Source organism: Streptomyces sp. NPDC002513 (assembly GCF_053595355.1).
Genome location: NZ_JBSFXK010000014.1, coordinates 1 through 57,671, shown reverse-complemented (window position 1 = coordinate 57,671; position 57,671 = coordinate 1). Strand labels below are relative to the sequence as shown.

The window sequence follows — 57,671 nt, the reverse complement described above, 5'->3', positions numbered from 1 at the left end:
GCGTCGACCCCACCCGCTATCGCGGACTCGTCTTCCCCGGCCACGACGAGTACTGGTCGACGCAGATGCGCCGCACCGTGGAACTCGCCCGCGAACACGGCACCTCGCTGGTGTTCCTGTCCGCCAACACCATGTACTGGCAGGTGGAGCTGAGCCCCTCCCCCTCCGGGGTCCCGGACCGGCTGCTCACCTGCCGCAAGCGCCGCGGCCCGGGGAAGCCCGCGCTGTGGCGGGAGATCGACCGTCCCGAGCAGGAGATGATCGGCATCCAGTACGCGGGACGGGTCCCCGAGCCCCACCCCCTCGTCGTCCGCAACGCCGGGCACTGGCTGTGGGAGTCGACCGGCACCCACGAGGGCGACGAACTGGAGGGGATGGTCGCCGGGGAGGCGGACCGATACTTCCCCCGGACCCCACTGCCCGAGCACCAGGGCCGCATCCTGCTCGCGCACTCCCCGTACCGGGACGGCGAGGGCGCCCTGCGCCACCAGGAGACCTCCCTCTACCGGGCCCCGTCGGGAGCCCTGGTCTTCGCCTCCGGCACGTTCGCCTGGTCCCCCGCCCTGGACCGCCCCGGCCACACGGACGCCCGTGTCCAGCAGGCCACGGCGAACCTCCTGGACCGCATCTGCAAGCGGGACTGATCCTTCCGCGCCCACCCCGCACCGGGCTCGCTCCTCGCATACGGGAGACTCGCATGCAGGAGAATCGAGCCAATGGGACAGAACCACGGGGAGGAACCGTGTCCGGATTCGTCGAGAAGCCCGAGCCCGTCCAGGTGCCGGGTCTGGTGCATCTGCACACCGGAAAGGTGCGCGAGCTGTACCAGAACGACGCGGGCGACCTCGTGATGGTCGCCAGCGACCGTACGTCCGCATTCGACTGGGTGCTGCCGACCGAGATCCCGGACAAGGGCCGGATCCTCACCCAGCTCTCGCTCTGGTGGTTCGACCAGCTCCGCGATCTGGTGCCGAGCCATGTCCTGAGCACCGAGCTTCCGCCCGGCGCCCCGGCCGACTGGGCGGGCCGCACCCTGGTCTGCACGTCCCTGCGGATGATCCCGGTGGAGTGCGTGGCCCGGGGCTATCTGACCGGCTCGGGCCTCGTCGAGTACCAGGAGTCCCGCACGGTCTGCGGCCTCGCCCTGCCCGAGGGACTGGTGAACGGCTCGGAGCTGCCCGCGCCGATCTTCACGCCCGCCACCAAGGCCGCGGTCGGCGAGCACGACGAGAACGTCTCCTACGAGGAGGTCGCCCGCCAGGTCGGCGCCGAGACCGCCGCCCAGCTGCGGCAGGCGACCCTCGCGGTGTACGGCCGGGCCCGGGACATCGCCCGCGAGCGGGGGATCATCCTGGCGGACACCAAGTTCGAGTTCGGGTACGACGGCGACACCCTCGTCCTCGCCGACGAGGTCCTCACCCCGGACTCCTCCCGCTTCTGGCCGGCCGACCGGTGGGAGCCGGGCCAGTCCCAGCCGTCGTTCGACAAGCAGTTCGTCCGGGACTGGCTGACCTCCCCCGCCTCCGGCTGGGACCGCGCCAGCGAGCAGCCCCCGCCGCCGCTGCCGCAGGAGATCGTGGAGGCGACCCGGGCGAAGTACGTGGAGGCGTACGAGCGTCTGACGGGCTTCGGCTGGGCCTGACGGCCGCCCGCCGCACACGAGAAAGCCCCCCGGCCTTCAGGCCGGGGGGCTTCTCTCCAGAGCGGACGACGAGGCTCGAACTCGCGACCTCAACCTTGGCAAGGTTGCGCTCTACCAACTGAGCTACGTCCGCATTGCGCCGTTGCGCGAGAGCAACTATACCCAACCTTGCTCCCGTGCGAGACGCACCGCGGCATGACGGTTCTCCACCCCGAGTTTCGAGACGGCCGACGACAGGTGGTTCCGCACGGTCCCCCGCGACAGCGCGGACCGCTCCGCGATCTCCGTCACGGGCGCCCCGTAGGCGGCCGGCTCGAGCACCTCGGTCTCGCGGGCGGTCGGCGGCGAGTCCCCGGCGGAGATCGCGTCCGCGGCCAAGTCCGGGTCCCCGTAACGGTGTCCGGCGTGCACGGTGCGAATGATCTCCGCGAGCCGCTGCGCGCTGACGGTCTCGGGGACGAACCCGAGCACACCGGCCTGGAGCGCCCGCTTGAGATGCCCGGGCCGACCGTGACCGGTCACGATCAGCACCTGGCACTCCGGCGGTCCGGCCCGCAGGGATGTGGCGACCTTCACACCGTCGGCCCCCGGCATCTGGCCTTTTGGGGCACTAGGTTCTGCCCGCCCCGTTGGCGCCAGGCACACGCACACGAGAAAGGCCCCGGTCGACTGACCGGGGCCTTCACTCCGTGGAGCGGACGACGAGGCTCGAACTCGCGACCTCAACCTTGGCAAGGTTGCGCTCTACCAACTGAGCTACGTCCGCATAGCACCCGACCGGCTTTCACCGATCGGTGCGAGCACCAGCTTACCTGATCCAGAAGACTGGTTGAGCCGATGCCGTGGAGCGGGTGACAGGGATTGCACACTGCGCCTCCCCCTTGGAAAGGGGGTGTTCTGCTACTGAACTACACCCGCATGACTCCTTGGGTCTCGACCTTTCGGCCTTGCCCCTCGGCGTGATCCAGACTCTAGCTGATCACCCGGGGTGCAACGCAAGTCGGTTGCGGGCGGGGCGGGATGGGGGCCGCCGCGAGCCGGCGCGAGGTCGTCGGCGCAGACCCCGGACCGGGACGGAAGCCCCCGCCGGGACAAAAGCCCCGGCCGGGACGCGACGGGCAGTGGCGCGTACGTGAACGACGGGCGCCGGCGCGTACGAGGGTGATGTGCGCCGCTCCCGCGAACGCGTCAGTGGCCTTCCCCGCACCCCTCAGCCGTCTCCCCGCACCCCTCAGTGCGCCTCCGCGAACGCCTCGTAGACCTTCTTCGGGATGCGCCCCCGCGGCGGCACGTCCATCTTGTGGGAGCGGGCCCAGGCGCGGACGGCGGCCGGGTCGGGGGTCAGTGCCGTGTGCGTGTAGGCCTTGCCGGACTTCGCCTTCTTGCGGCCGGCCTCGACGTAGGGTGCCAGCACCTTACGCAGTTTCTTGGCATTGGCTTGATTGAGGTCGATCTCGTACGACTTGCCGTCCAGTGCGAAGGCGATCGTTTCCGCCGCTTCTGAGCCGTCGATGTCGTCAAAGAGAGTGACCACGACACGCTGCGCCACGAATATCGGTCCCTTCGTGCGGCACCTCCGCGATCATCCGCCACGACGTGCGCGGACGTCCGGGGATGCCGGGGAGATGTCGACTGTCCGGCAGTAATTGAGCAAAGTATCGGCGATTGCCATTTCCTTTGTACAGTGCCCGGCATTGCATTGTGAAGACCGACTGAATACGTCCGCGTGTCCACCTGCAATGCGGCGCCGCCGCTCTTCTGCGGTTTTTCCGGGGATTTTCCGTCCGCAGGCCGCTCGGCGAGGCGAGATCGTGATGGGGGTCACGTAGGAAGCTACCAATCTACGCGAGTAGAATTTTTGTGCGGGTAGTCTGAAGGAACCTGCTCAGCACCAACATCGGGAGTGCCAGTGGCACGCGTCGTAGTCGACGTCATGCTCAAGCCGGAGATCCTCGACCCCCAGGGCCAGGCGGTCCAGCGCGCCCTGCCGCGGCTCGGTTTCGAAGGCATCTCCGACGTACGTCAGGGAAAGCGATTCGAACTCGAGGTGGACGGGCCGGTCGACGACGCCGCGCTCGCCCGCATCCACGAGCTCGCGGAATCCTTCCTCGCCAACACCGTGATCGAGGACTTCACCGTCAAGGTGGAGGAAGTGGCGGAGGCCGCCAAGTGACCGCTCGTATTGGCGTCGTCACTTTCCCGGGGAGCCTCGACGACCGGGACACGCAGCGCGCGATCCGCCTCGCCGGCGCCGAGCCCGTCGGCCTCTGGCACAAGGACAAGGACCTCAAGCAGGTCGACGCCGTGGTGCTGCCGGGCGGTTTCTCGTACGGCGACTATCTGCGCGCCGGTGCCATCTCCCGGTTCTCGCCGGTGATGGGCAGCGTCATCGAGCAGGCGAAGGCCGGCCTGCCGGTCCTCGGCATCTGCAACGGCTTCCAGATCCTCACCGAGGCCCATCTCCTCCCCGGCGGGATGCTCGGCAACGACCACCTCCACTTCATCTGCCGCGACCAGAAGCTGCGGGTGGAGAACGCGGAGACGTCCTGGACCAGCGACTACTTCGCCGGTCAGGACATCCACATCCCGCTGAAGAACATGGACGGCCGGTACGTCGCCGACGCGTACACGCTCGACAAGCTGGAGGCCGAGGGCCGGGTCGTCTTCCGCTACCTGGACTTCAACCCCAACGGCTCGCTCCGCGACATCGCCGGCATCACCAACGAGGCCGGGAACGTCGTCGGCCTCATGCCGCACCCGGAGCACGCCGTCGAGCCGCTGATCGGTACCGGGCGTACCGACGGGCTCCCGTTCTTCACGTCGATCCTCAAGAAGCTGGTGGGCGCATGAGCCGGACGCCTCTGGACACGGTCGAGCACGCGGCCGAGACCCCCGACGCCGCGCTGCCCTGGGCCGAACTCGGCCTGAAGAAGGACGAGTACGAGCGGATCGTCGAGATCCTGGGCCGGCGCCCCACCGGCGCCGAGCTCGCCATGTACTCGGTCATGTGGTCCGAGCACTGCTCGTACAAGTCCTCCAAGGTTCACCTCCGCCAGTTCGGTGAGAAGGCCCCCCAGTCCGACGCCCTGCTCGTCGGCATCGGCGAGAACGCCGGTGTCGTCGACGTCGGCCAGGGCTACGCGGTCACCTTCAAGGTCGAGTCGCACAACCACCCCTCCTACGTGGAGCCCTACCAGGGCGCCGCGACCGGTGTCGGCGGCATCGTGCGCGACATCATCGCGATGGGCGCGCGGCCGGTGGCGGTCGTCGACCCGCTGCGCTTCGGCGCGGCCGACCACCCCGACACCAAGCGTGTCCTGCCGGGCGTCGTCGCCGGCATCGGCGGCTACGGCAACTGCCTCGGGCTGCCCAACATCGGCGGCGAGGTCGTCTTCGACTCCTGCTACCAGGGCAACCCGCTGGTCAACGCGGGCGCCATCGGTGTCATGCGGCACGAGGACATCCACCTCGCGAAGGCCTCCGGCGCGGGCAACAAGGTCGTGCTGTACGGCGCCCGGACCGGCGGCGACGGCATCGGCGGCGCCTCGATCCTCGCCTCCGAGACCTTCGACGACGCCAAGCCCTCCAAGCGCCCGGCCGTCCAGGTCGGCGACCCCTTCCAGGAGAAGCTCCTCATCGAGTGCACCCTGGAGGCCTTCCGGGAGAAGCTGGTCGTCGGCATCCAGGACCTCGGCGCCGCCGGTCTGTCCTGCGCCACCTCGGAGCTGGCCTCCAACGGCTCCGGCGGTATGCGCGTGACCCTGGACGACGTACCGCTGCGCGACTCGACGCTCTCGCCGGAGGAGATCCTCATGAGCGAGTCGCAGGAAAGGATGTGCGCGGTCGTCGAGCCGGAGAAGATCGACCGCTTCCTGGAGATCTGCGCGAAGTGGGACGTCATCGCCACCGTCATCGGTGAGGTGACGGACGGCGACCGGCTGGAGATCTACTGGCACGGCGGGAAGATCGTCGACGTCGACCCGCGGACGGTCGCGCACGAGGGCCCGGTCTACGAGCGTCCCTACGCCCGCCCCGAGTGGCAGGACGCGCTCCAGGCCGACGACGCGAACAAGCTGCCGCGGCCCGAGACGTCCGAGGAGCTCAAGGACCAGGTCCTGAAGCTGGTGGCGTCCCCCAACCAGGCGTCCAAGAAGTGGATCACCTCCCAGTACGACCACTTCGTCCAGGGCAACACGGTCCTCGCCCAGCCCGAGGACTCCGGGATGATCCGCATCGACGAGGCCTCCGGGCTCGGTGTCGCCATCGCGACCGACGGCAACGGACGGTACGCGAAGCTCGACCCGTACGCGGGCGCGCAGCTCGCGCTCGCCGAGGCGTACCGGAACGTGGCCACCACGGGCGCCAAGCCGCTCGCCGTCTCCGACTGCCTGAACTTCGGCTCGCCCGAGGACCCGGCCGTCATGTGGCAGTTCGCGGAGGCCGTCCGCGGTCTCGCGGACGCCTGCCAGCAGCTCGGCACCCCGGTGACCGGCGGGAACGTCTCGCTCTACAACCAGACGGGCGAGGCGGCCATCCACCCGACCCCGGTCGTGGCGGTGCTGGGCGTCATCGACGATGTCGCCCGCCGTACCCCGGTCGCGTTCCAGGAGGAGGGCCAGTTGCTCTACCTCCTCGGCGACACCCGTGAGGAGTTCGGCGGTTCGGCGTGGTCGCAGGTCGTCCACGACCACCTCGGCGGTCTGCCGCCGCAGGTCGACCTCGAGCGGGAGCGGCTCCTGGCCGAGATCCTGATCTCCGCCTCGCGCGACGGCATGATCGACTCCGCGCACGACCTGTCCGACGGTGGTCTGGTCCAGGCCGTGGTCGAGTCGGCGCTGCTCGGCGGCAAGGGCGTGCGGCTGATCGTGCCGGACGGGCTCGACGCGTTCACCTTCCTCTTCTCCGAGTCGGCGGGCCGTGCGGTCGTCGCGGTGCCGCGCTCCGAGGAGGTCCGCTTGAACGACATGTGCGGCGCGCGCGGCCTGCCCGCCACCCGCATCGGTGTCGTGGACGGTGAGTCGGTGGAACTCCAGGGCGAGTTCGGGCTGTCACTGGCCGAGCTGCGCGAGGCCCACGAGGGAACCATCCCGGCACTCCTCAAGTAGGTCCCGGCCGCAGGAGGGTGAAGGTCCCGCCCGGTCCACCGGGCGGGACCTTCGTCCTGCCGTGACCGGCCCGCCCGGTCCGGGGCCGGATCGCCGTCGGCACGGCGCACCGCGACCAGGCGGCGGCACCCACGGGCCCGCCGGGCCCTCGACCTGGTCGCAACGGGTACGAGCGGCTGCGCCGTGACGGCATAGGCTCGCCCCATGCCCCCGGCCAAGAAGCGCACACGGACGTACGACCCCGCCAGGACCCGCGCCGCGGTCCTCGCCCAGTTCGGAAACGTAACGGAGGCCGTGGGCACCCTCACCCCCGGGCAACTCGCGCTCCCCACCCGGCTCGGGGACTGGACCGTACGGGACCTGGTCGCGCACATCGGCACGGCCCTCCAGGCCGTCGGCCGCTTCCTCGACAAGCCGGAGCCGGCCCGGCAGGACGCCACCGTGCTCGACTGGCCGTTCGCCACCTCCGCCGGCTCCGGCGCCCTCGCCGACATCGCCCGCGCGCTGGCCGAGCAGCACCCCGACCTCGACGCCTTCCTCGCCGACACGGAGCGGCGCTTCACGCGGTGCCTCGCGGAAGCGCCCGGCACCCGGCTGCTCGACACCCACGCGGGTGCCATGCCGCTGGCCGACTACCTCGTCACCCGCACCGTCGAACTCGTCGTCCACACCGACGACCTGAACGCCGCCGTCCCGGATCTCGGCATTCCGTACGACCGTCAGGCCCTGGCCGCCTGCACCCGGCTGCTCGCCGACGCGCTCGCGGTCAAGGCACCCGGCGCCTCGACGGAGGTGCGCGTTCCGCCGTACGCCGTCGTGCAGTGCATCGAGGGCCCCCGCCACACCCGCGGCACCCCGCCGAACGTCGTCGAGACCGACCCGCTGACCTGGATCCGGCTGGCGACGGGCCGTACCGCATGGGGCGCGGCTCTCGCCGACGCCAAGGTCAGCGCGAGCGGCGAACGGGCCGACCTGGGACCCTTCCTGCCCCTGATGACCTGACCGGCTGCCCTGGCGGGCCGGGCGACCTGGCGGGCCGGGCGACCCGTCCGGCAGCTTCGGCCGCAACCGGTTCACCGCGCGGGTGACCGTACGGGACGGTCACCTCACGCTGGGCAGCCCGAAAGCCACCCGCACGATGTGCGACGTCTCACTCATGGCCATCGAGAAGACTCCGACCGTACGCCTCGCCCGGCCGCCGGCCTCCCGGCTCGACCACCGCACGATCACGCTGACCAGCGAAAACGACGAAGGTGTCCAGGCGGTCGCCGAGCGGTGAGCCCGGGCGGCGGGCGCGGCCGGGCCCTGTGCGGGGCGGATGACCGGATTCGGACCAGTGCGCGATCTCGCCTACACTCGGAGCCGTGCCACGTGGTGACGGTCGACTCAATCACGATCTGCTCCCCGGCGAGAAAGGCCCCCAGGACGCGTGTGGCGTCTTCGGTGTCTGGGCTCCGGGCGAAGAGGTCGCAAAGCTCACGTACTTCGGGCTCTACGCCCTCCAGCACCGGGGTCAGGAATCCGCGGGAATCGCGGTCAGCAACGGCTCCCAGATCCTCGTCTTCAAGGACATGGGGCTTGTCTCCCAGGTCTTCGACGAGACCTCGCTCGGTTCGCTCCAAGGTCATATCGCGGTCGGACACGCCCGCTACTCGACCACCGGCGCCTCCGTGTGGGAGAACGCCCAGCCCACGTTCCGGGCCACGGCGCACGGCTCCATCGCGCTCGGTCACAACGGCAACCTGGTCAACACGGCGCAGCTCGCCGAGATGGTCGCCGATCTCCCCAAGGAGAACGGCCGCGCCACCCAGGTGGCCGCCACGAACGACACCGATCTCGTCACCGCGCTGCTCGCCGGCCAGGTCGACGACGACGGCAAGCCGCTGACGGTCGAGGAAGCGGCCGTCAAGGTCCTGCCGCAGGTCATGGGCGCCTTCTCGCTCGTGTTCATGAACGAGCAGACCCTGTACGCGGCCCGCGACCCGCAGGGCATCCGTCCGCTGGTCCTCGGCCGGCTGGAGCGCGGCTGGGTCGTCGCCTCGGAGACCGCCGCGCTCGACATCACGGGCGCCAGCTTCGTCCGGGAGATCGAGCCCGGCGAGTTCGTCGCGATCGACGAGAACGGCCTGCGCAGCTCCCGGTTCGCGGAGGCGAAGCCCCGCGGCTGTGTCTTCGAGTATGTGTACCTGGCCCGCCCGGACACCGACATCGCCGGCCGCAACGTCTACCTCTCGCGTGTCGAGATGGGCCGCCGCCTGGCCAAGGAGGCGCCCGCCGAGGCCGATCTGGTCATAGCGACGCCCGAGTCCGGGACCCCCGCCGCGATCGGTTACGCGGAGGCGTCCGGCATCCCGTTCGGCGCCGGCCTGGTGAAGAACGCCTACGTCGGCCGGACCTTCATCCAGCCTTCGCAGACCATCCGCCAGATCGGCATCCGCCTGAAGCTGAACCCGCTGAAGGAAGTCATCAAGGGCAAGCGCCTGGTCGTCGTGGACGACTCGATCGTGCGCGGCAACACCCAGCGGGCGCTGGTCCGGATGCTGCGCGAGGCCGGCGCCGCCGAGGTCCACATCCGGATCTCCTCCCCGCCGGTGAAGTGGCCCTGCTTCTTCGGCATCGACTTCGCCACCCGCGCCGAGCTGATCGCCAACGGCATGACGATCGACGAGATCGGCGCCTCGCTGGGCGCCGACTCCCTCGCCTACATCTCCCTCGACGGCATGATCGAGGCGACCACCATCGCCAAGCCGAATCTGTGCCGCGCCTGCTTCGACGGGAAGTACCCGATGGAGCTGCCCGACCCGGAGCTCCTGGGCAAGCAGTTGCTGGAGACCGAGCTGGCGGCCGGTCCGGCCGCCACGGCCGCGGCCGACGCGATCCGTCGCCCGTGACATCTGCCGTACGACACGAAAGTCCTCATCGCCATGTCTGAGACCGTCAGTGCCGAGGGCGGCGCCAGCTACGCAGCAGCGGGCGTCGACATCGAAGCGGGCGACCGCGCCGTGGAGCTCATGAAGGAGTGGGTGAGGAAGACGCAGCGGCCCGAGGTCCTCGGTGGCCTCGGCGGCTTCGCCGGCCTCTTCGACGCCTCCGCCCTCAAGCGCTTCGAGCGTCCGCTGCTCGCCTCCGCCACCGACGGCGTCGGCACGAAGGTCGACATCGCGCGCCGGATGGGCGTCTACGACACCATCGGCCACGACCTGGTGGCCATGGTCATGGACGACATCGTGGTGTGCGGTGCCGAGCCGCTGTTCATGACCGACTACATCTGCGTCGGCAAGGTCCACCCCGAGCGCGTCGCCGCGATCGTGAAGGGCATCGCCGAAGGCTGCGTGCTGGCCGGATGCGCCCTGGTGGGCGGTGAGACGGCCGAACACCCCGGCCTGCTCGGTGCGGACGACTTCGATGTCGCGGGGGCCGGTACGGGCGTGGTGGAGGCCGACCGGCTGCTCGGCGCCGAACGCATCCGCGAGGGTGACGCGGTGATCGCCCTGGCCGCCTCCGGACTTCACTCGAACGGGTACTCGCTCGTCCGGCATGTCCTCCTCGACCGGGCGAAGCTCGGCCTCGACCGGCATATCGAGGAACTCGGCCGCACCCTCGGCGAGGAGCTGCTGGAGCCGACGAAGATCTACTCGCTGGACTGCCTGGCCCTGACCCGCACCGCCGAGGTGCACGCGTTCAGCCACATCACCGGTGGCGGACTCGCGGCCAACCTGGCCCGGGTGGTCCCGGACGGCCTGCACGCGGTCGTCGACCGGTCCACCTGGACCCCCGCACCGGTGTTCGGCCTCGTCGGGAAGACCGGCGACGTCGAGCGCCTGGAGCTGGAGAAGACCCTGAACATGGGCGTGGGCATGATCGCGGTCGTCCCCGAGCAGTCGGCGGACGTCGCGCTCGCCGCCCTGGCCGACCGCGGGGTCGAGGCATGGATCGCCGGCGAGATCACTCGCCGGGGTGACCACACGACCGGCGCGGAGCTGGTCGGCGACTACGCGGGCTGAGTCCCGGGGGACAGCACACAACCCGGTCCGTGGCCAGGGCCACGGACCGGGTGGGAATTCAGTGCAGGGTCAAGCGCCGCGGCGACGTTGCTGCGGGGACTGGTCGTCCTCGTCCTCGTCGTCGTCCTCGTACAGGTCGGCGTACCGTGCGTACAGGTCGTCGTCGTCATGCTCATCGTCCTCGAATACGTCGCCGTTCGGCGACGGGTTCGACGGCGATGCACCCAGCTCCTCAGCCAGGCGTGAGAGATCCGTCCCACCGCTGTTGTACTTCAGCTGGCGGGCGACCTTCGTCTGCTTGGCCTTGGCCCGGCCGCGCCCCATGGCTCGACCCCCTCAACGACGGGGCTCGACGGCCCCAGAGTCTTGACACGCGTTCATGATCCGGAACGGGCTCTCCGTGGAGAGACCGGTCCGTAGGGCTTCCACGGTACCTGAGCCCACGCCCATACGGTACGTCGCCCGCAGGACGGGCGTGTGCACAGAACCCTCGAGGCGCCCCGTCCTCGCTGGTCACGGCTGATTTTAACCACTTATTGGCGGACGACCCGCCGATAAGAGTGAGAGTTCTCTCCAACCTCCTGTCGGCGGGTACCGGTCAACGCCGTGCGGCACCCCCGGAAGGGCTTACGCCAGGGCCCCCGGTCGCGCCTCCGCCATCCGCTGCTCGGCGATCCGGTCGGCCGCGGCGGCCGGCGGAATACCGTCCTCCTTCGCGCGTGCGAAGATGGCCAGCGTGGTGTCGAAGATCTTCGCCGCCTTCGCCTTGGACCGGTCGAAGTCGAAGCCGTGCAGCTCGTCGGCCACCTGGATGACACCGCCGGCGTTGACGACGTAGTCAGGGGCGTACAGGATCCCGCGGTCGGCGAGGTCCTTCTCCACCCCCGGGTGCGCGAGCTGGTTGTTGGCCGCGCCGCACACCACCTTCGCCGTCAGCACCGGCACGGAGACGTCGTTCAGCGCGCCGCCGAGCGCGCAGGGCGCGTAGATGTCGAGCGCCCCGAGGGGATGGGCGCCGCCGATGAGGGCGTCGGTGTCGGGGGCCACGGCCACCTCGGGGTGCGCGTCGGTGATCCGGCGCACGGCCTCCGGGCGCACATCCGTGATCACGACCTGGGCGCCGTCCTGAAGAAGGTGCTCGACCAGGTAGTGCCCGACCTTGCCGACGCCCGCGACACCGACCGTGCGCCCGCGCAGGGTCGGGTCACCCCACAGGTGCTGGGCCGAGGCCCGCATGCCCTGGAAGACGCCGAAGGCGGTCAGGACGGAGGAGTCGCCCGCGCCGCCGTTCTCCGGGGAGCGGCCGGTGGTCCAGTGGTTCACCCGTGCCACGACGTCCATGTCGGCGACGTAGGTGCCGACGTCGCAGGCGGTGACGTACCGCCCGCCGAGCGAGGCCACGAAACGGCCGTACGCGAGCAGCAGCTCCTCCGTCTTGATCCGCTCGGGGTCACCGATGATCACGGCCTTGCCACCGCCGTGGCCGAGCCCGGCCATGGCGTTCTTGTACGACATCCCGCGCGCGAGGTTCAGCGCGTCGGTGACGGCCTCCTCCTCGGTCGCGTACGGGTAGAAGCGCGTGCCGCCGAGCGCGGGGCCCAGGGCGGTGGAGTGGATCGCGATGACGGCCTTGAGGCCACTGGTCCGGTCCTGGCAGAGCACGACCTGTTCATGGCCTCCCTGGGCCGAGCGGAACAGGGTGTGCAGGACGCCGTCGGGTACGTCGGTCACGGTGGTGACTCCCGGTTGAGTAGCGGCGGTTGGGGGCGGGTTCCGTGCGGGTGGCGGTTCCCGTGGGCATGAGCGTAGAGCGTGGGGGGCGCCCGCCAGCCGCGCAGTGCCCAGGATCACCCTCCCCCGGAGTACACCGGGATCGGTTCGTGGGACGATTTGCCATGGTTTTCCACCTCGTCCGGGCGGCGCCCGGACGGGTTTCGCCTCCGGTCCGATGGGGAGGGAGCAGGCGTGCCCAAGGTGTCCTCGGTGATCGTCCCGTACGCGTCCTACTTGCGCGTGTACGAGCCACTGGCCGCCTTCCCCGAGCCGGAACGCAGTCACTGGGCGCGCTACGCCCGGCGCTCCGACCGCCCCTCCTACCAGGACGAACTACGCCGCTCCCTCGCCGACTTGGTGCCCACGCCGCCGGTCCCGGTGCCGGTGCACGAGAGCAGCGACGCCTTCGTGACCGAGGTCGAGGGGGTGCTGTGCGTCTGTCCGTGGCGCACCCGGCTGCGCGGCTGGCAGGCGCTCGGGGAGCTGGCGCAGGAGCTGCCGGCGCCGGTCCTGGACGCCGTCCTGCCGCCGGTCGTGCGCCGCCAGGCCGCCCAGGACTACGAGCGCTGGCTGGCCGGCCACCCGGACGTCCGCCCGTGGATCCGCACCGCGACCTGGCAGGTGCCGCTGAACTGGTTCGTGCTGGTCTCGGACGCCGAGCGGCACTACGACCAGGGGGCGGCCGGCATCCCCCCGATGCTGCGGTACCGCACGCCCATGGTGCAGGCGCGGCGGCGCACCGCGCGGGCGCTGCGCACTCTGAGGGACGCCATCGACGAGAGTCCGCTGATCGACGGTCTGGTGGAGGTGGGGCGGTGGCTGGAGGAGTTCCACCCGCGGTCGCTGGTCGAACTGGACTACGGTGGACTGGTCCACGTCCTGCCGCCCGCGGCGCTGGACGGGGACCACTCGGCCGCGGACGTCGCCGAGGGCATCGAGGCCCTGCGGCACGGGGACGGGGTCGCGGCCGGGGAGGCGTACGGACGGCTGGTGGAGCGCTGGCGGGCCGTACGGGACCGTCGCTCGGCGAACTGAGGCCGACTTCCGGGCGGGGACGGCTCTCGCGGCGGGGCTTCGGGAACCAGTGCGCGAATTGTGACCTGCGAGACATGGTGAAGTTCCAACCGTTGGCCCATGGTTGACGTATCGCAGGTCACGCCGGGGGACGTACCTCTCGAACCGGGCTTATGCCGTCAAGCGTGACGGACGGCACTTTCACGGACCTTGCGCTTAACGGCCCTCCTCATGCCAAAATAGGACAAGGAGCCCGGGGGAGGCTCCCTCTGTCCACATGGAACCACTTTTGGGCGCAATCTCGGTATTGCACCCTCTGGGGGGTCTGGTGCCTCCTGATCGCCACTGTGACTGATCGTCACAGTGGCGTGACTGTCCGCTATGGCATGGTCCATCGGCTTCCGTCGCTGATGAACACCTGGGAGGGCAATTCCATCGGTTTGGCCGACGCGGCTGGACAGATGGTGTAGTTGTAGTGCCGAGGACAAGCCGTTCGTCCTATAACCGACTCGACTCGCGTCCGCCATTTCGGGCAACGCGGGTCAAGGTGCAGAATTTAGAGGAAAGAACCGAGAAGGTTCGGTTCTCCCGAGGAGGCCGCTCATGACCGCTCGCACCCCTGATGCCGAGCCGCTGCTGACCCCGGCTGAGGTCGCCACGATGTTCCGCGTCGACCCCAAGACGGTCACGCGGTGGGCGAAGGCCGGAAAGCTCACGTCGATCCGCACGCTCGGCGGGCACCGCCGCTATCGCGAAGCTGAGGTCCGCGCTCTGCTCGCGGGCATCCCGCAGCAGCGCAGCGAGGCCTGAACAACTGCATAGCCGGACTTTCCGGTGGGTCCCCCACCTGCCGCGACGTCCGAACCACAGCTCCAAGCGACGCGGGTCCTGCCCCAACAGGGCTCTCGCCCAAGGTCAGTAGAGGCACGACAAGGGTGCGTCGTCGATCGCGCTGGACTCCGCCGAGTCCAGCGCGATCTTTTTTGTGCCCTCTTCCCGGGGCGCGGGGCCGATGTGTGAGCGGCCTTGTCGGAGTCTGGGGAGGGGTGTCGGATCTGCTGTGCGGGACCGCGGGAGAGGGTGCAATTGCACATATTAAATTGACCCATTGTAGGAGGGGTGTAAGGGCACCGGGTCCCGAAAACTGAGGCAGTGACACCCGTCACACACTCTGAACCCTGTTGCGCTCATGGTGTCGTCGCCGGGGGAACGCCGTTCTGTGCGACGGGTGTTGGGCGGCCGCACGTCCAGGAGTGCCCTGGCGGACGCCACGCCAACCCCGGGCCCGAAGGCCGGTTCACGCCGTCGGGGCGTGGTGGTCCTCCTTCGGCACGGTCTCGGGGCCTTCCTCGCCGCGCCGGGCGGGTTCCATCGGCTCCATGGCCCGTCGCGGGAGGCGGTGGCGGATCGCGCAGTGCCGTGTCGGACGGCGGTACCCGGAAGCGGCGGACAGGTGAGCACCGAGCAGGGCACGGGTCTCGCGCCGAGCGGACGCCGCCATACGTCACCTCCCCGGGCCCGAGGGGGAAGGGCCCTGAGTCCTGGGTACCGGCGGGAGTTGGGGCCGTCAAGACGCCCTGGAGCGCACAGATGGCCTCTGGGTGCACACGTGGCCTCCGGGGTGCCCGTATGGCCTCCGGGCGCGCACATGGCCTCCGGACGCCGCGCGGCGCCCGGAGGCCGCCTCCGGGCCGACCCGGCCGACGGCGCCCCGGCAGGCGCGGGAAGGACCGCGCCGAAGGGGGTGGAGTCGTCGCCTCTGCCCCGGCCGGCCGGGGTGCGGTGACACAGCGGGTTGTGGTCCCCGTCCGGGCGCCCGGAGGGGGCCCGTCGGCGGCGGGGCCGGCGCGTCGACCACACGAAGAAGCCCCGCATCCGGGAGGGATACGGGGCTTTGCTGCGGTCCTGACGGGATTTGAACCCGCGGCCTCCACCTTGACAGGGTGGCGAGCACTCCAAACTGCTCCACAGGACCAGGTGTCGCGACACTCGCCCGAAGGGGGGATCCCCGGTGTTCCGTGCGGTGCGCTGCGAGAAGAGACTGTACAGGAGGGTGAGCCCCTGGTCGAACTCACCCACCGTGAACGATCCGTTACGGTACCGCCGCGTCGATCGCCTTCACGATGCGCTTGTCCGAGACCGGGTACGCCGTGCCCAGCGCGTGCGCGAAGTAGCTGACGCGCAGCTCCTCGATCATCCAGCGGATGTCCAGGACCTGTTGCGGGACCGGCCGGCCCTGCGGCAGCTGTTCGAGCAGCCACGCGTACTCGTCACGCATCTCGTGGATCTTCGCCATGCGCGTCGTGTCCCGCTGGACGTTCGTCGGCATCTGCTGCAGCCGGCGGTCCGCGGCGACCAGATAGCGCATCAGGTCGGGCAGCCGCCGGATGCCCGTCTCCGTGACGAAGCCGGGCTTCACGAGGGCGTCCAGCTGGGCCCGTACGTCCGCCAGGTTCGGCAGCAGCGCCGGGCTCCGTACGGCCTTCAGACGGCGCTCACAGGCCTGCCACGCGGCCAGCACCTGCTGCACCTGTCCGACCGTACGGACCGTCGTGTCGACGATCTCCGCCCGCACCTTGTCGTACAGCTTGCGGTACGACTCCTCGTCCCACGCGGGTCCGCCGAAGTCCCCGATGAGCTTGTCCGCGGCGGCCGTCGCGCAGTCGTCGAACAGGGCCTGGATCGAGCCGTGCGGGTTCGCGGACAGCCCGAGCTTCTGCTGGTTCGTCAGCTTCTCGGAGGCGAACTTCGCCGGGCTGACGGGGATGGTGCGCAGGATCAGGCGGCGCGTGCCCTTCCACATCGCCTGTGCCTGCTCCTCCTCGGTGTCGAAGAGCCGTACGGAGACCGTGTCCCCGTCGTCGACCAGCGCCGGGTACGCCTTCACCGGCTGCCCGGCCCGCCGGGTCTCGAAGACGCGGGTGAGGGAGCCGATCGTCCAGTCCTGAAGGCCCGTGCGCTCCAGGGACTCCCCGCCCTGCCGCTCGGCCGTGGCCGCCGCGGCCTGTGAGAGGGCCTGGCGCGCCTTCGGCTTCAGCCGGAGCTTCAGCGCCTGGAGATCCTTGTCCTCGGCCAGCCTGCGGCGCCGCTCGTCAACGATCCGGAAGGTGATCTTCAAGTGGTCGGGCACCTTGGACCAGTCGAAGTCGTCGGCCTCGAAGGGCACGCCGACCATGCGCTTCAGCGCGCGCGTCATCGCTGTGGTCAGCGGCTCCCGGGCCAACTGCCCCGGAGCGTCCCCGTCCGGGGACGACGCCTTCTCCAGGAACGCCTTGGCGTAGTTCGGCGCCGGGACATAGTTGCGCCGGATGGGCTTGGGCAGGGAGCGGATCAGCTCGGTGACCAGTTCCTCCCGCAGTCCCGGGATCTGCCAGTCGAAGCCCTCCTCCGTGACCTGGTTGAGGACCTGAAGCGGAATGTGGACGGTCACCCCGTCCGCGTCCGCACCCGGCTCGAACTGGTACGTCACCCGGAACTTCAGCCGGCCCTGGCGCCAGGAGTCGGGGTAGTCGTCCTTGGTGACCGCGCCCGCCTTCTCGGTGATGAGCATCTCGCGCTCGAAGTCGAGGAAGTCGGGCTGCTCCTGCCGCTTGTGCTTCCACCAGGAGTCGAAGTGGGCGCCGGACACCACGTGTTCCGGCACCCGCTGGTCGTAGAAGTCGAACAGCGTCTCGTCGTCGACCAGGATGCCCCGGCGCCGGGCGCGGTGCTCCAGCTCCTCGACCTCGGTCAGGAGCCTGCGGTTGTCGGCGAAGAACTTGTGGTGCGTGCGCCAGTCGCCCTCGACGAGGGCGTTGCGGATGAACAGCTCGCGGCTGGCCTCCGCGTCGATGCGCCCGTAGTTCACCTTCCGCTGGGCGATGATCGGGACGCCGTACAGCGTCACCTTCTCGTACGCCATCACGGCCGCCTGGTCCTTCTCCCAGTGCGGTTCGCTGTACGTCCGCTTGAGCAGATGGCCGGCGAGCGGCTCGACCCACTCCGGTTCGATCTTCGCGTTGACCCGGGCCCACAGACGGGAGGTCTCGACGAGTTCGGCGGACATCACGAAGCGCGGCGGCTTCTTGAACAGGGAGGAGCCGGGGAAGATGGCGAACTTGGCGTTGCGGGCGCCGATGTACTCGCCTCGTCCGCCGTCCCTGCGCGTGCCGGGGCCGGAGTCCTTGGACTCCTTCACGTCCTTCATCCCGATGTGCGAGAGCAGACCGGCCAGCAGCGAGACGTGGACACGGTCGGCCGGGGCGTCCTGCTCGTTGAGGTGGATGCCCATCTGCTTGGCGACCGTGCGCAACTGGGTGTAGATGTCCTGCCATTCGCGGATGCGCAGGAAGTTCAGGTACTCCTGCTTGCACATCCGGCGGAACGACGACGAGCCGCGCTCCTTCTGCTGCTCGCGGATGTAGTGCCAGAGGTTGAGATAGGCGAGGAAGTCGCTCGTCTCGTCCTTGAAGCGGGCGTGCTGCTGGTCGGCCTGGGCCTGCTTGTCGGCGGGGCGCTCGCGAGGGTCCTGGATGGACAGCGCCGCGGCGATGACCATGACCTCGCGGACACAGCCGTTCTTGTCCGCCTCCAGGACCATGCGCGCGAGGCGCGGGTCGACCGGTAGCTGGGCGAGTCTGCGGCCGGTGTCGGTGAGGCGCTTGCGCGGGTCCTTCTGGGCCGGGTCCAGCGCGCCCAGTTCCTGGAGGAGCTGGACGCCGTCGCGGATGTTGCGGTGGTCCGGCGGGTCGATGAAGGGGAACTTCTCGATGTCGCCGAGACCGGCCGCGGTCATCTGCAGGATGACGGAGGCCAGGTTCGTACGGAGGATCTCGGCGTCCGTGAACTCGGGCCGGGCGTCGAAGTCCTCCTCGGAGTACAGGCGGATGCAGATGCCGTTCGACGTACGTCCGCAGCGGCCCTTGCGCTGGTTGGCGCTGGCCTGGGAGACCGGTTCGATGGGCAGGCGCTGGACCTTGGTGCGGTGGCTGTAGCGCGAGATGCGGGCGAAGCCGGGGTCGATGACGTACTTGATGCCCGGGACGGTGAGGGAGGTCTCGGCGACGTTCGTGGCCAGAACGATCCTGCGGCCCTGGTGCGGCTGGAAGACGCGGTGCTGCTCCGCGTGGGAGAGCCGGGCGTACAGGGGCAGGATCTCGGTGCTCTGCCAGCCGGCGCCTCCGGCACGGGGGTACTGCTTCCTGGTCAGGGCGTCCGCGGTGTCGCGGATCTCGCGCTCTCCGGAGAGGAAGACCAGGACGTCGCCCTGCCCTTCGGCCATCAGCTCCTCGACGGCGTCCGTGATGGCGGTGATCTGGTCGCGGTCGGCGTCCTCGGAGTCCTCTTCGAGGAGGGGGCGGTAGCGCACCTCCACGGGATACGTACGGCCGCTGACCTCGACGATCGGCGCGTCGCCGAAGTGCCGGGAGAAACGCTCGGGGTCGATCGTGGCCGAGGTGATGACGACCTTGAGGTCCGGGCGCCGGGGGAGGAGCTGGGCGAGATAGCCGAGCAGGAAGTCGATGTTGAGAGACCGCTCGTGGGCCTCGTCGATGATGATGGTGTCGTAGGCGCGCAGCTCGCGGTCCGTCTGGACCTCGGCGAGCAGGATGCCGTCCGTCATGAGCTTGACGAAGGTGGCGTCCGGGTTCACCTGGTCGGTGAAGCGGACCTTCCAGCCGACCGCCTCGCCGAGGGGCGTGTCCAGCTCCTCGGCCACCCGCTCGGCGACCGTCCGGGCGGCGAGCCGGCGGGGCTGGGTGTGGCCGATCATGCCGCGGACGCCACGGCCGAGTTCGAGACAGATCTTGGGGATCTGGGTGGTCTTGCCGGAGCCGGTCTCACCGGCCACGATCACGACCTGGTGGTCGCGGATGGCGGCGGCGATCTCGTCCTTCTTCTGGCTGACCGGCAGTTGTTCGGGGTAGGTGACGGCGGGGACACGGGCGGCGCGCCCGGCCATCCGGTCCTCGGCCTGGGCGACCTCCGCCTCGATCTCGGTGAGCACGGCGGCCCGGGCCTCCGGCTTGCGGATCTTGCGCGCACCTTCGAGCCTGCGCCCGAGACGGTGCGCGTCGCGCAGGGACAGCTGGGCCAGGCGGGGGGCGAGGGCGCCGAGGGCGGGGGCGGGATGCGTAGACATACGCGGTCCAGGATCTCACCTTGGTGAAATTCATGGCTAACGATTTGCTTCCGGCGATTCGCCGGGCGGCGAGCAGTGGTGGTGGGCACGGCCGGCGATCAGGGGCGGGAGGCGTGTCGCCCGCGCCTGATCGCCCCTCCGGCCGGTGGCCGCGGGACTCGGGCCCGGTCAGTCGGTCGGGGCGGCCGGTGCGGGGACGGCAGGGGCGTCCGGGGTGCGGGCCGTTCTCTCCTGGACCATCGACTTGGCCGTGTTGGAGACGGCCTTGATGCCCAGGTACGCCGTGGTCATGCTGCTGACGGCGGTGAAGGCGGCGGTGAGGACGCCGACGATCACGGACTTGTCGCCGCTCAGGCGCCATACTCCGAAGATCGCCACTCCGGCGATCGCGAGGGTGCTGATGATCACCGCGAGCAGACCGTAGCGAGCCCGCTCCTTCTCCAGCTCGACGTCCCCCATGGCCTTCGTCCGGCTCCCGCCCATGATCTCCCCCACCCGCACGGCTGCGTCGACCGCCAGAAGGTAGTGCCTGTGCGGGGGCATGCCAAGCGCCGATTCGGGCACTCTCTGGCCGCTTTTCGCCGCCCTTGGGCTGGGGGCGCCCGGAGGGGCACCCTCTCCCGGGGGCCGTCGGCGTACCGGGTGGCGTAGCCGATATGAAAACAGCCCCGCCGAAGATCTTCGGCGGGGCTGTATGCCCTGGTCAGGGCGGTGGTGGCTGGGGCCGGGGTCGAACCGGCGACCTTCCGCTTTTCAGGCGGACGCTCGTACCAACTGAGCTACCCAGCCACGAGGTTTCACGTGAAACCTCAGCGGTCCTGACGGGATTTGAACCCGCGGCCTCCACCTTGACAGGGTGGCGAGCACTCCAAACTGCTCCACAGGACCAAGCATCGCGTACGACAGTGTCGCACATGGTGTTGCGTGCCCCCAACGGGATTCGAACCCGTGCTACCGCCTTGAAAGGGCGGCGTCCTAGGCCGCTAGACGATGAGGGCTATCGGCCCGCCTGGGCGCTTCTCAGCGCGTCGGGGACGTGAGAAGCATATGGGATCAGGCGAGGGTTCGCCAAAACGGTTTACGGGGTGCTCGGCGTGAGGGGCGCGCCGGAGTGGTTCGAGCCTGCGGAGGAGCGGCGCGGGCCGGTCCCGGAGCGGCTTGGAGCGGTCCCGGAACGGTCCGAGGGCGCGGTCCCGGAGCGGTCCGAGGGTGCCGCGCTCGGGGACGGGGTCGCGCCCGGCTGGTTCTCCTTGGCCAGGTGGCGGCTCACCTCCGCCGTGGTCTGCCCCAGGCCGCCGAGCCTGATCTCGTCCCACGCCTGGAGGCGGCGGGTATCCCGGTCCAGATAGAGGATCGAGGCCTCGACGGGTGCCGGGTACTGGTGCTCGACCGCGCGCAGCCCGCTGCCGCCGGTGGAGCCCTCGATACGCAGCCGGGTGCCGTACGGCATGATCTCGGTCCCCTCGTGGTGCAGATGCCCGGCCAGGGCCAGAGGCACCTCGCCGTCCGTCTGGCGGGCGGCCGTCGGCTCATGGGCGATCGCGACGTCGACGGGCGTCCCGGCGGCCTTCTGGTCGCGCAGGGCGGAGGCCAGGCGCGCGCCCGCCAGCTCCTCGGCGCGGTCACCGCCGGGTGCCACGGACCGGTCGGGGGTGAACTGCGGGTCGCCGATCCCCGCGAAGCGCAGGCCCGCCACCGTGATCGCCCTGCCGTCGTCCAGGACGTGCACGTTCTTCAGGTGCTCCAGGTAGCGCTGAGTGGTGCCCGAGTCGTGGTTGCCCCGGACCCAGATGTACGGGGCGCCCAGATCCGCGATCGGGTCCAGGAAGCCGTTCTCCGCCGCCGAGCCGTGGTCCATGGTGTCGCCCGAGTCGACGATCACGTTGACGTCGTACTGCCGTACCAGAGACGCGATGATCTTCCAGCTCGCCGGGTTGAGGTGGATGTCGGAGACGTGCAGGACCCGGATCGTGGTCGGGTCGGGTTCGTAGGCCGGGAGGGTCGAGGTGACGTCGTACAGCTTGGCCACGTTCGTCACCAGGCGGGCCAACTCCCTCTGGTAGACGTCGAATTCGGTGACGATGCTGCGCGCGTTGCCGACCAGGGAGGGGGCCGAGGAGAGCAGGCCGGAGAACTTCGGCTCGAGGAGCGACTGGGGGTTCCAGGTGGCGTACGCCGTCGCGCCCGAGGCGCCCAGCAGCGCCAGCGCCAGTCCGCCGGCCGCCAGGGCCCGGCGAGGGCGCCGGTAGACGGCCAGGCCGAGCGCGGTGGCGCCGACGACCACCGCCCCACAGGAGCGGACGGCCAGGTCGAGCGTTCCGTGTTCGACGTCGCGGGTGATCTCCTGCTGGAGCCCGGAGATCCGTTCCGGGTGGTCGACGAGCGCCTGGGCGCGGACCGGGTCGAGCTGGTCGACGTTGACGTCGAGGCGGACGGGGGCGTCGTGACTGTCCAGCCGCAGGGCGCCGAGCGGGGAGATATTGATCTTCGTGCCGCCGGCCAGCGAGGGGCGCAGGGTCATGGTGGTGTCCACGGGCCCGACCGGTACGCGTACGTCGCCCACCACCAGCAGGCCGAGCCAGGTGCCGAGGAGGACGACGGCGGCCATGCCGAGCGCCCGGAGCCAGGGGTGCGGCTGAGGGACGAGTGCGGCGGCGGGGTGGGGGCGGAGCGAGCGGTAGTGGCGGGCGACGGTGCCGGGTGTCCTTCGTGCGCGGTTCCAGACGGTGACGGGGACGCGGGAAACGAGGGGAACGCGGACCATTGGTGCCGTATGCCCAGATCGCCGGGCCGATATGCGGAGCCTTCCACGCCTCACCTCCGAGGGGGCGGTACCGGACAATGGCCCTGTGCTGGAGATGACGCGCGAGGAGTTCGAGGAACTGGTCGCCGAGGCGCTCGACCGGATCCCGCCCGAGCTGACGCGGCTGATGGACAACGTGGCGGTGTTCGTCGAGGACGAGCCGCCGGCCGGCGATCCCGAGCTGCTCGGGCTGTACGAGGGCACGCCGCTGACCGACCGCGGGGAGTGGTACGCGGGCGTGCTGCCGGACCGGATCACGATCTACCGCGGGCCGACCCTGCGGATCTGCGAGACGCGAGAGGACGTGGTCGCGGAAACCGAGGTGACGGTGGTGCATGAGATCGCGCACCACTTCGGGATCGATGACGCGCGGTTGCACGCCCTGGGGTACGGCTGAGGAGGGTGCGTGCGCCGGGGGTGCGGGTGACGGCGGGGTGCGTGCGGATGTTGAGTGCCCGTGGAGTGCCTGGGGTGTGGTCGGCGTGCGGGTGGCCGTGGGATGCCGGGTGTGTTCGATGTGCGGGTGGCGGCCGCATGCCCGGATGCGGCCGGTGTGCGGCCCCGTTTCGTACGCGCGTCGCCGTGACGTGTGACGTTCTCCGTGCGAGGCGCGTGTCCTCTTGCGGGTGACGGGAGTTGGGCAGGGGGACGTTTCTCACCGCCCCGGAGGTGGCTGCCCGTGCGTGCCTGTTACGTATCCGTCCGTCTGGCCGCCACGGCGATCGCCGTGGCGGCCGCCGCCGGCTGTATGAGTGTGGGCGACGACACGGGCAGCCCTTCGCCGTCGCACTCGGCGGGGCGCCACGGCGCGGCCGCCCAGGACGGGGGATCGGGGCGGGGCGTGGACCGCGGCGTGGACCGGGGCGGCGCGGCGGCCAAGGAGGGCTCGTCGACGTCGGGGAAGTCCGGCAAGGACGCCTCCGGCTCGCCCTCCGCCTCGGCGTCGGGGCACGGTGCCGGCGCCGAGAACCCCAAACCGAGCGGCGGACAGTCGGCGGGCGGCGACCACGGGGGCGGCGGCCCCGTACCGCCCGGCCCGACCAAGGGAGACCCCACCCCCACCGTCACCGAGGAGCCGTCGCCGACCGGCGAGCCCGCTCCGCCGTCGCCGACTCCGTCGACCGCGGAGCCCTCCTCCTCGGCGCAGTAGTCCGTACGGCTGGTGGTGCGGGAATCGGCTCCCGAGGCCGGCGCGGTCGGGGCGGCGGTGGTCCGGCAGGGGCTCGCGCCCGCCCGGACGGCGCGTGTGGTGAGGGTCACCCGGGGCGCGAGGGAATCGGTTTGCGCTTGATGGGGGCGGGTGCGTATGGTGGTAGATCGTTTGATCCCATTTGCCCGGCGCCTCAAAGACGCGCCGCGTGTGGCGCGTACTCTCCCTTGCCGTGGCCGGACCGCATTGAGGCGGTCGAATGCGACTTCACGGATGTTTGGGCGCGTGCCGTGAACTCCGGAAGGTTCGCATTTCGCATGTCCATTGTCAGTACTGATCACGTCGTCCTGTCCGAGGAGACCGAGGACCAGGACACCGCTCCCGAGGCCAGCTTCGCGGATCTCGGTCTGCCCGAGGGCGTCGTCCGCAAGCTCGCGCAGAACGGCGTCACCGTCCCCTTCCCGATCCAGGCCGCGACCATCCCGGACGCCCTGGCGGGCAAGGACATCCTCGGCCGTGGCCGTACGGGTTCCGGCAAGACGCTGTCCTTCGGTCTGCCGACCCTCGCCACCCTGGCCGGCGGGCACACCGAGAAGAAGAAGCCGCGGGCGGTCATCCTCACCCCGACGCGTGAGCTGGCCATGCAGGTGGCCGACGCGCTGCAGCCCTACGGCGACGTCGTCGGCCTGAAGATGAAGGTCGTCTGCGGCGGCACCTCCATGGGCAACCAGATCTACGCCCTGGAGCGCGGCGTGGACATCCTGGTCGCCACCCCGGGCCGCCTGCGCGACATCATCAACCGCGGTGCCTGCTCCCTGGAGAACGTGCAGATCGCGGTGCTCGACGAGGCCGACCAGATGTCCGACCTGGGCTTCCTGCCCGAGGTCACCGAGCTGCTCGACCAGGTTCCGGCCGGCGGCCAGCGCATGCTCTTCTCCGCGACCATGGAGAACGAGATCCAGACGCTCGTCGACCGGTACCTCACCGACCCGGTCAGCCACGAGGTCGACGCCGCCCAGGGTGCCGTGACGACCATGTCGCACCACATCCTGATCGTGAAGCCCAAGGACAAGGCCCCGGTCACCGCCGCCATCGCCTCCCGCAAGGGCCGGACCATCATCTTCGTGCGCACCCAGCTCGGCGCCGACCGCGTGGCCGAGCAGCTGCGCGACGCCGGGGCGAAGGCCGACGCGCTGCACGGCGGCATGACCCAGGGCGCGCGCACCCGGACGCTGGCCGACTTCAAGGACGGGTACGTCAACGTGCTCGTCGCGACGGACGTCGCGGCCCGCGGCATTCACGTCGACGGCATCGACCTCGTGCTCAACGTGGACCCGGCCGGGGACCACAAGGACTACCTGCACCGCGCCGGGCGTACGGCGCGTGCGGGACGCACGGGCACGGTGGTCTCCCTCTCCCTGCCGCACCAGCGGCGCCAGATCTTCCGGCTGATGGAGGACGCGGGCGTCGACGCCTCGCGCCACATCATCCAGGGCGGGGCCGCGTTCGACCCCGAGGTCGCCGAGATCACCGGCGCCCGCTCCATGACCGAGGTCCAGGCCGAGTCGGCCGGGAACGCCGCGCAGCAGGCCGAGCGCGAAGTCACGCACCTCACCAAGCAGTTGGAGCGCGCCACGCGGCGCGCGACCGAGCTGCGCGAGGAGGCCGACCGGCTGGTCGCACGCGCCGCCCGGGAGCGGGGCGAGGACCCGGAGGCGGCGGTGGCGGAAGCCGCGGCGGCCAACGGGCAGGACATCGTCTCCGCCGTGCCCTCGGGCACCGAGGCCGACGAGGCGCAGGCCTCCGGGGTCTCCGTGCCGGAGCAGCCGACCGCCCAGGACGCCGAGCGGGTCCGGCAGGGCGAGCGTGCGGAGCGTCCGGCGGGCTCGTCGTCGTACGAGCGCCGTGACCGTCGTGACGACCGGGGCGGCTTCAACCGTGACCGCGACCGTGAGCGTGGCTTCGACCGGGACCGTGACCGTGGTTTCGACCGTCGGGACGGTGACCGTCGGGACGACCGGGGCGGCCGTTCGTTCGAGCGCCGTGACGACCGCGGCGGCTTCCGCCGGGACGGCGACCGTGACCGTCGCCCCTTCGACCGTGACCGCCGGGACGACCGGGGCGGCTTCAACCGCGACCGGGACCGTGACCGTGGTTTCGACCGTCGGGACGGTGACCGTCGGGACGACCGGGGCGGCCGTTCGTTCGAGCGCCGTGACGACCGTGGCGGCTTCCGCCGGGACGGCGACCGTGACCGTCGCCCCTTCGACCGTGACCGCCGGGACGACCGGGGCGGCCGTTCGTTCGAGCGCCGTGACGACCGCGGCGGCTTCCGCCAGGACGGCGAGCGCCGTTCGTTCGACCGGCGTGACGACCGCGGCGGACACCGGGGCAGCGACCGCCCGTTCAACCGGGACCGCCAGGGCGACCGCCCCGGCTTCCGTGCCGGCGGCGGGCACGACCGCCCGTTCGGCCGTCGCGACGACCACCGCGGCACGGGCGGCTTCGGCGGCCGTCGTGAGGACAAGCCGCGCTGGAAGCGCAACGGCTGACGCCGGCATCGGCACCTGAGCGCCGCGCCCCCGCCCCGATCCGGGCGGGGGCGCGGCGCTTTCCGCGTTCCGCATCCACGGGGGTCCCCGAACCGTTCCCGGACGTCCGTATGGCGATTCTTGACCACAGCATCGATCCTGTGACGCATGTCACGCCCTCGACCGGGGAAACGCTGGGTGCATGACAAACGACGTACGACCGGCCGGGCCGTCCGACGAAGAGCGGCTGGCCCAGCTCGGTTACCCCCAGGTGCTCGCCCGCCGGATGTCCGCTTCTCCAACTACGCGGTCTCCTTCACGATCATCTCCGTCCTCTCCGGCTGTCTGACGCTCTACCTCTTCGGGATGAACACCGGCGGACCCGCCGTGATCACCTGGGGATGGGTGGGCGTGGGACTGATGACCCTGTTCGTCGGGTTGTCGATGGCCGAGATCTGCTCGGCGTACCCGACCTCCGCGGGCCTGTACTTCTGGGCCCACCGGCTGGCGCCGCACCGCTCGGCCCCCGCCTGGGCCTGGTTCACGGGCTGGTTCAACGTACTGGGCCAGGTGGCGGTGACGGCGGGCATCGACTTCGGTGCCGCGTCCTTCCTGGGCGCCTATCTCGATCTCCAGTTCGGCTTCGCGGTCACACCCGGCCGCACGGTCCTGCTCTTCGCGGCGATCCTGATTCTGCACGGCCTGCTCAACACCTTCGGCGTCCGCATCGTCGCCCTGCTCAACAGCGTCAGCGTGTGGTGGCACGTGCTGGGGGTCGCGCTGATCGTCGGCGCACTGGCGTTCGTACCGGACCACCACCAGTCGGCGTCCTTCGTGTTCACACGGTTCGTGAACAACACGGGCTGGAGCAGCGGCGTCTATGTGGTCCTGCTGGGTCTGCTGATGGCCCAGTACACCTTCACCGGCTACGACGCCTCCGCCCATATGACGGAGGAGACGCACAACGCGTCCACGGCCGGCCCGAAGGGCATCGTCCGCTCCATCTGGACATCCTGGGTGGCGGGCTTCGTCCTGCTCCTGGGCTTCACCTTCGCCATCCAGTCCTACGACAAGGAGCGGACGTCCCCGACCGGCGCGCCGCCCGCCCAGATCCTGCTGGACGCCCTCGGCGCGACCACCGGCAAGCTGCTGCTGCTCGTGGTGATCGGCGCGCAACTGTTCTGCGGGATGGCGTCGGTGACAGCCAACAGCCGCATGATCTACGCCTTTTCACGCGACGGCGCGCTGCCCTTCTCGCAGGTGTGGCACACGGTCAGCCCGCGCACCCGCACCCCGGTGGCGGCGGTGTGGCTGGCGGCGCTCGGCGCGCTGCTCCTGGGGCTGCCGTACCTGATCAATGTCACGGCGTACGCGGCGGTCACCTCGATCGCGGTGATCGGCCTCTACATCGCCTACGTCATCCCGACTCTGCTGCGGGTGCGCAGGGGCGACTCCTTCGAGCGCGGGCCCTGGCACCTGGGCCGCTGGTCGCGGGCGATCGGGGTGGTGTCCGTGGGGTGGGTCGGGATCATCACGGTCCTCTTCATGCTGCCGCAGGTCTCCCCGGTCACCTGGGAATCCTTCAACTACGCTCCGGTCGCCGTCCTCGTCGTCCTCGGCTTCGCCGCGACCTGGTGGCTGGCCTCGGCCCGGCACTGGTTCCTCAACCCCCGGCACGCACGCACTCTCGCCCGCGAGGCCGCCCGTGCCGGCTCCCCCGAACCGGTCGATCCGTAGCCCTTCGGGCACCCGCACGGCCCACTTCCGGCCCGGCTCCCCGATACCCGATCTACGAGACGGCGTGGTCCGGCTATGCTCGGGGAGGCGACACCGCCTGGGCCCTTAGCTCAATTGGCAGAGCAGTGGACTTTTAATCCATTGGTTGTGGGTTCGAGTCCCACAGGGCCTACCGCCTCTGACCTGCATCTTTGCAGGCGAAGGGCCTCCTCGCAATCGAGAGGAGGCCCTTTTTGTGGCCTTTTGGGAACGCTCTGGGAACGAAGAGCTGACAAGTCGTCAGCTTGATCTTCGACCTGTCTGGTCTCGTCTTGCGGTCATGGTCAGGTCTCGTTTGACCGATTTTTTACGGTCGTGGCGGGGTGCGGGTTGCAGTTCTTGGCGCCGGGTGGTCGGCCGGGGCCGGGCTGGCCGGGTCTGGGTGCGTCGGCGGGAGAGTGATCGTCCGCCGGATGTTCCTGAACTCGGCGGACGCGGGCGGGGGTGAGCTGGCCCGGGAGTGCAGGCTTCTCCCAGGGGCGGCGCAGGTCCTCTGCCAGGGTGGGGGCAAGTCGGAGCTGGGTGTGACAGGCAATGACGAGCCAGGTCCACCGTTCCGCGGCCTGGAGAGTGCGGATCGTTGGCATCGCCATGGACGGCCTCGCCCGGCGGGCTCGCCGCAGTGCTCACCGAACGCCGCGGAATGCAGGCCCGGCACCTACACCTGATTGACCAGGCGTTGATCGACATGGCCGAGGGCCGCGCCGTGATCACCTTGCGGTGGCGTCACGGCAAGTCGCGCAGAGGGTCACGCTGGGCGCCGACCGCGTATGTCGCCGACAAGGACTGGTTCGACGAGACGTTCCCGGTGGAAGGGAGCAGCACAGTCACCGGTATCCCGGTCCCGGAGCTGTGTGGCGTCCGGGTGCTCCAGGACGGACTTTGCGAACTCTACTTACTGCCCGAGCTGCCAGACGAAGGCACCCTGGCCGTTCTGGATGGTGACCTTCGCGATGGCGGAACTGCCGTCTGGGGCCTGGACCACGCACTGGAAGCTCTCGCCGGTCCGGACGGTCACGGACGACGGGCACTGGACTGTGACCGCGGTTCCCAGCTGGTTCTGTACGCCCTGCTCGATCTGTCTCTCGACGACGCCAGTATCGATGGCGACCCCGATGGTGTTCTCAATGATCCCTGAGCCGCCGAGGGATGCCAGGAACGTCACGCACCACACGATCGGGATCGCATAGTTCTGGCGGAGCCGAGCCTGCCGGAGGAACAGATACACGGGAACAAGCAGGGCGGCCAGTGCGGCGGGCAGCTCCTGCCCGGCCGCGCGTACACGACGGTGATCGGCAAGTGAGAGCCCGACGTTGAGACCAATGGCAGCGAGGAAGGCTGGTACAGCCGAGAACCCAGCTCCCGTCGCCGCCAAGAGGCCGTCAATCAGAACCAGAAGCAGTGGCGCGAAGGCCAAGGTCCACGCGAAGGAGTTGTCTACGGACACAGACTGGGGCGGCTGGCCCATGACGTGCGGGGCGTACGGCGGAGGAGGAGGGTACTGAGGTCCTGCCTGCCCTGCAGTGGGGCCGTGCGATGCGGCTTCTTCGGAGCCCTCAGACGGGCTGCTGACCTGGTGGGTCACTTTCTCTCCCTGGAAAAAGTGCGGGACCTTGTGAAGATCCCGAGCGGTGGGTGTAGTAACCGGGACGACAACCCGAACCATGGATTGGCTCATGACTGTGGAGGCTTGGCCGCCGACGCGGTGACGTTGGTGCAGCTCGACCGGTCGGACGGTTACCGGAGCCCCCCGACTCGTCATGACCAAGGGCAGTTACACAACGGAGCTGGGCCGGCTGCACGCGGCACCACGGCGCAGGCAGCGATGCGCGACCACGGCGCTTGACCCGCAGACCGGCACCAAGCGCCGCCAGTCATGGCGCGTCTCACCGCGTGTCCAAGTGAAGGTCACCCCCCGTGCCGGCGGGGAGCGGGGGCGTCAGTTCGTCTCTGCTACGTCTGTGACCTTGCCGGTGATCTTGGTGCGGGAACTCGCGGTGGACAAGGATGAGGGGTAGTACTCCATCGACGTTCCGTTGGTCAGGCTGATCGTCTCGATGACCGGTCCGCTCTCGTCACCGTTGATCTGGTACGTGATCTCGTACGTCTTGTCCGGGTCGATGGGCAAGATGCCCCCGTAAGACAGATCCGGCTCCACGTCCACGTTGCACCCGGCCGAGCCGAAGCAGTGCTTCCGCTTGATCTTGAGTTTCATCGTGAAGTCGGAGGGTCTCGGGTCGGCGTACGCCGGGCTCTCCGTGGTCGGGTCCGACACCGGCTCCGGAGAGATGCTTGGCGCCGAGGCGGACGGGGACGGGGCAGCGGCATGCGGGGCGGCGGTACAGGCGGTACCAAGGGGGAGGGCGGCCAGGGCTATGGCGGCGAGCAGCTTACGAGTGGTCACGTCGATCCTCTCCAGGTGTGTGGCGTATGCCGGACGTATTCGTTTCGGTGGCAGAGGTTTCCGATGTGGCTGTGATCCCAGCCGCGCATCACCCCCGCGTAGGCGAAAGCGCGCCAGCGCCGTGGGGCCGCGACGGTGGCGAATCCGACGAAGGGAACCAGACCGTGCAGGACACTGACTCGCCACTGCCGGGCAAGTTACGCAAAGGTGCCGGTACTTCGGGTGCCGCGCACTCAGCGCAGACTGAGCCTGGCGAGGGAGTCGGCGGCCTCGTAGACAGGAACGGCGCCCAACGCGCCCACGTTGGTGACCTGCAGATCGGCGCAGAGCGCCGCCGGTCAGGGCGCGGGGTCGGTCTTGGCGGTGTCGTTGACGTTGGTCAAGCAGGCCTTCATGAAGTCGTCGCGGTCGACGGTACCGCCGTTGGACTCCTGGGAGATCTGGGCGTACTCCCGCGAGCAGGTGCTGTCGCTCGCGGTGTAGGTCATGCTGCCGTCGTCGACGTACACGCCCCCCGATATCACGCCGGACGCGTAGGCGCCGAGAAGCGTTGAGCGGCCAAAGACAGGCTTGTCCACAGTCTTGGTGACCGTATGGGTGACGACCTTGGGCGGGCGAGACTCGGCCTGATGGGCGCGGTGGTCGGCAGCAGCCGCCTGGCGGCGGGCGGTGGCGAGCGCAGAGTGGGTACTGACGTGGTCCACCGTGGCCGCAGTGACGGACAGAGCTGTCAACCCGCAGGCGGCAATGGCAATGGCGTTGGCTCGGTTCACGGTTGTCCTTCAGGTAAGGAATGGGAGGGTGAAAACCACGCAGCAGGTCGTGGTCGGGGGCGGCGCGGAGGCGGCGGATCATCGCCTCGCCGCCGCACTCGAAGGCGCACTGACCCGATCGGGCAGCCAGTCAGCCGGCGTTGGTGTCGGTCCACTTGCCGCTGAAGAATGAGCTGCCGCCGCGCCACCCTCGCGGCCTTGGTCGAAGAGATCAGTAGTTGGCGTTCGCGATCATGTCGCCGTCCTTGCCATACACAGTGACGAGCCCGTTCTTGGACTCGTAGCAGGACGTGAACGCAGAGGCGATGAGCTTCGCGTCACCCTGGTTGTCGCTCATAAACCCGCCAGTGAAGTCGGTGTAGACCTCAGCCGAGTCCAGGATGTCGTTCCGCTTGTCCGCGCCGGTCACCTTCGTCACGTGCTGGACGGCCTTCTTCTCCGTTGCCGTACCGGACTTGGCGACGCAGGCCTTGAACTGCTCCGCCTGCGTCTTCGTCTTCTGCGCGGGCGTCGCCTCGGCCTTGTCGGACTTCGGCGTGCGGCTGGCGGCGACGGGCTTGTCCTTGGCGCTGGTGTCGGTGGAGTCGCCGTTTCCGCCACTGGCCGCGGCTCCGATGCCGATCAGAACGAAGAGGGCGACGACGCCGAGGCAGCCGAAGCCGATGATCTTCCCTGCCTTCGACTTCTTCGGCGGCTGCGGCTGGAACGGCGGAGTGCCGTAGCCCTGCTGCTGCGGGCCGCCCCAACCGGGCTGGGGCTGCTGCGGGTACTGCTGCTGGCTCATGGTCCCTCCAGGGGGTGTAGATGCACCTTGCGGGTGCATGTGACTTGTGAAGCTGGAATGTGCGTCAGGCGGCCCGGGAGCGCCGGTAGTCGGCGAGGGCGCCGGAGGCCCACAACGGGACCAGGCGCGGGAGTTCGGTGCGCGGGACGGCGCCGCGCACGCATCGCAGGCCGAGCTTGGCGAGGGAGTCGGCGGCCTCGTTGAGGGGGTGACCGGCGTGGGCCTTCTCGTGGACGAAGGTCAGGTGCGGGGTGTACTCGGCGAGCAGCTGCAGCTTGACCAGGGTGGGCTGGCGGCCCTGGGAGCGCAGGTGGGTGTCGTAGCCCTCGGGTATGTCCGTGCCGCCCTGCTGCCAGCTGTGCAGGTGCCGCAGCGCCTGCAGGTTGTCCACGCGGACCTCGATGGGCTGGCCGGGGTGCGTGTGGAGGACCGCCTTGAGGCCCCAGTACACGGCGCGGAGTTCGGTGACGACGACGCGGGAGTGGGGGCGTACGAGGTGCTTCGGGTAGAGGTGGGCGCGCAGACCGGTGTGGCCGGTGGTGGCGAGGTAGCCGGAGGCCACCCGGTCCGGGCCGACGGAGGCGTCCGTGGCCAGCACGATCGGCCCGGCGACGGCCTTGACCTTGTCGTTCACGTACACCTGGCGACAAGTGGAGGTGGTGGGGCGGGGTGCGTGGGCGAGGGGAGAACGATGACCCATGACAGTTGTTGCCTCCTTGTCTTCGCAACGGAGCAGCGGGAGAGAGGGCGGGCGCGCGTGACGCCCGCCGAACTTGGTCGTGCGGGTCAGGCGCCATCACTGTGTTGCAATGACCCCTGGAATCCGCCAGATGTGGAGGGGCACCGAAGTTGCTGGTGGGTCAGATGGCGGCCGGGGCCTTCCTGTACCAGTCCGTGATCACCTTGGTCAGGTGCACGACGTTCTGCTGCCGCATGATCGGGGCGGAGGCGTTCGGCTCGAAGTCCTCGTTCGCGTCCGTGGTGCGCCAGATGCTGTCCTCGGCGACCGGGGCAGTCATGTGCCGGTCGAGCCGCTTGAAGAACTCCTGGATGTCGCCGTCCTCGGCTCCGGCCTCCCGCAGGTTGCGGTAGACGCCGCCCAGGACGCGGAGCATGCCCACCGAGCCCAGGAGCGAGGACTCGCGCAGCCTCATGGCCTTGGTGGGGGGCGCCGGCGGCTCGTTCTTCTTCTTGTCGGAGAGCGCGGGGTCGTAGTTGTCCACGTCCTCCTCGGTGATCTCCGCGAGCGCGGTGAAAGCGATGGAGATGACGTCCAGGAAACCGCGAACACTCTCGATGACCTCGTTGTCGGTCAGCGACTCGACCTTCTTGCTGACGCGGCCACCGGGGCCGGCGATGACAGCCCGCGTGATGTCGGCGACGTGCTTGGCACCCATCAGGTTGCGGTTGGTCAGGGTCATCCGGTCCCGCTCGATGTCGATCTTGCCCAGGAAGAGGGGGTGGGTGACGATGTCGCTGAGCGTGCGGTTGGCGATGCGCGAGGTGTCGAAGCGGGCCCGGACGGCACCGGAGATGCCCTTGGCGTTGTCCGCGACGTCGACGAACATCTGCTGGCCCTTGACGCCGTCGGGCTCCACGTAGATGTCGATGCCGACGAACTCGTCCTTGAGCCGCTGCATTCGGCCGATCAGAACCTCACGGTCCTGCTCCAGCTTCGCCTTTTTGGCCTCGTTGGCGCGGTGGATCTCCCGGTCGATGCGGGAGACCTCGTCCGTGATGCGCTTCTTCTCCAGGTGGACGCCGAGGATGCGATGCTGGCCGTCGATCGTGATCAGGCGTCCGATGCCGCCGATGGACCACGGAACGGTGAGGTAGCCGACCGAGCCGTCTTCGCTGATCGGCTCGAAGCGGCAGCCGCCGGTGTCGCGGATGAGGAGGGCCGGGGCCACCCAGCCGGGGTTGTCGGCGAGGTACTGGCCGAAGCCCTTGGCGTGGGTGATGTCCACCTTTCGGTTGTCCGGGTCCGGCTTGGCCGGGTCCGGGATGGTGAGGATGACCGAGAGGTCGGAGAGCGGGATGCGCGTCGTGTAGACGGTCCGGCCGCCCTGGCTGGTGCAGATCGCCAGGTAAGTGGACTCCTCACGCACCAGGGACAGGCGCGACGAGTCGACAGTGATGGTCATGGATGACTTCCTTTCCGAGCAGGTAGCCCTCGGGGGCAGCGGGAGAGTGGGCGGGCAGCGCGTGACGCCCACCGGGTGGGCATGCAGATCAGGCGCCGGCGCCGTTCGGCAGGTGGACCTGGCCGTAGACGGTGAGGAACAGCTCCAGGTCGGCGCGTTCGTCGGGCGCGGCGTGACCGGAGGCGAGGCGGGCTTGGGCGTCGCGGCGGGCGCGGCGCAGGTAGCCGCTGCGCTCCAGGTGGCGCCATAGGAGGCGGAATGCCTGCTGGTGGTCGTAGAGGGTGGTCTCGTAGGACGTGCCGGTGATGTGGCGGGCCTGGACCAGCAGGGCCCGGAAGTTCTCCCCGGCGTCGCGCTTCAGCAACTGCGCCAGGTGGCGGCGGTACACGGTCAGTTCGGGCTCGCCCGTCTCGGTCAAGCAGGTTTCTCCACTCGTGAGGCTTCGTCTGCGGTCCCGGGGCAGGCCGAAGTGGCCGAAAAGCGGCCCCGGGGCGCTTCCGGCGACCACTGCCAGCCGGAAGCGTCTACAGATAAGCATCACGGTGAAAGCACTGTCAAACCTGTTCACGAACTTAGCCAGCGGTGTAAGGTGGTTGCTGTCCCCGACGAGAGGTGAGAACACGTCATGGCCCAGCCGTCAGCCCAGGTGACAGCCGCGGAGATCTCCCGCATCGCGGGCGTCACGCGCGCCACCGTCAGCAACTGGCGCCGCCGGCACGACGACTTCCCAGCACCAGTCGGCGGTACCGAGACCAGCCCGCTCTACGACCTGGAAACCGTGCGCGCCTGGCTGCGCTCCCGCGGCCAGACCTTCGCCGCCGCCCCCGCCGAGGAGCTCCGCACCCTGTTGCGACTGCGCCCTGCGGTCGCTGACTCAGCCGTACCGCTGCTCCCCCTGGTCCTCGCCACCTCCCGCCGCTCCCCGGAAGAGCTCACCGCGCTCGCCGACCTGCCGGACGCAGACCTCGCCGCACGCGCGGACGCCGCCGTCGCCGAGCTCGCCGACACGGTCCCGCAGACCGAGGCCGCCCCCTTCACGGCAGACGACGCAGGTACCGTGCGGGCACTGATCCACTGCGTACGGGAGGAAGGCGCCCAGGCCGCCCTCGACGTACTCGCCGAGCGGGAACTGGAAGACAGCGCCTCCACCGGCACCTACCAAACCCCCAACCGTCTGGCCGACCTCATGGCACGCCTGCTGCCTGCCGATACGACCCGCGTCCTGGACCCGGCGTGCGGCAGCGGCACCCTCCTGGCCGCCGCCGCGTGCCACGGCACCCGCGAGCTGTACGGCCAAGACGCCCTGCCGGTCCAGGCCCAACGCAGCGCAGTACGCCTGCTGCTCGCCACACCCGACGCGACGGTGGCCGTACAAGCCGGCGACAGCCTGCGCCACGACGCCTTCCCCCAGCCTCCAATGGATGCGGTGCTGTGCAACCCGCCCTACGGCGACCGCGACTGGGGCCACGACGAGCTGGCCTACGACCCCCGCTGGGCTTACGGCGTCCCGCCGCGCATGGAATCCGAACTCGCCTGGATCCAGCACGCCCTGGCCCACCTGCGCCCGGGCGGGTACGCGGTGCTGCTGCTGCCCCCCGCCACCGCCGCCCGCGCCTCGGGCCGCCGCGTGCGCGCCGAACTGGTACGCGGTGGCGCCCTGCGCGCCGTAGTAGCCCTGCCGCCCGGCGCGGCCGCGCCCCTGCACATCGGCCTTCAGCTGTGGATCCTCCAGACCTCTGAGCCGGACGGCCTGGACCGCGCCTCGGTGCTGTTCGTGGACGCCGGCGGCGAGCGGCAACAGGACAGGCCACGTAACCGGTCCGACAGCACGCTCGGCTCGCCGGGAACACGCCGACGCCGCGACGCCCTCGACTGGGACGAGTTGACCGACACCGTGCTGGACCACTGGACGGCCTTCCGCGCCAGCCCAGAGTCCTTCTCCGACGAGCCCGGCATCGCCCGCGCTGTCCCCGTACTGGACCTCCTCGACGAGGTCGTCGACCTCACCCCGGCCCGCCAGGTCCGCGCCCTGCCCGCCGACATCGACCCAGCCCAGGTGGCACGGCAAGCCGACGACCACCGCAAGCAACTGACCGAGCACGCCGGCCTCCTCGCCGACGCCGCTCAGGGCACGTGGCAGCCCACCGGCGACTCTCCACGGCAGTGGCGCACGGCCACACTCTCCGACCTCGCCCGCGGCGGCGCCCTGGAGATCCTGCGGGCAGCGACCGACACCCGGGAGAAGACCGAAGGCGCGCAATGGAGAGCCGAGAACGCCGGACGGTTGGTCCTCTACGGCACCGACGTCGCGGACGGCGTACCCGCCTCCGGCACGTTCCTCGACAGCATGCCCTTGAGGTCGTCACCGGTCATCACCGAAGGGGACATTCTGGTACGCGTGTTCACAGGGGAAGGCGGGAGCATGGCCCGACTGGCCGACGAACAGGACATCGGCGTCCTACTGGGCCATGACCTCTACCTTCTGCGTCCCGACCCGACACGATTGGACCCCTGGTTCCTCGCGGGCTTCGTTGGCGCGCACGACAACATCACCGGGGCATCCACCGGCAGCACCACCGTCCACCTCCAGCCCGGCCGACTGCGCGTACCGCTGCTGCCACTGCAGGAGCAGCGCCGCTATGGCGAGGCCTTCCGCCGCGTCCACGAACTGCACACCGCCGCCCGCCAGGCCACCGACCTCGCCCGCGAATATGCGGACCTCCTGACTACCGGCCTGACGGCGGGGGCGCTGCTCCCGCCCGAGACTGCATCGCCCTGACGCACTGGCGCACTTCTTCACTCATCCATCACACTCGGCCGTACCCGCCCCCTCGCCCGGCGGAACGGCTCGGAAGGAACCTGGGGAACCTTGAACAGCAGCAAGCACACGGAGTTGGCGAACCACGCCTGGTCCGTCGCCGACCTCCTGCGCGGCGACTACAAGCAGTCCGACTACGGCAAGGTGATCCTGCCGTTCACTGTGCTGCGGCGCCTGGAATGCGTCCTGGAGCCCACACGGGACAAGGTCGTCGAGACCGTCGCCAGGTTCGCGGGCCAGGACATCGACACCGACCGCTTCCTGCGGAAGGCCTCGGGCCACTCCTTCTACAACAAGAGCGAGCTCACGCTGCGGAAGATCGCGGCCGACCCGCAGAACGCGTCGAAGAACCTGCAGATCTACGTCGGCGCCTTCTCCGACAACGCCCGCGAGGTCCTCGACAAATACGAGTTCAACCAGCAGGTCAGAAAGCTCGACAGCGCGAACCTGCTCTACCAGGTCATCGGCAAGTTCACCGACCTCGACCTGCACCCCGATGTCGTGCCCAACCACAACATGGGCTACATCTTCGAGGAGTTGATCCGCCGCTTCGCCGAGCAGTCGAACGAGACCGCGGGTGAGCACTTCACACCGCGCGAGGTCATCAAGCTGATGGTCAACCTGCTGGTGGCACCCGACGCGGACGCCCTCAGCCTGCCGGGCGTCGTCCGCACGGTCATGGACCCGGCCTGCGGCACGGGCGGCATGCTCAGCGCCGCCGACGACCGCATCAAGGCCCTTAACCCGGACGCGACGGTCGAGGTGTACGGGCAGGAGCTCAACCCCGAGTCCTGGGCGATCTGCCGGTCCGACCTCATGATCAAAGGCCAGGAGCCGGAGAACATCCGCTTCGGCAACTCCTTCTCCGACGACGGCCACGCCCGCCGCAAGTTCGACTACATCCTCGCCAACCCGCCGTTCGGCGTGGAGTGGAAGAAGGTCAGGGAGGAGGTCGAGTACGAGCACAAGTCGCTCGGCGACGCCGGCCGCTTCGGCGCGGGCTTGCCGCGCATCAACGACGGCTCGCTGCTCTTCCTCCAGCACATGATCTCGAAGATGAAGCCGGTGGACGTGAACGGCGGGGGCGGCTCCCGCATCGCCATCGTCTTCAACGGCTCCCCGCTGTTCACGGGCGCGGCTGAGTCCGGCGAGTCCAACATCCGCCGCTGGATCCTGGAGAACGACTGGCTGGAGGCCATCGTTGCCCTCCCGGACCAGCTCTTCTACAACACGGGCATCTCCACGTACTTCTGGATCCTCACCAACCGTAAGGACGCCGACCACAAGGGCAAGGTCGTCCTGCTCGACGCGCGCGACCAGTGGGTGAAGATGCGCAAGTCGCTCGGCGACAAGCGCAAGGAACTCGGCGACGGCACGAACGGCCGCCCCGACCACATCGGCGACATCACCCGCCTGTACGCGGAGGCCCTCCAGGTCGCCAAGGACCCCGAGCACCCGCTGCACGGCAAGGTCAAGGTCTTCGCCAACGAGGACTTCGGCTACCAGCGCATCACCGTGGAGCGGCCGTTGAAGCTCCATTTCGAGGTCACGGAGGAGGCGTTGGCCGCCCTGGCGGAGGCCAAGCCGGTGGCGAAGCTGGAGCGGAGCGAGGAGTTCGTGGCGGCGATGCGTACGCTGCTCGGCTCGTCCTGGACGACGAAGTCCGACGCCTTCGTCGCGCTCAAGGACGCGGTGGTCGCGGCCGGGCTGACCTGGCCGTCGGGAGCGCCGTTCGCGAAGGCGGTACGGGAGGCGGTCGGGGTCCGTGACCCCGAAGGCGAGGTCCAAAAGGTCAAGGGGGCGCCGGAGGCGGACGCTGACCTGCGGGACTACGAGAACGTTCCGCTCGGCGAGGATGTCGAGGAGTACCTCAAGCGCGAGGTGCTGCCGCACGTCCCGGACGCGTGGATCGACCACACGAAGACGAAGATCGGCTACGAGATCCCGTTTACCCGGCACTTCTACGTATACAAGCCCCCGAGGCCGCTCGCGGAAATCGACGCGGAGTTGAAGTCGCTGGAGGCGGAGATTCAGGCGCTGTTGGGTGAGGTGACGGAATGAGCACGGTGTTGGGCGTTACCCTCCCGACCTCCTGGTCCGCTGCTCCGCTGAAGCACGTGACAGCAATGTTGAATCGTGGGTCTGCTCCGGACTACGTGGATGTCGGACCCGTACGAGCCATCAGTCAGGCCTCGAACCAAGTCAGCGGTCTAGACTGGTCGCGCACTCGCTTCCATGACTTCAGCGGAAACCCGAAGAACCTCAAGGGCTACCTGCACCCGAACGATGTGCTCATCAACTCCACTGGCACAGGCACCCTAGGACGCGTCGGATACTTCTCCAACCCGCCGGATAGCCTCCCGTGCATGGCGGACAGCCATGTCACGATCGCGCGCGCTAAGCCTGACGAGTTGGATGCCCGATTCTCCTATTACTGGCTCAGTTCACAGCCCTTCCAGGAGTACGTGTACGCGGCCCTCGTGGTCGGGGCAACGAATCAGATCGAACTCAACCGGGACCGGCTTGGCGACGCGCCAGTGCCCCTGCCCCCGCTGGAGGAGCAGCGCCGCATCGCCGACTTCCTCGACGCCGAGACCGCCAGGATCGACTCTTACGTGAACTTGCATGAGCGACTAATCTCGGTCCTCCAGGAAAAAGCCTCTGCGGCCATCGAATCGTTGCTGCTCCACGGCCATGTCCAACCGTCGAAGGCTGGCCACCCCGGCTCGGCACCATTCCCATCGAGGTTTCCGATTGGCCGCCTCAAGCATGTGGCCTCCCGCGTGGATGTGGGGATTGCTGAAGCAGCGACACATGCATACGTCAGTGATGGGGTCCCATTGATTCGCTCCACGAACATCAGGGCGAATCTTCTAGAAACCCGCGATATGCTCTACATCGCTCCATGGTTCGCGGAGCGTAACCGGTCGAAGTACGTCTTCGCTGGAGACATCCTCACTGTGCGTACCGGAAACGCTGGAGTCAGCGCAGTGATCCCCCAGGATCTCAACCGATCGCAAACGTTCACTCAGCTCATTACGACACTCAGGGACGGGAATTCCGCAGAGTACTTCTGTCAATTTCTCAACTCCCGACTGTGCCGACAGTATTTTGACACCGTTAGCTGGGGTAGCGCACAGAAGAACATTAGCGTGCCACTGCTAGCCAATACGCCGGTACCTATCCCGCCCACCGAAATTCAACGAAATATTTCCGAATCAGTTGAACACCTTTCCGAGGTGAACTCGTCACTGGTGTCAAAGGTGGAGAAGGCTCGCCAGTTGGCGAGTGAACGTCGCCAAGCCCTCATCACCGCCGCCGTAACCGGTCAGTTCGACGTATCCACCGCCAGCGGGCGCAACGTAACGGACGGAGTCACCGCGTAGCCATGAGCCCCATCCACACGGAGTCCGCTTTCGGGGACGCCATCGTCGCCGCCATGGTCGAGCGCGGGTGGCGCGAGGCGCGGCCGCAGGACTACCGGGCCGATCTCGGCCTGGACACCAACGAGTTGTTCACCTTCATCGGGGCCACCCAGCCCGACGAGTGGAGCGAGCTGCTCACCGTCTACGGTGGCGACCCGAACGAGGCGCAGCGCGGGTTCGCCGGCCGCCTGGACCAGGCCATCGCCACCAACGGGCTTCTCGATGTCCTCCGCAACGGCGTCAAGGACCGGGGTGTCCTGCTCCGCGTCGCGTACTTCAAGCCGAACCTCGTGGCCCACGACTCCGTGCTGGACGGCTATCGGGCGAACCGGCTGACCGTCGTCCGTGAACTTGAGTACGCGACGAAGCAGACCGACTGGGGTAACCGGCTCGACCTCGCCCTCTTCCTCAACGGAATCCCCGTCGCCACGGCTGAGTTGAAGAACCCGCTGACCAAGCAGGGGGTGGAGCAGGCCAAGGAGCAGTACCGCTCCGACCGGGACCCCACCGAGCTGATCTTCACGCGTCGCGTCGTCGCGAACTTCGCCGTCGACCCGGACCTGGTCTTCGTCGCCACCCAGCTCAAGGGGAAGAACACCCGCTTCCTGCCCTTCAACACCGGCTCCAACGGCCCCGGTCAGCCGGGCGGCGCAGGCAACCCCGCCCCCACCGCCTACGGCACGTACGCGACCTCCTACCTCTGGGAGCAGGTCTGGCAACCGGACAACTGGCTGGATCTGCTGCAGCGGTTCGTGCACCTCCACAAGAGCAAGACGCCTGGCGGCGGCACTACGAAGACGATGATCTTCCCCAGGTTCCACCAGTGGGACGTGGTCAAGAAGCTCACCGCGCACGCCGCAATGCACGGCGCGGGCCACGACTATCTGGTCATGGCCTCGGCCGGCTCGGGTAAGTCGAATACCATCGGCTGGCTCGCGCACCGCCTCAGCGACCTGCACACCCCCACCGACCCGTCGGAGCTCGACGCCGAGGCCGTGGCCAAGGGCCTCAAGCCAGGGGTACCGGTCTTCGACAAGGTCATCGTCATCACCGACCGCCGCAACCTGGACGCGCAACTCCGAGAAACGGTCGGCAGTTTCGAGCAGACGGCAGGCCTCGTCGTGAAGATCGACGAGAAGCACGGGGCGAAGGGCGAGCAGCTCGCCAAGGCGCTCTCCCGCGACACCGGGAAGATCGTCACCGTCACCCTGCACTCCTTCCCGGCACTGCTCGACTACCTCCAGCGCAACCCCACCGAGATCCAGGGCAGCCGCTTCGCGATCATCGTGGACGAGGCGCACTCCTCGCAGTCCGGCGACGCCGCCACCGCCGTACGGTCCGCGCTGCGCGACCTCGGGCTGGACTCCGACTCGGACGACGCGGGCACGACCACGGTCAAGGCCGAGGCCGCCAGCCTCGATGAGCAGCTCAAGAAGAGGGCGGAGCAGCGTTCCCGCGCTGCGAACCTCTCCTACTTCGCGTTCACCGCCACACCGAAGGCCAAGACCCTCGAACTCTTCGGCAAGCTCCAGGACATCGACGGCAAGGCGACCTACCGGCCCTTCCACACGTACTCCATGCGGCAGGCGATCGAGGAGGGCTTCATCCTCGACCCGCTGCGCAACTACGTCACGTACAACACGTACTGGAAGCTGGTGAACCAGAACCCCGACGAGCGGGAGGTCGACCCGTCGAAGGCGAACGGCCTGCTCGCCCGGTACGCGCTCACCCATGACTCGACGGTCGCCCAACACGCCCAGGTGATCGTGGAGCACTTCGTGGCGCACAGCCGGGGCCGTCTCGGCGGGCGGGCCAAGTCCATGGTGGTGACCGCCTCCCGGCAGTCCGCCGTGCAGATGGCGCGCGCCATCAAGAGCTACATCAAGGACCGGGACTACGACACCAAGTACCCCGACCTCGGTGTCCTCGTCGCCTTCTCCGGCTCGCTCACCATCGACGGCGAGGAGACCACCGAGCCGAAGGAGAACGGCGGGCTGTCGGAAAGCGCGCTGCCGAAGGCGTTCGCGTACACACGTGCCGACGACAAGGCCGCCCGAGCCGGCGGTGCGGGCCAGCGCGAGTACCGAATCCTGGTCGTGGCGGAGAAGTACCAGACCGGGTTCGACCAGCCGCTGCTGACGACGATGTACGTCAACAAGTCGCTGACCGGTATCTCCGCCGTCCAGACCCTGTCCCGGCTGAACCGGACCGCCGACCGCAAGACCCAGGCCGACCTTGCGGTACTCGACTTCGTCAACGACGCCAACGACATACAGGAGTCCTTCCGCCCGTACTTCGAGGAGGCGAACACCCTCCCCTCGGACCCCAACCTGCTCTACACCGCGCAGAGCCGGGTCATGCAGGCGGCGATCCTGTCCGGGCAGGAGATGGACGAGTTCGCGGCCGCGTACTTCGCCGCCAAGGAGAAGGCGGCAGGATCACAGTCCAAGTGGGAGAAGCTGCACGCCGAGCTGTACCGGCTGCTTTCCCCTGCCGTCGCCCGCTTCACGCCCCTGCTCGAAAGCGAGGACGAGGACGACCAGGAGACGGCGGAGGGCTTCCGCGCCGACCTCAACGACTACGTCAGGAAGTACGGCTTCCTCGCGCAGATCGTCCCCTACCGGGACGCCGAGCTGGAGCGGCTGCACTTGTACGGCCGCTACCTCCTCAACCGGTTGCCGCGCCGCGCGGACGGCGGCGTGGACATAGGTGAGGTCGACCTCAGCCATATGCGGGTGGAGAAGACCGGCGAGTACGACGTCTCCCTCACCTCCGAGGGTCCGACGACGATGCAGGGCTTCGGCGACGGCTCGGGCGGCGCGAAGGAAGCGGAGAAGTCGCTGCTCTCGCAGTTGATCGAGAAGTTCAACGAACGCTTCGGCACCGAGTTCACCGAGCAGGACGTCATCCGCCCGTTCGAGGAGGCCAAGGCCGACCCGAAGGTGCGGGCGGCGGCCGTCGTCAACGACGAGGACAACTTCGGCCTCGTCTTCGACAACGTCTTCGCGGACAAGATGGCCGACCACATCGACACCATCGCGGGGCTCGGCCGCCAGTACTTCGGCCCCGACAAGGGCTTCAAGTCCAGCCTGGACCGCAGCGCCCGCAAGGCCGCCTGGCGGATGATCCGCCGCGAAGAGGGTTTGGACGACGACGTCTGATCGCGTACGCCCCGGCCGGCAGTGCCGGCCGGGGCGCCCTCCGGCCTCGGTTCGTCTGCGGCCTGACGGCCGTAGGTACACGAGGTTCATGCCGTTTTTTGTCGGACGTCAGCCATGCGCTGTTGTGGGAAAACAAGGGGAGACGATGAGTGACGACCGCAAGACAATCGTTCCGGTGTGGACGCTGGCAACCGGTGACGTCCGGGTGCCAGGGTTGACCGCGGGCGAGTCGATGACGGCCGAGCGCCTGACGGAACTGCGCGGAGTGCTGGCCGTCCTGGCCGACGAGCCGATCGTCACCCTTGAGGCACATCCGCTGCCCGCCAAGATCGACCGCGCCAGGGGCCTCCCGCTCGACGCCGCGAGTCCCCTGGCGCAGCACCTGTCACAGTTCATCACGCAATCGACGCGAAGTTCTCTCACGGCGGCCAGAGCGACCGCTTCCGGCGAGATTCTGTACCGCATGGTGGTCCCGGCGAAGGTCGCCGCCCAGCTCGGGCAGGGCCTCGTCCCGATGGTGGCGAAGGGGGCGGCCGGTGGCATACGCGGCGCACTCGTGGACTCAACAGGGCGCATCGCCGCCAATGCGACGTTCGTGCCGGTCGGTAAAGCGGCAGCAGCGGGCGCGGTCGGTGGAGCCGGTGCGACCGTCGGCGTCGCGGCCGCCGGCGGTACGGTGCTCACCGTGGCCGCTCCACTCGTGCTCATGGCCGTGGCGGTGGGGGTGAGCGCGCACGCCGACCACAAGCGCCAGCAGGCCATCGAACACATCACGGAGCTCCTGGAGCAACTGCACGAGGAGAAGCTCGACGACGAGCACAGCGAACTCGACGGCTGCCGCGACGCCATCGATAAAGCCACTGCCATTCTGCTCGACCAGGGCAAGCTCGGTGTCTCGCTGGGACTCGACTCGGCGGTGCATGCCATCAACACGGCGCTGGGCAAAGCCGACCGCCGCCTTGCCCGATGGCAGAGCGCGCTTGACAGCCTGCCCGAGGGCGAGGCCGTCGAACTCGACACGTTGACCAAGTCGTTCCCCGGCATCGACGACCATGGCGGCACGTTCCGCACCCACCTCGAACTCGCTTCCCTGGCTATCGCGCTGAAGCGGCGGGTCGTCATCCTCCAGGCCGTCGAGAACGCCCAGAGCGACCCCGGCAACCCGTTCAAGAACTTCACCCGCGCACTCAAGCGCGACCAGCAGCGCCTCGACGAAATGGAGTCGAGCATCGCCAGTGTCCTGGTGCGCCTGTCGACGCTGGAGCTGGCGGGCCCGAACGGTTTGCTCCCCGTCATCACGACCGGTGAAGTCGAACGCCTGATGCGCGCGGCATACCGGATTCACCAGCTGGGCGACGGCGTCACGGTCAACAGCCGCACGACAGACGTGGCGATTGAGATCGCCCGCAACAAGGACGGCTCGGTAGTCGTGTTCCCCGCGCTGCCCGCGCAGGCGTAGACGCGCTCGCACCGCCCGCGTTCGCGTCGCGGGCGATGGTGTGGCCCAGCCGCCTGTGCGACTGGGCCACCACGGGGGTTACGAACGTACGGTTCAGATGGTCTGGTCGGCGGCCAGCCCGACGAAACCGGCCCACGCGTCGGGGGTGACCGTCAGAACCGGTCCGGACCGGACCTTCGAGTCCCGGACGTGTATGCCGTCGACGGCGGCTGAGCGCACCGAGGGCGTACCGGCCGTGGGGACGCCCGCGGGCCTCCGTGACACCGGCCGCGGCCTGCTCCTGGCGGAGCACCTCGCCGCCCGCTGGGACTGGCACCCGCGCCCGGGTGGCCCCGGCAAGACGGTCTGGGCGGAGTACGTCCTGCCGGTGGGAGGTCGACCGGCCGCCGCGCCCAAGCCCTGTCGGACCGCGGCCGCTGGACGGCAGATCGACGCAGCGGTCACACTTGACCCCTGACCGTGGCCGTTCTTCACGCACACCGGGGGCAAGGTGCCGCAGGAGGCGATCTCCGACCGTTACGAACTCCTGGAGGAGCTTAGCCACGGCGGCATGGGCGACGTGTGGCGCGGCTACGACGCCGTGCTCGACCGGCCCGTCGCCGTCAAGCTCATCCGGCAGGAGTCGGTCACCTCCCCGCAGCTGGCCGAGGAGTTCGCCAAACGGTTCCGTCGCGAGGCCCGCATCACCGCGCGCATCCAGCACCCCGGCGTACCGCAGGTGTACGACGCGGTGCTCGACGCGTCGTACGAGCGGCTGTTCCTGGTGATGGAGCTCGTCGACGGAGTACCGCTGTCCGCCTACCTCGACCCCGGCCGGCCGCTGCCAGTCAGCTGGGCGGCTGCCGTCGCCGCGCAGGTCGCGACCGTACTGTCGTATGCGCACGACGTGCCGGTGATCCACCGGGACCTCAAGCCGGGCAACATCCTCGTCGCACGCGACGGCACCGTGAAGGTCCTCGACTTCGGGATCGCGGCGATTCTGCGCACCGACGTCACCAAGCTGACCGACACCGGCAGCCCCATCGGCACCCACCAGTACATGTCGCCGGAGCAGGTCCGCGGCGGACGCATCACCCCGCAGACCGACCTTTACGCGCTGGGCTGTGTGCTGCACGAACTCCTCAGCGGGCGCCTCGTGTTCGAGGCGGAGAGCGAGTACCTGCTGATGTACCAGCACGTCAACGCCGCCCCCACCCCGCTGAGACAGCTACGGCCCGACGTCCCCGAGGCGCTGGAGGAACTGGTCCTGCACCTGCTGCGCAAGGCGCCCGAGGCGCGGCCCGCCGACACGCAGGAGGTGTACGCGCGGCTGCTGCCGTTCCTCCCGCCGCCAGGCGGAGAACCCGGCACGGCCGATGCCGGGCCGGCCGGCGCACCCGACCCGACGGGCGTGTTCCGTCATCCTTTCGCGCCCCGCGCCCGCGCCCAGGCCCCCGCACCCGGCGCTTCGACGCCGGCAGCGGTCCTCCCGGGGGCCCAGCCGGTGCCCGTCCCCGACCGGCTGCGCGAGGACATCAAGGAGGCGTACGCCCACTCCGACGCCCTGCTGGAGGAGGAGCGGTTCGCGCAGGCCGCCGAGGTGCTCGGCGAGATCATCGAACCCGCGGCCCTCGCCCTCGGCGCCGAGAGCAAGCCGGTCCTGGCGCTGCGCCGCCAGCGCGCAGCGATACGCCTCCTCGGCGGCGACTACCGGGCCGCCCTGCCCGAGTTCGACGCCCTCACCGACGCGTACGCCCGCATCGCCGGACCCACCAGCGAGCAGGCCCGCGCCTGCCGCGCCCAAGCGGCCCGGTGCCGCGCCGAACTCGGCCAGGTCACCGACGCGCTCGCCGCGCTCCAAGGCGTGCTGAACGTCGTGCGGGCCGTCGACAGCGACGTGAGCGAGGAAGCCGTGGAGCTACGGCACAACATCGGGATGCTGCTGCTCGCCCAGGGCCGGGCCGTCGAAGCCCGGCAGGTCCTCGAACCGCTCCACGAGGACATGTGCATGGTGTTCGGCCCCGACGACGAGATGACCGTCGAGATTGCCGAGGCTCTCGCCGTGATCCGGCTCAGCCTCGACGGTTCGGCTTCCTGACCCAAGTCCTCCAGGAACGGCACGGAGAACCACCCTGTCCCACGGCCTCGGCCGGTGGTCCCGAACCACTCATCGTCCAAGGTCACGATACGTACGAGACCATATGGATTGTCAGGCTGCGCGGATACCCTGCCGGGTGTGCGTCATGACGGACCCGGTCGCCGCCCGGCAAGCGGCGTAAGCCGCAGAACGAGAGAGTCCGACAAGGCCGTGCGAACGCCGGGAGATGCCAGGGGCCCTCGGGGATGAGTGGCTTCACCCAGCGCAAGTGGCGTTGGCTCGGTGTCGGGGGCAGCGACGCCGTCGAATCCGTACTGGCCTGCTCACGGAACCGGTGGCCGTCGCCGGGATACCCGAGTCAACCCCCGAAGGACTTCCGGAGCCGACTACTAAGGAGCAGTCCGTGCCGATGCACAACAAGGTTCACCATGTCCGTCAAACGGGCGGACAAGTTCCGGAATCCGGCAGCAGAGTCCCGCTGGCACTCTTCGCGCTCTCGTCCCCGTGCAGGACCTGCCACCAGTTCCTCTTCCGGCTCCAGAGATCTGGCGGCCTCGTGTGCGAACGCTGCCGCAGGTTCGACCAGCTCTACTCCGCAACCGCTCGGCTTGAGCGGAAGATCGACGAGGCCTCCAGCCGCCGGCCCGCGCTTGCCTTGGCTGAACCCCCGCTCGCGGATGCCGAGGAGAAGGTCAAGCGCCTCAAGGCGCGCAAACTCCCCGCAAGTGCAACCCGCGAGCGGATCTTGGCGGGGCGCTTGGACAAAGAGCTCGCTGACGAGGCGCTGCGGCGTTATACGGCGCTATACGAGCGGGCGACCCGGAAGGCTCCCTGACGTTATGTGGCTCGGCGCCGCCAATTCCCTAAGGGGCCTCTGCAGAGCACGCGTAGACGGCCGAGGGCCCCGTCCGATGAGTGAGCGGAAATGTGCCCTTGCAGTGCAGCCCTTCAGGCCGCTTTCCCGGACCACGACGGCCATTGCGCCATGATGCGTCATGTCCACGACTGCCTCCCGGACGTCAGCGGCTGCCAATCTGGGTCGTTGTCAGTTCGGACCACGGTCCGTCCCGAGCGGTCGACGCGCATGAAAAGCAGAAGATCGCCGGTTCGACTCCGACCCCGCTAGGGTGCCGCGGGCAGGACCTGTGGTCGACGTAGACACGATTGCGGACGCATCCTGCGTGCGCGCGTGGATTCGCGCCGCGTTCCTGTGGTGGGCCAAGGATCAACTTGGAGGATTTGAGTGAGCGACACCCCAACGGACGCCACTGTGGACGACCTGCCGAAATTTCATGATTTCTTCACCCCCGCTCTAGCCGTCCTGGCGGCCGGGGAGACGATGCAGACGCGCGACATCATCGCTGAGGTCTCCGACCGGCTCGGGCTGACCTCCGAGCAGCGCAACCAGGTCATACCTAGCGGACAGCGGCGCCTCGACAATCGCGTGACGTGGGCGTTGAGCTACCTGTTCCACGCCGAGGCCGTACGGAAGCCCCGCCGTGGTCTGTTCGAGATCACGGAACGGGGACTCAAGTTGGCCCAGGTGCATCCGGATGGGTTCGGCCTAGATGTACTGCGGCAGTTTGAAGAGTTCCGTGCTTTCCAGGCACGATCCAAAGGATCCGTAGGGGCGCAGGCCGACGGCCCCACCGGCGCCGATGACACCAGTGATCAAACACCTTTCGAGCAGATCAGCGCCGCAGTCGAACAGCTTGATGCCGACGTCGCCACCGAACTGGTGCAGCGTCTTCACGCCGCCCCGCCTGAGTTCCTGGAGAAGGCGGTCCTGCGCCTGCTAGTCGCCATGGGCTATGGCGGCAGTGACGAGGCAGCCGTCCACCTGGGCGGTCCTGGGGACGGTGGGTTCGACGGAGTCATTAATCAGGACCCCCTTGGTATCGGCCGCATCTATATTCAGGCCAAGCGGTACAAGGCAGACAACGCCATCGGCAGGCCGGACGTGCAGGCGTTCCTAGGCGCGCTACACCACGCCGGCGCGGCTGGCGGCGTCTTCATCACCACCAGTCGGTTCACGCCTGACGCCGTCGCCTTCGCCCGGTCCATCACCCCACGCGTCATCCTCATCGATGGCCCACGTCTCGGACGGCTCATGGTCACCCACGGAATCGGGGTACAGGAGCGGCAGACCTTTCGAGTAGTGGAGACTGACGAAGACTTCTTCGAGACCGCATGATCGGTCTAGCTTGACCCGAGAGGTGTTCCACTGCCGGAGGTCGAGGTCCTCGGCGGACTGGGCGGTGAGCCGCGCCATCACCCACAGCTGCGTTTCGGGCAAATGCTGGCGCGGCTTGCCGGCCGCCGCTTCGATGATCGCCGTGTCGACGGGTGCCAGGATTTGGCCGCGGTACCAGTCCTTGATGGATACGAGCGTCACCGTTTCCCCGGCGTGTACCACCGTGGCTCGAGTCTGCACGTGACCCTCCACGCTCACACCGCCCCTCTGCGTGCGGCGTCGTGCGTTGGGGGCGCCGGAGGATCATGCACGCCATTCAGGCCGAGCGGTAGGGGTGTGACCGGCTCAGTCTTCCGTGGTGGAAGAAGCGCAGCCGTGGCGTAGGAGCAAGTCCAGCCCGGCGGGACTTGATCAGGGCTCTGCCGGGGGGCGCTCCGGGGGAGAGACCTGGATGATCAATCCAGGACCCGGGCGCATCCGACCAAGCCGGAACGGAAGGTCGGCCACGCCATGATGGCAGCGGACAGCGCCCTGCGTAAGTCCGCGTGCGAGCGCGCGCAACATACCGAGGCGTACACCACCTTCGGCGGACGCTACTGGATCCTCACCCGCCTGTGCACCGGGGGGTCGGGATACGACGGGCCGACCGGTCTCGGCACGCCAGGTGGACGTATGAGGCGCTGACGGCCGACGCAGGGTGGCTCAAGGTGCACCAGCTGGCACGCGAGGCACTCACCGAACTAATTAGCGCGCCCCTCTGGGAGTCGTCTTCCGCGTGTGGGCGCATGCATGATCCACGTCTTGCACCGCTGGTGGCACTTCACGGTCAGCGGTGTCGCGTCGGCCGTCCATGCTGGCGGCCGGGGCAGGAACGATTGGATGCCGCCTTGCCGCTGCGGGTCGGGCCAGTACCAGCCGAACCGTGCTCCGGGTGGGTTGTCCCAGTAACGTCGGTACCAGCAGATTCCGGAGTGCCAGTGGAGGGCGAGTCCGATGGCGCACGCTGCTTCGTCGGTATTGCAGTCGTAGCACAGCAGGCCGCGCACGAGGCCGGTGGTGTGGTCGTGGTCGATGACCTGGGGCGGCCTTGGGCATGTGGCGCATTGGCCTTCCTGGATTCCCCATAGGCGCCACCAGACGTACCAGCGTGGCACTTTGCCTGGGCGGGTCCAAGACTCCGGTATGGGGCCGTGCCAAGGCCGGGGGACTGTGTTGGGCCATAGCCGGTTGTTCTCCGGGCATCGCTCTGTCCGGGGGGCTACCGCCGGGTCCACTGGGGCGCCGACCCAGTCGGCGTATTTGGGCTTGCAGTGCGGGCAGTAGCGTCGCTCGCTGTCGTAGGCGGGGTGGTAGAGGCCCTGGCTGTCGAGGCGGATCTTGTCGGGCCACGCGATCGGCAGGGACGGCAGGGCGAACGGGCGACACCAGGTCGGGCCTTCGATTGGCCTTGGTCGCATCCGTGCGCCGCGGATTGAGCGCCTGATCTCGTTCAGTTTTGCGGCGAGTTGAGCGGGATTCGGCGCGGGTACGCGGAACGCCTCGGCCAGCAGTCGCGGTATTCCCTGTAGTGGCGGGGCGGTAGCGGACTGGGCGGGAGTAGTCATGGAGCCATCTTCTGTGGGTACGGGAGGGGGTGCACGGTCTCCGGGGCGCTGTGCCCGGCGCGGCGGTCGTTGTCAGTGCCGTACGCCATGCTGCTCTCTTCGCAAACGGAGGGGGCGCAGGGTGGATGAGACGGTGGCGGACCATCCAGAGCTTGCGGGGCAGTTGGCTATGGAGGCGGGCCCGGCGCATCTCGTGTCGTTGCGGCGCCGGGGGAAAGTGGCGTGGGTGTGCCCGCGGGGTGCGGATCACCGTTGGGAGGCGTCTCCGTACAACCGGGGCGTGTTGGGCCATGGTTGTCCGTATTGCGCGGGGAAGCGGCCGAGCGTCGACCGGAACCTTGCCGTGCTGCACCCGGCTGTCGCGGCGGAGCTCGATGTCGCGCTCAACGATGGGTTGCGGGCGGAGGAGCTGCTGCCGGGCAGTCACGTGCGCGTGTGGTGGCGCTGCGCTGCCGATCCCGGGCATGTGTGGCAGGCGGCGGTGCACACTCGCACGAAGACGAAGCCTCGGCCTGCGGGTTGTCCGTGGTGTTCTGGCAATCGGCACGACCCCGCGTTGCGTTCGCTGGCGGTGACGCACCCGCGGGTGGCAGCGGAGTTCGACGTCGACCGCAACGAGGGCCTTGATCCCGGGCAGGTCTCTTACGGCTCCAAGCGTGTGGTGTGGTGGCGTTGCTCGGCTGGCCCGGACCACCGGTGGCAGGCTGCCGTGTGCGCTCGGACCAGTGCGGCGAATCCAACCGGCTGCCCTTGCTGTTCCGGCTATCAGCTGTCGGTCACGAACAGTCTGGCCGCGCGTCACCCGGAACTCGCGGCGCAGCTCGATCGGGCGCTCAACGACGGGTTGACGCCCGAGGGAGTCCTCGCCGGGACGCGCCGGGTCGTCACCTGGCGTTGTCCGAAGGGCCCCGATCATGTCTGGGCTTCTCCTGTGGTGCATCGCACGGCCACAGGTAACGGCTGCCCCTTCTGCGCGGGCCGGCGCGTGTCGGACACCAACCGTCTCTCCCTGTATTCAGACGTCGCAGCCCAGTTCGACCTGGACCGCAACGCTCCGCTGACCCCGCACGCAATCTGCAGCCGGTCACGGACCAAGGTGTGGTGGGCATGCGCCAAGGGACCTGATCACCGGTGGCAGGCCACGCCGTCCGTCCGTACTGACTCCGGCAGCCCGACCAGCTGTCCCTACTGCGTCGGTCATCTGGTCTCGGTCACCAACGCGCTCGCGACCCGCGCCCCCGATGTTGCCGTCGAACTCGACCCGAGCCTCAACGACGGCCTCACACCGTGGCAGGTCACCGTGTCAAGCAGCCGCAACATCACCTGGCGCTGCCGTCAAAACCCTCTACACATCTGGACCATCTGCTGCTCGGCCCGGACCGGTCCATTGCGCTCCGGCTGCCCCCACTGCCGTCTTTCTCGCATGTCCCGCCCGCAACTCGCGCTCGGCTTCGAACTCCAGTCCCTGCTCCCAAGCACTCAGGCAGCTGGCGCCAAGCTGACTGCGGGTGGCAGACGCTGGGAGGTCGACATTCTGATTCCCGAGCACCGTGTGGTCGTCGAGTTTGATGGCCGCTACTGGCACTCCCGGCCCGGTTCCGAGGCCCGCGACAGGCGCAAGTCTGACGCTATTCGCGCTGCTGGGTACACGCTCATCCGGGTCCGCGAGGACCCGCTGCCCGTGCTCCATCCTCACGACGTAAGTGGGCCAGCGGGTGATACGAAAGCGGCAGTTGTCGCGGTCCTGAACCGCATCATCGAGATCACCGGCCAGCCCAATCCGGCGGCTGCCGCCTATGCAGCGACCCCCGGCCTGCTCGCAGAAGCAGCCTTTCACGCCCACGTGGATGCCGCCCTGCGAGACGACAGAGCAGACACGCTGTGGTAGTGGTCGGGATGCGTGTTGCCGCCCGCCCCGATAGGGGCCGGCGTCGTTGTCTCGGATGGGCGAGCAGGACAGCACACCCGGTCGGGCTCATGTAGAGGACGAGGCATCCGGTTTGGCGTCGCGGTCGCGGGCAGCCTGCCGCTCCCGGCGCTGGGCCCACACACCGGTGCTGGGCTTGTCCTGTGCCTCCCAGTCGGGTTCCGGTCCGGGATCCTTAGCGGGGACCTTCGTCACTTCCAGTCCGGCCGCCCGCCCGCAGGTGAACCGCCCCGGTGGGTGCCCTGCCCGCACGCCTGCGGCTACGTCGGCGCGCCGGAGATCCGTCCGAGCATCCTGTACGGACTGATCCCGCAGATCAGCCCCACCGCCACGCCGGCCGACCGCGCCCACTGACCCGCCAGGAAGGACACCCATGCCGTTCATCCCGCCGGGAGACGACGGACGTACAGTCGGGCACATGGACGAGCAGCCAGCACGCATCAGCCCCGACACGGACCGCACCGCAGCGGCGCTCGTCCTCGGCTGCTCCCCGAACCAGGTCGGCTACTGCACACGCTGCCACCAGGGCCTCACGGCCCGCTACGGGTTCAATGCCCAGGTCGTATGTCCCCACTGCCAGGCGACCGACCCCAATACCGCACAGGCCGGGCGGTAGGCACCCAACAGCGGATCATCATTGTCAACGAGGGGATGAAGTCGTGAAGTACATCGCAAGCCTTAAGCACCCCGACACCACGGGGCCGATCGAGCTCGAGGTCGAAGCCGAGTATCTCTCCGACGCGGAGAACAAGGCGGACGAGCTGTTCGAGTCCAAGTTCCACGCAGTGACGTTCGGCATGGAGATCACGGTGAGGAGGGCGGAGGGATGAAGCAGGTCGAAGCGAAGGCGTACGGCTACGAGGGGAACCAGTACCGCTACTGGGTATCTGAGCCCGGCGGTGAGCGGTTCGGCGTCCTGAGGGACAGCAGTGCTGACCCCGACAGGCGTTACTCGTTGCGCTAGCCTGTCCTCTGCGGCCCAGGAAGCGCGGCCGCCCAGACGGCAAAGAGGCCCTACCCGCAAGCGGGGTAGGGCCTCTTTGCCTTGGAAAGGCACTCCGATGCCCCCCTGATCTGGCGCTCGGCTGACCTGCGGCGACCGCCCGGCGCCCCGCCGCCGGCGCCGCGGGGCGGGTCTCCTGGGAACGCTCTGGGAACGGAAGGGGGGAGAAAGGCCGGGAATGATCACCAAGGCCCGGTACGGCAAAGGGCCTCTGGCCTGCGAAGACAGGGAAAACGGGGGCAAGATCAAAGAACATGATGGCACGTCTGGCCGGACTTTTAATCCATTGGTTGTGGGTTCGAGTCCCACAGGGCCTACGGCTGGTAGGTGGGGGATATGGCCCCTGACCTGCTACGCAGCGTCCGGGTCGGCTTCGGCCGGCTCGGGCGCTGCTTCGTTTTCGGGGCCTTGCGTGAGCGGATGCGGCCGTGGCCTGCGGATCGCCTGTGGCTTGGGCGGACGGTTCGGCAACTGCCGGACGAGACCGTCGGACGAGTCCGGCCTCCTTTTCGGTGCTCAGGCCCAGGACCGGGTCCCCACGGCTTTTGTCGATACCACTGCCAGCGCCCTGCACCGCTGCCTCGGCGATGGTTCTCAGGTGTCACTCGACGGCGGTGTCTCTGGGGCACTCCGGCGCGTGCCGAGCAGCGTGGCGATCGGGAGGGCTGCCGCGAGACCGCTGAGGAGGATCGCGGCGAGCGCGCCGAGGACGGCGGGCTGGTCGGCGAAGGCGAGGCCGATGGCGGCCAGGGCGGGACCGGCGTTGCGCACCGATGTGACGCCTCCCATGGTGGTGCGGCGTGCCGTCGTGCCGGTGGCCAGCAGTGTTCCCACGGTGAAGGCGAAGACGGCGAGCAGGAAGCCCGCGAGCAGGGCGAGTGAGCCGAAGAGGCCGACGACATCGTGCCAGCTGCCCAGCAGCATGCCCCCCAGCACGACGAGGAACGTGATGTCGGAGAGGGCTGCTGCCGTGGGGAGCCAGGACTGTGCGGTGGGTTCGGCGTAGCGGCGCAGGAGCAGGCCGATGGCGAACGGGACGAGTTGCAGGAGCGCCACGGTGCGCACCAGCGCGCCGACGTCGAGGGAGACCTTGGTACCGATGTCGGCGGCGGTGAGGACGGCGCTGGCGGTGGGTGCGAACGTGAGGCTGCCGATGGAAGCGAGCAGTACCTGCATCGCCGCGCCCGCGACGACGTCGCCCTGCTGCACGGTCGCCAGCTTCGCCCCGAAGGGGCCGCCCGGAGAAGAGGCGATCAGGACGAGGGCGACGAAGGAGGCCGAGGGGAGACTGAACAGCGCGGCGATGCCCCAGCCGAGCAGCGGGATGACCACCATGTTGGCGATCAGCACCAGCAACAGCAGGGGGACGTCGGCGAAGACGCCGCGCAGTGCCGGGACGGTGGCGCGCAGCCCGGCGGCGAACATGGTGGCCGCGATGAAGATGACGGTGACGGCGTTGAGGACGAGATGCAGTGTGGCCATGGTGCTTGCCCGCCCGTTCAGTCGTGGAGGTCCCCGAGCCAGCGCAGGGCGCTCAGGCTCGGCAGGAAGCAGTACTCGCCTCCTCGGGTGACGACGAACCGGGGCAGCGGGGCGAGGCGGCGCCTCACCGGTCTCCGGGGAATGGTGTAGCGGGTCTTCCCGTCCGCGGCTCCGACGACGGGGTCAGCCGTGTTGCCGGCCCCGAAGAAGACGCCGTCGTTCATCCACTCCGACTGGACGAACTCGAACTGCCGGCCCAGGTGGGCGCCGATGAACTCGAACATCAGACCGCGGTCCGCTCCATCGTCGTCCAGCACGCCTTCGGGCAGCGGCGGGCCGTAGACCGTGCCGCGCCGGATCATGCGGTGCAGCCGCACATCGCCGGCCACTGAGGCGTCGCGCGGGTTGGCCCGGCGGATGTGACAGCCGCCGGGAGTGGTGAATCCCGTCGGATCGTCCTGCTCGTAGAGGAAGGTGTTACGGCGGTGTGGGTCGACGCCGAGTGCCGGGTCGTCGTGCTCCGGAGCGAGGGCCAGAGGGGCACCGCTGCGCCAGCGGCCCATGATCTTCGCGGCGATCAGTTCCTCGTCCTGGGCGCCGGTGGAGTTGTCCCTCAGGTAGCGCCTGAACTCGGCGACGTTCTGGTGGAGTTTACGGAAGGCCGCGTAGCTGCCGTTGCGCCCCAGCACGGTTGGCAGCGGCGTCTGGGCACCACCGAGCTCATCCGGGTAACCGAGGATGAACTCCCCGCTCTTCAAGGGCGCTTCCAGCGCATTGGACCCTGGAATGCCGCTGCCTTCGACAGCCGGATGGCTGACGCCGTCGAGGTAGCCGAAGTGTTCCTTCTCGGTGGGCAGGGCGTAGCAGTCCTGCCGCCAGATCGCCGTCACGCCGGGGAGGCAGGCGTAGGCGGGCCGGGCACGGTCGATGGCCGCCTCCAGGCGTGGGAGGTCGGGTGCGGTCGCCGTGATCACCACATGGACGTCGCGCGTGCCGAGTGGTGCCTCCCAGTGCTGTGGGCCGCTCGCTCCCTCGTCGAGCAGCGCTCGTGCGCGGGCCGCCATTCCCTGCCGGAACTCCCAGGCGAACGTGTCCAGCGATGAGCGCGGCACACCCAGTGCCTCCAGGCCCCAGTACGTGACGGCGACACTGACCCAAGTGTCCCCGAGGGGGCTGGAGGTGTCGGCGGCGGAGGTCGCCGCCGCGCTCGCCCGCCGCATCAACTCCCGCCCCTGAGAGCGGTCGTCGACGCGGAAGACCAGGTACGTCGCCGCGTACGGGGTCGGCCGTGGGCTGAGTGCCCCGCGCTGGATGTCGTCGAGTTCCAGTGTGACGTCCGTGGGTGCGCTCACGTCGGCCTCCCTGCGGCATCGCTACGTGACGAGGTTGCGCCAGAAATTCCGCAGACTGTCGTCGGCACCGAAGAGCGTGCTGAAGATCGTCGAGTCGGCCAGCAGCACGTCGGCCCCGCGGTCGTCGCCAGGGGGCATCCACAGGAACATGTTGAACTCGGTGTTCCCGTCCTCGGTGAACGGATGGGGCCGGGACGTGTCGATCGGCTGCCGGGCCAGCACGTGGATGGCCTTCGGCTCGTCGGTCGTCACCGCGTAGTGCGGCAGGTGCATGTGGAAGTTGAAGTTCGTGACCCCTCGCAGCCACCCCTTCTCGTCCAGATCCCTGATGATCGACAGAGGGGCGATCCGGTTGTCCTCACCGGTGGCGGGGCGCAGCCCGTACCGGTTGACGACCGGCACGCCCAGGCCCTTCATCACGTCCCTGACGTAGGTGGCGAACCGCTGCTGGCGAGGCACCAGCGGATCGCCGTGGTGGCGGTACTCCACCTCCCGTACGGACAGATCGTCCGACGCGCCGACGTCGTGATGGGGCCCCAGGACCAGCAGGGCGTCCTCCCGCGCGAGGAAGGACCGCAGCGCATCGATCTCCCCGGGCTGCGCCTCCTGCCGGGTGATCATGTGGTCCAGTCCGAAGACGAACAGGACGTCCGTGTCGTCGAGCACCCGCTCGTCGAGCGGGGTGTGGAAACCGGCCTGGTCGATGCGCTGGTACACCGGCACGGGATGCCCGGTCACCTCCGCGACGAAGTCCTGGAACGGCACCCAGGCCCAGAAGAACAGCTCCAGCGATCCCGCGATGCCCTGCTGGAAATGATGGGGATCCGACCACTTCGGGTCCTCGTAGGCCGGCCACGCCACCCGACGCACCTCGGTCATGGTGGAGAACCGGTTGTCCAGCTCGGCCGTGTTCCGGCCCGCCTCGGCCGGATAGCTCCACGAGACATAGATGCTCACGCGACGCCCGGCAGGGGTGTACTTCCGGGGAATGTGCCGCTGGTTGTAGATCCGCGCTGTTCTGGTCTCGCTCATCGCCCAGCTCCCAGCCTCAGAGCGTGGTGGTGAACCGCGCTGTAGCTCGATGATCTGCGGCTTTCGGGTGGTTGCGGTGTGGGGGTGGTCGGCCTGGGGCAGCCAGCGGGTGG

The 57,671-nt window shown here is 69.0% G+C and carries 46 protein-coding genes, 8 tRNA genes and 3 pseudogenes (1 of these 57 running past the window's edge); 29 read left to right on the top strand and 28 right to left on the bottom strand.

Annotated features, from left to right (window positions below):
* Both ACWD5Q_RS12740 and ACWD5Q_RS12735 read left to right on the top strand, forming a co-directional pair.
* Window positions 1–644: the end of a N,N-dimethylformamidase beta subunit family domain-containing protein gene (locus tag ACWD5Q_RS12740; RefSeq protein WP_451426999.1), read on the top strand. Its footprint begins 856 nt before the window's first position; only the last 644 of its 1,500 coding nucleotides appear in the window; its start codon lies off the left edge, out of view; its stop codon occupies window positions 642–644.
* A 98-nt stretch (window positions 645–742) separates the two neighbouring features.
* Window positions 743–1,642, top strand: coding sequence for a phosphoribosylaminoimidazolesuccinocarboxamide synthase (locus ACWD5Q_RS12735; protein ID WP_451426998.1), 900 nt, complete (start codon window positions 743–745; stop codon window positions 1,640–1,642).
* A gap of 60 nt (window positions 1,643–1,702) precedes the next feature.
* On the opposite strand, the gene ACWD5Q_RS12730 is transcribed toward ACWD5Q_RS12735, so the two are convergent.
* The 5 genes and pseudogenes from ACWD5Q_RS12730 to ACWD5Q_RS12710 all read right to left on the bottom strand — a co-directional run bounded on the left by ACWD5Q_RS12730 (window position 1,703) and on the right by ACWD5Q_RS12710 (window position 3,191).
* A tRNA-Gly gene (locus tag ACWD5Q_RS12730) sits at window positions 1,703–1,775 on the bottom strand.
* Window positions 1,776–1,798: 23 nt separating this feature from the next.
* Window positions 1,799–2,239: pseudogene (locus tag ACWD5Q_RS12725) on the bottom strand (LuxR C-terminal-related transcriptional regulator); the annotation flags it as partial.
* Between the two features lie 93 nt (window positions 2,240–2,332).
* Window positions 2,333–2,408, bottom strand: a tRNA-Gly gene (locus ACWD5Q_RS12720).
* Between the two features lie 77 nt (window positions 2,409–2,485).
* Window positions 2,486–2,560: transfer RNA gene (locus tag ACWD5Q_RS12715), tRNA-Gly, on the bottom strand.
* 313 nt (window positions 2,561–2,873) lie between these two features.
* Window positions 2,874–3,191, bottom strand: a complete 318-nt coding sequence (locus tag ACWD5Q_RS12710) for a histone-like nucleoid-structuring protein Lsr2 (RefSeq protein WP_451426997.1) — start codon at window positions 3,189–3,191, stop codon at window positions 2,874–2,876.
* Window positions 3,192–3,551: 360 nt separating this feature from the next.
* Here ACWD5Q_RS12710 and purS point away from each other — a divergent pair, with 360 nt between their 5' ends.
* The 7 genes from purS to purM all read left to right on the top strand — a co-directional run bounded on the left by purS (window position 3,552) and on the right by purM (window position 10,751).
* Window positions 3,552–3,815 carry a phosphoribosylformylglycinamidine synthase subunit PurS gene (gene purS / locus ACWD5Q_RS12705; protein WP_108956272.1) on the top strand — a complete coding sequence of 88 codons (264 nt, stop codon included), beginning with the start codon at window positions 3,552–3,554 and terminating at the stop codon, window positions 3,813–3,815.
* A complete protein-coding gene (gene purQ / locus ACWD5Q_RS12700) occupies window positions 3,812–4,492 on the top strand; it encodes a phosphoribosylformylglycinamidine synthase subunit PurQ (protein WP_451426996.1) in 681 nt (226 codons plus the stop codon). The genes purS and purQ overlap by 4 nt, the downstream gene beginning before the upstream one ends.
* Window positions 4,489–6,747 carry a phosphoribosylformylglycinamidine synthase subunit PurL gene (purL, locus tag ACWD5Q_RS12695; protein WP_451426995.1) on the top strand — a complete coding sequence of 753 codons (2,259 nt, stop codon included), beginning with the start codon at window positions 4,489–4,491 and terminating at the stop codon, window positions 6,745–6,747. Before purQ ends, purL begins: the two co-directional genes overlap by 4 nt.
* A gap of 204 nt (window positions 6,748–6,951) precedes the next feature.
* Complete coding sequence (locus ACWD5Q_RS12690; RefSeq protein WP_451426994.1) at window positions 6,952–7,749, top strand: sterol carrier family protein; 798 nt, start codon at window positions 6,952–6,954, stop codon at window positions 7,747–7,749.
* A 4-nt stretch (window positions 7,750–7,753) separates the two neighbouring features.
* Window positions 7,754–8,026, top strand: a complete 273-nt coding sequence (locus ACWD5Q_RS12685) for an META domain-containing protein (protein WP_451427063.1) — start codon at window positions 7,754–7,756, stop codon at window positions 8,024–8,026.
* A gap of 85 nt (window positions 8,027–8,111) precedes the next feature.
* Complete coding sequence (purF, locus tag ACWD5Q_RS12680) at window positions 8,112–9,638, top strand: amidophosphoribosyltransferase (protein WP_451426993.1); 1,527 nt, start codon at window positions 8,112–8,114, stop codon at window positions 9,636–9,638.
* Between the two features lie 33 nt (window positions 9,639–9,671).
* The gene (gene purM, locus ACWD5Q_RS12675) at window positions 9,672–10,751 is read left to right on the top strand and encodes a phosphoribosylformylglycinamidine cyclo-ligase (protein WP_451426992.1); all 1,080 of its coding nucleotides are present in this window, start codon (window positions 9,672–9,674) and stop codon (window positions 10,749–10,751) included.
* Window positions 10,752–10,820: 69 nt separating this feature from the next.
* Here the strand turns inward: purM and ACWD5Q_RS12670 are convergent, their stop codons facing one another.
* Together ACWD5Q_RS12670 and ACWD5Q_RS12665 are read right to left on the bottom strand one after the other, a co-directional pair.
* Window positions 10,821–11,075 (bottom strand): DUF3073 domain-containing protein, encoded by a 255-nt coding sequence (locus tag ACWD5Q_RS12670; protein ID WP_451426991.1) that lies wholly within the window; start codon window positions 11,073–11,075, stop codon window positions 10,821–10,823.
* Window positions 11,076–11,378: 303 nt separating this feature from the next.
* Window positions 11,379–12,482, bottom strand: coding sequence for a Leu/Phe/Val dehydrogenase (locus ACWD5Q_RS12665; protein WP_451426990.1), 1,104 nt, complete (start codon window positions 12,480–12,482; stop codon window positions 11,379–11,381).
* A 234-nt stretch (window positions 12,483–12,716) separates the two neighbouring features.
* Between ACWD5Q_RS12665 and ACWD5Q_RS12660 the strand changes: the two genes are divergently transcribed.
* Together ACWD5Q_RS12660 and bldC are read left to right on the top strand one after the other, a co-directional pair.
* A complete protein-coding gene (locus tag ACWD5Q_RS12660) occupies window positions 12,717–13,559 on the top strand; it encodes a hypothetical protein (protein WP_451426989.1) in 843 nt (280 codons plus the stop codon).
* A gap of 582 nt (window positions 13,560–14,141) precedes the next feature.
* The gene (gene bldC / locus ACWD5Q_RS12655; protein ID WP_003949541.1) at window positions 14,142–14,348 is read left to right on the top strand and encodes a developmental transcriptional regulator BldC; all 207 of its coding nucleotides are present in this window, start codon (window positions 14,142–14,144) and stop codon (window positions 14,346–14,348) included.
* A gap of 487 nt (window positions 14,349–14,835) precedes the next feature.
* Here the strand turns inward: bldC and ACWD5Q_RS12650 are convergent, their stop codons facing one another.
* The 8 genes from ACWD5Q_RS12650 to ACWD5Q_RS12615 all read right to left on the bottom strand — a co-directional run bounded on the left by ACWD5Q_RS12650 (window position 14,836) and on the right by ACWD5Q_RS12615 (window position 22,423).
* Entirely contained in the window at window positions 14,836–15,039 is a 204-nt protein-coding gene (locus tag ACWD5Q_RS12650) for a DUF6274 family protein (RefSeq protein ID WP_451426988.1), read from the bottom strand.
* 399 nt (window positions 15,040–15,438) lie between these two features.
* Window positions 15,439–15,513 (bottom strand) — tRNA-Asp (locus ACWD5Q_RS12645).
* Window positions 15,514–15,630: 117 nt separating this feature from the next.
* Window positions 15,631–19,659 carry an ATP-dependent RNA helicase HrpA gene (hrpA, locus tag ACWD5Q_RS12640; RefSeq protein WP_451426987.1) on the bottom strand — a complete coding sequence of 1,343 codons (4,029 nt, stop codon included), beginning with the start codon at window positions 19,657–19,659 and terminating at the stop codon, window positions 15,631–15,633.
* Between the two features lie 168 nt (window positions 19,660–19,827).
* A complete protein-coding gene (locus ACWD5Q_RS12635) occupies window positions 19,828–20,202 on the bottom strand; it encodes a hypothetical protein (RefSeq protein WP_451426986.1) in 375 nt (124 codons plus the stop codon).
* Window positions 20,203–20,371: 169 nt separating this feature from the next.
* Window positions 20,372–20,448 (bottom strand) — tRNA-Phe (locus tag ACWD5Q_RS12630).
* A gap of 24 nt (window positions 20,449–20,472) precedes the next feature.
* Window positions 20,473–20,547, bottom strand: a tRNA-Asp gene (locus ACWD5Q_RS12625).
* A 37-nt stretch (window positions 20,548–20,584) separates the two neighbouring features.
* Window positions 20,585–20,657: transfer RNA gene (locus tag ACWD5Q_RS12620), tRNA-Glu, on the bottom strand.
* An 80-nt stretch (window positions 20,658–20,737) separates the two neighbouring features.
* Window positions 20,738–22,423 (bottom strand): metallophosphoesterase family protein, encoded by a 1,686-nt coding sequence (locus ACWD5Q_RS12615; RefSeq protein ID WP_451426985.1) that lies wholly within the window; start codon window positions 22,421–22,423, stop codon window positions 20,738–20,740.
* An 85-nt stretch (window positions 22,424–22,508) separates the two neighbouring features.
* On the opposite strand from ACWD5Q_RS12615, the gene ACWD5Q_RS12610 reads away from it, so the two are divergent.
* The 5 genes and pseudogenes from ACWD5Q_RS12610 (at window position 22,509) to ACWD5Q_RS12590 (ending at window position 28,052) form a co-directional block, all read left to right on the top strand.
* Window positions 22,509–22,859 (top strand): metallopeptidase family protein, encoded by a 351-nt coding sequence (locus tag ACWD5Q_RS12610; protein ID WP_451426984.1) that lies wholly within the window; start codon window positions 22,509–22,511, stop codon window positions 22,857–22,859.
* A gap of 282 nt (window positions 22,860–23,141) precedes the next feature.
* Window positions 23,142–23,612, top strand: coding sequence for a hypothetical protein (locus ACWD5Q_RS12605; RefSeq protein ID WP_451426983.1), 471 nt, complete (start codon window positions 23,142–23,144; stop codon window positions 23,610–23,612).
* A gap of 317 nt (window positions 23,613–23,929) precedes the next feature.
* Window positions 23,930–26,164 carry a DEAD/DEAH box helicase gene (locus ACWD5Q_RS12600; protein ID WP_451426982.1) on the top strand — a complete coding sequence of 745 codons (2,235 nt, stop codon included), beginning with the start codon at window positions 23,930–23,932 and terminating at the stop codon, window positions 26,162–26,164.
* A gap of 181 nt (window positions 26,165–26,345) precedes the next feature.
* A pseudogene (locus ACWD5Q_RS12595) lies at window positions 26,346–27,880 on the top strand (amino acid permease).
* A 99-nt stretch (window positions 27,881–27,979) separates the two neighbouring features.
* Window positions 27,980–28,052 (top strand) — tRNA-Lys (locus ACWD5Q_RS12590).
* Window positions 28,053–28,239: 187 nt separating this feature from the next.
* On the opposite strand, the pseudogene ACWD5Q_RS12585 reads toward ACWD5Q_RS12590, so the two are convergent.
* From ACWD5Q_RS12585 to ACWD5Q_RS12570, 4 genes and pseudogenes are all read right to left on the bottom strand, one after another.
* A pseudogene (locus ACWD5Q_RS12585) lies at window positions 28,240–28,503 on the bottom strand (NF041680 family putative transposase); the annotation flags it as partial.
* A gap of 311 nt (window positions 28,504–28,814) precedes the next feature.
* The gene (locus tag ACWD5Q_RS12580; RefSeq protein ID WP_451426981.1) at window positions 28,815–29,387 is read right to left on the bottom strand and encodes a DUF4333 domain-containing protein; all 573 of its coding nucleotides are present in this window, start codon (window positions 29,385–29,387) and stop codon (window positions 28,815–28,817) included.
* Window positions 29,388–29,858: 471 nt separating this feature from the next.
* Complete coding sequence (locus tag ACWD5Q_RS12575) at window positions 29,859–30,323, bottom strand: hypothetical protein (RefSeq protein WP_451426980.1); 465 nt, start codon at window positions 30,321–30,323, stop codon at window positions 29,859–29,861.
* Between the two features lie 338 nt (window positions 30,324–30,661).
* Window positions 30,662–31,096: a hypothetical protein gene (locus ACWD5Q_RS12570; RefSeq protein WP_451426979.1), complete on the bottom strand. Its 435-nt coding sequence runs from the start codon at window positions 31,094–31,096 to the stop codon at window positions 30,662–30,664.
* Window positions 31,097–31,124: 28 nt separating this feature from the next.
* Here ACWD5Q_RS12570 and ACWD5Q_RS12565 point away from each other — a divergent pair, with 28 nt between their 5' ends.
* A complete protein-coding gene (locus tag ACWD5Q_RS12565; protein ID WP_451426978.1) occupies window positions 31,125–31,268 on the top strand; it encodes a hypothetical protein in 144 nt (47 codons plus the stop codon).
* A gap of 39 nt (window positions 31,269–31,307) precedes the next feature.
* Here ACWD5Q_RS12565 and ACWD5Q_RS12560 read toward each other — a convergent pair whose 3' ends face one another.
* The 4 genes from ACWD5Q_RS12560 to ACWD5Q_RS12545 form a co-directional block, all read right to left on the bottom strand.
* Window positions 31,308–31,880, bottom strand: a complete 573-nt coding sequence (locus ACWD5Q_RS12560) for a hypothetical protein (RefSeq protein WP_451426977.1) — start codon at window positions 31,878–31,880, stop codon at window positions 31,308–31,310.
* 64 nt (window positions 31,881–31,944) lie between these two features.
* A complete protein-coding gene (locus tag ACWD5Q_RS12555; protein ID WP_451426976.1) occupies window positions 31,945–32,580 on the bottom strand; it encodes a hypothetical protein in 636 nt (211 codons plus the stop codon).
* A gap of 160 nt (window positions 32,581–32,740) precedes the next feature.
* A complete protein-coding gene (locus tag ACWD5Q_RS12550) occupies window positions 32,741–34,024 on the bottom strand; it encodes a DNA sulfur modification protein DndB (protein ID WP_451426975.1) in 1,284 nt (427 codons plus the stop codon).
* An 88-nt stretch (window positions 34,025–34,112) separates the two neighbouring features.
* Complete coding sequence (locus ACWD5Q_RS12545) at window positions 34,113–34,442, bottom strand: hypothetical protein (RefSeq protein WP_451426974.1); 330 nt, start codon at window positions 34,440–34,442, stop codon at window positions 34,113–34,115.
* A 207-nt stretch (window positions 34,443–34,649) separates the two neighbouring features.
* Between ACWD5Q_RS12545 and ACWD5Q_RS12540 the strand changes: the two genes are divergently transcribed.
* From ACWD5Q_RS12540 to ACWD5Q_RS12520, 5 genes are all read left to right on the top strand, one after another.
* Window positions 34,650–36,803 carry an N-6 DNA methylase gene (locus ACWD5Q_RS12540; protein WP_451426973.1) on the top strand — a complete coding sequence of 718 codons (2,154 nt, stop codon included), beginning with the start codon at window positions 34,650–34,652 and terminating at the stop codon, window positions 36,801–36,803.
* Window positions 36,804–36,893: 90 nt separating this feature from the next.
* Window positions 36,894–38,903 carry a type I restriction-modification system subunit M gene (locus tag ACWD5Q_RS12535; RefSeq protein WP_451426972.1) on the top strand — a complete coding sequence of 670 codons (2,010 nt, stop codon included), beginning with the start codon at window positions 36,894–36,896 and terminating at the stop codon, window positions 38,901–38,903.
* On the top strand, window positions 38,900–40,228 hold the full coding sequence (locus ACWD5Q_RS12530) for a restriction endonuclease subunit S (RefSeq protein WP_451426971.1): 1,329 nt from the start codon (window positions 38,900–38,902) through the stop codon (window positions 40,226–40,228). Before ACWD5Q_RS12535 ends, ACWD5Q_RS12530 begins: the two co-directional genes overlap by 4 nt.
* 2 nt (window positions 40,229–40,230) lie before the next feature.
* Entirely contained in the window at window positions 40,231–43,428 is a 3,198-nt protein-coding gene (locus ACWD5Q_RS12525) for a type I restriction endonuclease subunit R (protein ID WP_451426970.1), read from the top strand.
* A 145-nt stretch (window positions 43,429–43,573) separates the two neighbouring features.
* Window positions 43,574–44,887, top strand: a complete 1,314-nt coding sequence (locus ACWD5Q_RS12520; protein WP_451426969.1) for a hypothetical protein — start codon at window positions 43,574–43,576, stop codon at window positions 44,885–44,887.
* Between the two features lie 93 nt (window positions 44,888–44,980).
* Here ACWD5Q_RS12520 and ACWD5Q_RS12515 read toward each other — a convergent pair whose 3' ends face one another.
* Complete coding sequence (locus ACWD5Q_RS12515) at window positions 44,981–45,151, bottom strand: DUF397 domain-containing protein (RefSeq protein WP_451426968.1); 171 nt, start codon at window positions 45,149–45,151, stop codon at window positions 44,981–44,983.
* 226 nt (window positions 45,152–45,377) lie between these two features.
* Here ACWD5Q_RS12515 and ACWD5Q_RS12510 point away from each other — a divergent pair, with 226 nt between their 5' ends.
* The 3 genes from ACWD5Q_RS12510 (at window position 45,378) to ACWD5Q_RS12500 (ending at window position 49,158) form a co-directional block, all read left to right on the top strand.
* Entirely contained in the window at window positions 45,378–46,964 is a 1,587-nt protein-coding gene (locus ACWD5Q_RS12510; RefSeq protein WP_451426967.1) for a serine/threonine-protein kinase, read from the top strand.
* Window positions 46,965–47,367: 403 nt separating this feature from the next.
* On the top strand, window positions 47,368–47,799 hold the full coding sequence (locus ACWD5Q_RS12505) for a hypothetical protein (RefSeq protein WP_388975547.1): 432 nt from the start codon (window positions 47,368–47,370) through the stop codon (window positions 47,797–47,799).
* A 408-nt stretch (window positions 47,800–48,207) separates the two neighbouring features.
* Window positions 48,208–49,158, top strand: coding sequence for a restriction endonuclease (locus tag ACWD5Q_RS12500; protein ID WP_451426966.1), 951 nt, complete (start codon window positions 48,208–48,210; stop codon window positions 49,156–49,158).
* 740 nt (window positions 49,159–49,898) lie between these two features.
* Here the strand turns inward: ACWD5Q_RS12500 and ACWD5Q_RS12495 are convergent.
* Window positions 49,899–50,615, bottom strand: a complete 717-nt coding sequence (locus ACWD5Q_RS12495; protein ID WP_451427062.1) for an endonuclease domain-containing protein — start codon at window positions 50,613–50,615, stop codon at window positions 49,899–49,901.
* A gap of 145 nt (window positions 50,616–50,760) precedes the next feature.
* On the opposite strand from ACWD5Q_RS12495, the gene ACWD5Q_RS12490 reads away from it, so the two are divergent.
* The 4 genes from ACWD5Q_RS12490 to ACWD5Q_RS12475 all read left to right on the top strand — a co-directional run bounded on the left by ACWD5Q_RS12490 (window position 50,761) and on the right by ACWD5Q_RS12475 (window position 53,653).
* Window positions 50,761–52,650, top strand: coding sequence for a zinc-ribbon domain-containing protein (locus ACWD5Q_RS12490; protein WP_451426965.1), 1,890 nt, complete (start codon window positions 50,761–50,763; stop codon window positions 52,648–52,650).
* Between the two features lie 457 nt (window positions 52,651–53,107).
* On the top strand, window positions 53,108–53,305 hold the full coding sequence (locus ACWD5Q_RS12485; RefSeq protein ID WP_451426964.1) for a hypothetical protein: 198 nt from the start codon (window positions 53,108–53,110) through the stop codon (window positions 53,303–53,305).
* 43 nt (window positions 53,306–53,348) lie between these two features.
* On the top strand, window positions 53,349–53,519 hold the full coding sequence (locus ACWD5Q_RS12480) for a hypothetical protein (protein WP_451426963.1): 171 nt from the start codon (window positions 53,349–53,351) through the stop codon (window positions 53,517–53,519).
* On the top strand, window positions 53,516–53,653 hold the full coding sequence (locus ACWD5Q_RS12475; protein ID WP_451426962.1) for a hypothetical protein: 138 nt from the start codon (window positions 53,516–53,518) through the stop codon (window positions 53,651–53,653). Before ACWD5Q_RS12480 ends, ACWD5Q_RS12475 begins: the two co-directional genes overlap by 4 nt.
* Before the next feature lie 633 nt (window positions 53,654–54,286).
* Here the strand turns inward: ACWD5Q_RS12475 and ACWD5Q_RS12470 are convergent.
* From ACWD5Q_RS12470 to ACWD5Q_RS12460, 3 genes are all read right to left on the bottom strand, one after another.
* Window positions 54,287–55,174 (bottom strand): hypothetical protein, encoded by an 888-nt coding sequence (locus tag ACWD5Q_RS12470; RefSeq protein ID WP_451426961.1) that lies wholly within the window; start codon window positions 55,172–55,174, stop codon window positions 54,287–54,289.
* Between the two features lie 17 nt (window positions 55,175–55,191).
* Entirely contained in the window at window positions 55,192–56,526 is a 1,335-nt protein-coding gene (locus ACWD5Q_RS12465; protein WP_451426960.1) for a Dyp-type peroxidase, read from the bottom strand.
* A 21-nt stretch (window positions 56,527–56,547) separates the two neighbouring features.
* The coding region (locus tag ACWD5Q_RS12460; protein WP_451426959.1) for a hypothetical protein at window positions 56,548–57,671 on the bottom strand (1,124 nt) is incomplete at its 5' end.

Excerpts from the sequence above, each read along its gene's own strand:
- purL (WP_451426995.1), top strand. The coding sequence starts at position 4,489 with ATGAGCCGGACGCCTCTGGACACGGTCGAGCACGCGGCCGAGACCCCC.
- ACWD5Q_RS12690 (WP_451426994.1), top strand. The coding sequence starts at position 6,952 with ATGCCCCCGGCCAAGAAGCGCACACGGACGTACGACCCCGCCAGGACC.
- purM (WP_451426992.1), top strand. The coding sequence starts at position 9,672 with ATGTCTGAGACCGTCAGTGCCGAGGGCGGCGCCAGCTACGCAGCAGCG.
- ACWD5Q_RS12670 (WP_451426991.1), bottom strand. The coding sequence starts at position 11,075 with ATGGGGCGCGGCCGGGCCAAGGCCAAGCAGACGAAGGTCGCCCGCCAG.
- bldC (WP_003949541.1), top strand. The coding sequence starts at position 14,142 with ATGACCGCTCGCACCCCTGATGCCGAGCCGCTGCTGACCCCGGCTGAG.
- ACWD5Q_RS12650 (WP_451426988.1), bottom strand. The coding sequence starts at position 15,039 with ATGGCGGCGTCCGCTCGGCGCGAGACCCGTGCCCTGCTCGGTGCTCAC.
- hrpA (WP_451426987.1), bottom strand. The coding sequence starts at position 19,659 with ATGTCTACGCATCCCGCCCCCGCCCTCGGCGCCCTCGCCCCCCGCCTG.
- ACWD5Q_RS12635 (WP_451426986.1), bottom strand. The coding sequence starts at position 20,202 with ATGCCCCCGCACAGGCACTACCTTCTGGCGGTCGACGCAGCCGTGCGG.
- ACWD5Q_RS12615 (WP_451426985.1), bottom strand. The coding sequence starts at position 22,423 with ATGGTCCGCGTTCCCCTCGTTTCCCGCGTCCCCGTCACCGTCTGGAAC.
- ACWD5Q_RS12600 (WP_451426982.1), top strand. The coding sequence starts at position 23,930 with ATGTCCATTGTCAGTACTGATCACGTCGTCCTGTCCGAGGAGACCGAG.
- ACWD5Q_RS12580 (WP_451426981.1), bottom strand. The coding sequence starts at position 29,387 with ATGGGCCAGCCGCCCCAGTCTGTGTCCGTAGACAACTCCTTCGCGTGG.
- ACWD5Q_RS12560 (WP_451426977.1), bottom strand. The coding sequence starts at position 31,880 with ATGAGCCAGCAGCAGTACCCGCAGCAGCCCCAGCCCGGTTGGGGCGGC.
- ACWD5Q_RS12555 (WP_451426976.1), bottom strand. The coding sequence starts at position 32,580 with ATGGGTCATCGTTCTCCCCTCGCCCACGCACCCCGCCCCACCACCTCC.
- ACWD5Q_RS12550 (WP_451426975.1), bottom strand. The coding sequence starts at position 34,024 with ATGACCATCACTGTCGACTCGTCGCGCCTGTCCCTGGTGCGTGAGGAG.
- ACWD5Q_RS12540 (WP_451426973.1), top strand. The coding sequence starts at position 34,650 with ATGGCCCAGCCGTCAGCCCAGGTGACAGCCGCGGAGATCTCCCGCATC.
- ACWD5Q_RS12530 (WP_451426971.1), top strand. The coding sequence starts at position 38,900 with ATGAGCACGGTGTTGGGCGTTACCCTCCCGACCTCCTGGTCCGCTGCT.
- ACWD5Q_RS12525 (WP_451426970.1), top strand. The coding sequence starts at position 40,231 with ATGAGCCCCATCCACACGGAGTCCGCTTTCGGGGACGCCATCGTCGCC.
- ACWD5Q_RS12520 (WP_451426969.1), top strand. The coding sequence starts at position 43,574 with ATGAGTGACGACCGCAAGACAATCGTTCCGGTGTGGACGCTGGCAACC.
- ACWD5Q_RS12495 (WP_451427062.1), bottom strand. The coding sequence starts at position 50,615 with ATGCGACCAAGGCCAATCGAAGGCCCGACCTGGTGTCGCCCGTTCGCC.
- ACWD5Q_RS12490 (WP_451426965.1), top strand. The coding sequence starts at position 50,761 with ATGGAGCCATCTTCTGTGGGTACGGGAGGGGGTGCACGGTCTCCGGGG.
- ACWD5Q_RS12485 (WP_451426964.1), top strand. The coding sequence starts at position 53,108 with ATGGACGAGCAGCCAGCACGCATCAGCCCCGACACGGACCGCACCGCA.
- ACWD5Q_RS12475 (WP_451426962.1), top strand. The coding sequence starts at position 53,516 with ATGAAGCAGGTCGAAGCGAAGGCGTACGGCTACGAGGGGAACCAGTAC.
- ACWD5Q_RS12470 (WP_451426961.1), bottom strand. The coding sequence starts at position 55,174 with ATGGCCACACTGCATCTCGTCCTCAACGCCGTCACCGTCATCTTCATC.